General features: G+C 63.5%; 51 protein-coding genes, 4 tRNA genes and 3 rRNA genes (2 of these 58 only partly in view). 37 read left to right on the top strand and 21 right to left on the bottom strand.

The features are described from left to right. From creD to XM53_RS11225, 7 genes are all read left to right on the top strand, one after another. Positions 1-1,009 carry the 3' portion of a cell envelope integrity protein CreD gene (gene creD, locus XM53_RS11255; RefSeq protein WP_057793301.1) on the top strand. Its footprint begins 416 nt before the window's first position, so only the last 1,009 of its 1,425 coding nucleotides appear in the window; its start codon lies off the left edge, out of view; its stop codon occupies positions 1,007-1,009. A gap of 66 nt (positions 1,010-1,075) precedes the next feature. Then, entirely contained in the window at positions 1,076-2,719 is a 1,644-nt protein-coding gene (locus tag XM53_RS11250) for an FAD-binding dehydrogenase (RefSeq protein ID WP_201455408.1), read from the top strand. Positions 2,720-2,941: 222 nt separating this feature from the next. Next, positions 2,942-4,114 (top strand): type III PLP-dependent enzyme, encoded by a 1,173-nt coding sequence (locus XM53_RS11245; protein WP_057793375.1) that lies wholly within the window; start codon positions 2,942-2,944, stop codon positions 4,112-4,114. Between the two features lie 63 nt (positions 4,115-4,177). Beyond that, the gene (locus XM53_RS11240; protein ID WP_057793296.1) at positions 4,178-4,384 is read left to right on the top strand and encodes a hypothetical protein; all 207 of its coding nucleotides are present in this window, start codon (positions 4,178-4,180) and stop codon (positions 4,382-4,384) included. 78 nt (positions 4,385-4,462) lie between these two features. Next, entirely contained in the window at positions 4,463-5,182 is a 720-nt protein-coding gene (locus XM53_RS11235) for a hypothetical protein (protein ID WP_057793295.1), read from the top strand. Next, positions 5,179-6,021 (top strand): urea carboxylase-associated family protein, encoded by an 843-nt coding sequence (locus tag XM53_RS11230; RefSeq protein WP_057793293.1) that lies wholly within the window; start codon positions 5,179-5,181, stop codon positions 6,019-6,021. Before XM53_RS11235 ends, XM53_RS11230 begins: the two co-directional genes overlap by 4 nt. 4 nt (positions 6,022-6,025) lie before the next feature. Next, a complete protein-coding gene (locus tag XM53_RS11225) occupies positions 6,026-6,397 on the top strand; it encodes a GFA family protein (protein WP_057793291.1) in 372 nt (123 codons plus the stop codon). A 326-nt stretch (positions 6,398-6,723) separates the two neighbouring features. Here XM53_RS11225 and ykgO read toward each other — a convergent pair whose 3' ends face one another. Next, on the bottom strand, positions 6,724-6,849 hold the full coding sequence (gene ykgO / locus XM53_RS11220) for a type B 50S ribosomal protein L36 (RefSeq protein WP_025058716.1): 126 nt from the start codon (positions 6,847-6,849) through the stop codon (positions 6,724-6,726). A 69-nt stretch (positions 6,850-6,918) separates the two neighbouring features. Beyond that, positions 6,919-6,993, bottom strand: a tRNA-Val gene (locus tag XM53_RS11215). Positions 6,994-7,135: 142 nt separating this feature from the next. Here XM53_RS11215 and XM53_RS11210 point away from each other — a divergent pair. Further along, on the top strand, positions 7,136-7,999 hold the full coding sequence (locus XM53_RS11210) for an N-formylglutamate amidohydrolase (protein ID WP_057793289.1): 864 nt from the start codon (positions 7,136-7,138) through the stop codon (positions 7,997-7,999). A gap of 137 nt (positions 8,000-8,136) precedes the next feature. Here XM53_RS11210 and XM53_RS11205 read toward each other — a convergent pair whose 3' ends face one another. Beyond that, entirely contained in the window at positions 8,137-9,042 is a 906-nt protein-coding gene (locus tag XM53_RS11205; protein ID WP_144435516.1) for a hypothetical protein, read from the bottom strand. A gap of 193 nt (positions 9,043-9,235) precedes the next feature. Continuing rightward, positions 9,236-10,489: a DNA polymerase IV gene (locus tag XM53_RS11200; RefSeq protein ID WP_057793284.1), complete on the bottom strand. Its 1,254-nt coding sequence runs from the start codon at positions 10,487-10,489 to the stop codon at positions 9,236-9,238. 68 nt (positions 10,490-10,557) lie between these two features. Here XM53_RS11200 and XM53_RS11195 point away from each other — a divergent pair, with 68 nt between their 5' ends. Next, positions 10,558-10,962 (top strand): NUDIX hydrolase, encoded by a 405-nt coding sequence (locus tag XM53_RS11195; RefSeq protein ID WP_057793282.1) that lies wholly within the window; start codon positions 10,558-10,560, stop codon positions 10,960-10,962. A gap of 49 nt (positions 10,963-11,011) precedes the next feature. Here the strand turns inward: XM53_RS11195 and pyrF are convergent, their stop codons facing one another. The 3 genes from pyrF to XM53_RS11180 form a co-directional block, all read right to left on the bottom strand. After that, a complete protein-coding gene (gene pyrF / locus XM53_RS11190) occupies positions 11,012-11,734 on the bottom strand; it encodes an orotidine-5'-phosphate decarboxylase (RefSeq protein WP_057793280.1) in 723 nt (240 codons plus the stop codon). Between the two features lie 54 nt (positions 11,735-11,788). After that, on the bottom strand, positions 11,789-12,070 hold the full coding sequence (locus XM53_RS11185; protein ID WP_057793278.1) for a hypothetical protein: 282 nt from the start codon (positions 12,068-12,070) through the stop codon (positions 11,789-11,791). Positions 12,071-12,173: 103 nt separating this feature from the next. Beyond that, the gene (locus XM53_RS11180) at positions 12,174-12,428 is read right to left on the bottom strand and encodes a hypothetical protein (protein ID WP_057793276.1); all 255 of its coding nucleotides are present in this window, start codon (positions 12,426-12,428) and stop codon (positions 12,174-12,176) included. A gap of 304 nt (positions 12,429-12,732) precedes the next feature. Between XM53_RS11180 and clpB the strand changes: the two genes are divergently transcribed. The 5 genes from clpB (at position 12,733) to XM53_RS11150 (ending at position 21,900) form a co-directional block, all read left to right on the top strand. Continuing rightward, positions 12,733-15,351, top strand: coding sequence for an ATP-dependent chaperone ClpB (gene clpB, locus XM53_RS11175; RefSeq protein WP_057793274.1), 2,619 nt, complete (start codon positions 12,733-12,735; stop codon positions 15,349-15,351). A 344-nt stretch (positions 15,352-15,695) separates the two neighbouring features. Further along, positions 15,696-17,744, top strand: a complete 2,049-nt coding sequence (locus tag XM53_RS11170; RefSeq protein ID WP_057793272.1) for a glycosyltransferase family 2 protein — start codon at positions 15,696-15,698, stop codon at positions 17,742-17,744. Continuing rightward, positions 17,741-18,691, top strand: coding sequence for a hypothetical protein (locus XM53_RS11165; protein WP_057793270.1), 951 nt, complete (start codon positions 17,741-17,743; stop codon positions 18,689-18,691). Before XM53_RS11170 ends, XM53_RS11165 begins: the two co-directional genes overlap by 4 nt. Before the next feature lie 39 nt (positions 18,692-18,730). Continuing rightward, on the top strand, positions 18,731-20,311 hold the full coding sequence (locus tag XM53_RS23720) for a hypothetical protein (protein ID WP_236544472.1): 1,581 nt from the start codon (positions 18,731-18,733) through the stop codon (positions 20,309-20,311). A gap of 89 nt (positions 20,312-20,400) precedes the next feature. After that, the gene (locus XM53_RS11150) at positions 20,401-21,900 is read left to right on the top strand and encodes a hypothetical protein (RefSeq protein ID WP_057793269.1); all 1,500 of its coding nucleotides are present in this window, start codon (positions 20,401-20,403) and stop codon (positions 21,898-21,900) included. Positions 21,901-21,949: 49 nt separating this feature from the next. Here XM53_RS11150 and XM53_RS11145 read toward each other — a convergent pair whose 3' ends face one another. After that, the gene (locus XM53_RS11145) at positions 21,950-22,432 is read right to left on the bottom strand and encodes a fasciclin domain-containing protein (RefSeq protein WP_057793267.1); all 483 of its coding nucleotides are present in this window, start codon (positions 22,430-22,432) and stop codon (positions 21,950-21,952) included. A gap of 281 nt (positions 22,433-22,713) precedes the next feature. Here XM53_RS11145 and XM53_RS11140 point away from each other — a divergent pair, with 281 nt between their 5' ends. From XM53_RS11140 to XM53_RS11080, 13 genes are all read left to right on the top strand, one after another. Beyond that, on the top strand, positions 22,714-24,207 hold the full coding sequence (locus XM53_RS11140) for an FMN-binding glutamate synthase family protein (RefSeq protein ID WP_057793266.1): 1,494 nt from the start codon (positions 22,714-22,716) through the stop codon (positions 24,205-24,207). 361 nt (positions 24,208-24,568) lie between these two features. Further along, positions 24,569-25,474, top strand: coding sequence for a protein-methionine-sulfoxide reductase catalytic subunit MsrP (gene msrP, locus XM53_RS11135; protein WP_057793264.1), 906 nt, complete (start codon positions 24,569-24,571; stop codon positions 25,472-25,474). Beyond that, positions 25,474-26,100 carry a protein-methionine-sulfoxide reductase heme-binding subunit MsrQ gene (gene msrQ / locus XM53_RS11130; RefSeq protein ID WP_057793262.1) on the top strand — a complete coding sequence of 209 codons (627 nt, stop codon included), beginning with the start codon at positions 25,474-25,476 and terminating at the stop codon, positions 26,098-26,100. Before msrP ends, msrQ begins: the two co-directional genes overlap by 1 nt. Before the next feature lie 747 nt (positions 26,101-26,847). Then, a 16S ribosomal RNA gene (locus XM53_RS11125) occupies positions 26,848-28,316 on the top strand. Positions 28,317-28,572: 256 nt separating this feature from the next. Next, a tRNA-Ile gene (locus XM53_RS11120) sits at positions 28,573-28,649 on the top strand. Positions 28,650-28,753: 104 nt separating this feature from the next. Further along, positions 28,754-28,829 (top strand) — tRNA-Ala (locus XM53_RS11115). 368 nt (positions 28,830-29,197) lie between these two features. Then, positions 29,198-32,641 (top strand): 23S ribosomal RNA (locus tag XM53_RS11110). 89 nt (positions 32,642-32,730) lie between these two features. Then, positions 32,731-32,845 (top strand): 5S ribosomal RNA (rrf, locus tag XM53_RS11105). The 16S, 23S and 5S rRNA genes sit together here with 2 tRNA genes alongside, the layout of an rRNA operon. A 104-nt stretch (positions 32,846-32,949) precedes the next feature. After that, positions 32,950-33,507 (top strand): polysaccharide biosynthesis C-terminal domain-containing protein, encoded by a 558-nt coding sequence (locus tag XM53_RS11100; RefSeq protein ID WP_057793261.1) that lies wholly within the window; start codon positions 32,950-32,952, stop codon positions 33,505-33,507. A gap of 18 nt (positions 33,508-33,525) precedes the next feature. Next, positions 33,526-34,791 carry a glycosyltransferase family 2 protein gene (locus XM53_RS11095; protein ID WP_057793260.1) on the top strand — a complete coding sequence of 422 codons (1,266 nt, stop codon included), beginning with the start codon at positions 33,526-33,528 and terminating at the stop codon, positions 34,789-34,791. Between the two features lie 68 nt (positions 34,792-34,859). Beyond that, entirely contained in the window at positions 34,860-36,287 is a 1,428-nt protein-coding gene (locus tag XM53_RS11090) for a DUF2252 domain-containing protein (protein ID WP_082630943.1), read from the top strand. Between the two features lie 92 nt (positions 36,288-36,379). Then, positions 36,380-36,456: transfer RNA gene (locus XM53_RS11085), tRNA-Met, on the top strand. 170 nt (positions 36,457-36,626) lie between these two features. After that, positions 36,627-36,824 carry a hypothetical protein gene (locus tag XM53_RS11080; RefSeq protein ID WP_057793258.1) on the top strand — a complete coding sequence of 66 codons (198 nt, stop codon included), beginning with the start codon at positions 36,627-36,629 and terminating at the stop codon, positions 36,822-36,824. A gap of 484 nt (positions 36,825-37,308) precedes the next feature. Here XM53_RS11080 and XM53_RS11075 read toward each other — a convergent pair whose 3' ends face one another. The 3 genes from XM53_RS11075 to XM53_RS11065 all read right to left on the bottom strand — a co-directional run bounded on the left by XM53_RS11075 (position 37,309) and on the right by XM53_RS11065 (position 39,216). Continuing rightward, the gene (locus XM53_RS11075; protein WP_057793256.1) at positions 37,309-38,445 is read right to left on the bottom strand and encodes an ABC transporter substrate-binding protein; all 1,137 of its coding nucleotides are present in this window, start codon (positions 38,443-38,445) and stop codon (positions 37,309-37,311) included. A 22-nt stretch (positions 38,446-38,467) separates the two neighbouring features. Further along, on the bottom strand, positions 38,468-38,704 hold the full coding sequence (locus tag XM53_RS11070) for an Lrp/AsnC ligand binding domain-containing protein (protein WP_057793255.1): 237 nt from the start codon (positions 38,702-38,704) through the stop codon (positions 38,468-38,470). Positions 38,705-38,790: 86 nt separating this feature from the next. Beyond that, entirely contained in the window at positions 38,791-39,216 is a 426-nt protein-coding gene (locus XM53_RS11065; RefSeq protein ID WP_057793254.1) for a tellurite resistance TerB family protein, read from the bottom strand. 114 nt (positions 39,217-39,330) lie between these two features. Between XM53_RS11065 and XM53_RS11060 the strand changes: the two genes are divergently transcribed. Both XM53_RS11060 and XM53_RS11055 read left to right on the top strand, forming a co-directional pair. Further along, positions 39,331-40,905 (top strand): lysine--tRNA ligase, encoded by a 1,575-nt coding sequence (locus tag XM53_RS11060; RefSeq protein ID WP_057793253.1) that lies wholly within the window; start codon positions 39,331-39,333, stop codon positions 40,903-40,905. 63 nt (positions 40,906-40,968) lie between these two features. Next, positions 40,969-41,367 carry a c-type cytochrome gene (locus tag XM53_RS11055; RefSeq protein ID WP_057793249.1) on the top strand — a complete coding sequence of 133 codons (399 nt, stop codon included), beginning with the start codon at positions 40,969-40,971 and terminating at the stop codon, positions 41,365-41,367. A 110-nt stretch (positions 41,368-41,477) separates the two neighbouring features. Here XM53_RS11055 and XM53_RS11050 read toward each other — a convergent pair whose 3' ends face one another. Further along, positions 41,478-42,161, bottom strand: coding sequence for a hypothetical protein (locus XM53_RS11050; protein WP_057793247.1), 684 nt, complete (start codon positions 42,159-42,161; stop codon positions 41,478-41,480). A 405-nt stretch (positions 42,162-42,566) separates the two neighbouring features. Here XM53_RS11050 and XM53_RS11045 point away from each other — a divergent pair, with 405 nt between their 5' ends. Next, positions 42,567-43,445: a BRCT domain-containing protein gene (locus XM53_RS11045; protein ID WP_057793245.1), complete on the top strand. Its 879-nt coding sequence runs from the start codon at positions 42,567-42,569 to the stop codon at positions 43,443-43,445. A 3-nt stretch (positions 43,446-43,448) separates the two neighbouring features. On the opposite strand, the gene parE is transcribed toward XM53_RS11045, so the two are convergent. The 5 genes from parE to XM53_RS11020 form a co-directional block, all read right to left on the bottom strand. Further along, complete coding sequence (gene parE / locus XM53_RS11040; protein WP_057793243.1) at positions 43,449-45,407, bottom strand: DNA topoisomerase IV subunit B; 1,959 nt, start codon at positions 45,405-45,407, stop codon at positions 43,449-43,451. Positions 45,408-45,504: 97 nt separating this feature from the next. Then, positions 45,505-45,873 carry a type II toxin-antitoxin system death-on-curing family toxin gene (locus tag XM53_RS11035; RefSeq protein WP_057793241.1) on the bottom strand — a complete coding sequence of 123 codons (369 nt, stop codon included), beginning with the start codon at positions 45,871-45,873 and terminating at the stop codon, positions 45,505-45,507. Continuing rightward, complete coding sequence (locus XM53_RS11030; protein WP_057793239.1) at positions 45,870-46,118, bottom strand: hypothetical protein; 249 nt, start codon at positions 46,116-46,118, stop codon at positions 45,870-45,872. The genes XM53_RS11035 and XM53_RS11030 overlap by 4 nt, the downstream gene beginning before the upstream one ends. A gap of 46 nt (positions 46,119-46,164) precedes the next feature. Next, positions 46,165-47,076 (bottom strand): glucokinase, encoded by a 912-nt coding sequence (locus XM53_RS11025; protein ID WP_236544471.1) that lies wholly within the window; start codon positions 47,074-47,076, stop codon positions 46,165-46,167. Beyond that, positions 47,073-47,840 carry an HpcH/HpaI aldolase family protein gene (locus XM53_RS11020; RefSeq protein WP_057793237.1) on the bottom strand — a complete coding sequence of 256 codons (768 nt, stop codon included), beginning with the start codon at positions 47,838-47,840 and terminating at the stop codon, positions 47,073-47,075. Before XM53_RS11020 ends, XM53_RS11025 begins: the two co-directional genes overlap by 4 nt. Positions 47,841-47,978: 138 nt before the next feature. Here XM53_RS11020 and XM53_RS11015 point away from each other — a divergent pair, with 138 nt between their 5' ends. Both XM53_RS11015 and XM53_RS11010 read left to right on the top strand, forming a co-directional pair. Next, the gene (locus tag XM53_RS11015) at positions 47,979-48,578 is read left to right on the top strand and encodes an HdeD family acid-resistance protein (RefSeq protein WP_057793235.1); all 600 of its coding nucleotides are present in this window, start codon (positions 47,979-47,981) and stop codon (positions 48,576-48,578) included. A 140-nt stretch (positions 48,579-48,718) separates the two neighbouring features. Next, positions 48,719-49,276, top strand: coding sequence for a DUF2585 family protein (locus XM53_RS11010; RefSeq protein WP_057793233.1), 558 nt, complete (start codon positions 48,719-48,721; stop codon positions 49,274-49,276). A 358-nt stretch (positions 49,277-49,634) separates the two neighbouring features. Here the strand turns inward: XM53_RS11010 and XM53_RS11005 are convergent, their stop codons facing one another. Further along, the gene (locus XM53_RS11005; RefSeq protein ID WP_057793230.1) at positions 49,635-50,555 is read right to left on the bottom strand and encodes a manganese-dependent inorganic pyrophosphatase; all 921 of its coding nucleotides are present in this window, start codon (positions 50,553-50,555) and stop codon (positions 49,635-49,637) included. Positions 50,556-50,580: 25 nt separating this feature from the next. Between XM53_RS11005 and XM53_RS11000 the strand changes: the two genes are divergently transcribed. The 3 genes from XM53_RS11000 to XM53_RS10990 are packed head-to-tail and all read left to right on the top strand — an operon-like array spanning position 50,581 to position 52,869. Continuing rightward, positions 50,581-51,321 (top strand): DUF2161 domain-containing phosphodiesterase, encoded by a 741-nt coding sequence (locus XM53_RS11000; RefSeq protein ID WP_328586668.1) that lies wholly within the window; start codon positions 50,581-50,583, stop codon positions 51,319-51,321. Beyond that, entirely contained in the window at positions 51,314-52,012 is a 699-nt protein-coding gene (locus XM53_RS10995; RefSeq protein WP_057793228.1) for an SGNH/GDSL hydrolase family protein, read from the top strand. The genes XM53_RS11000 and XM53_RS10995 overlap by 8 nt, the downstream gene beginning before the upstream one ends. A 5-nt stretch (positions 52,013-52,017) precedes the next feature. Beyond that, a complete protein-coding gene (locus tag XM53_RS10990; RefSeq protein WP_057793226.1) occupies positions 52,018-52,869 on the top strand; it encodes an MBL fold metallo-hydrolase in 852 nt (283 codons plus the stop codon). A gap of 288 nt (positions 52,870-53,157) precedes the next feature. On the opposite strand, the gene deoD is transcribed toward XM53_RS10990, so the two are convergent. Further along, positions 53,158-53,862, bottom strand: coding sequence for a purine-nucleoside phosphorylase (gene deoD, locus XM53_RS10985; protein WP_057793224.1), 705 nt, complete (start codon positions 53,860-53,862; stop codon positions 53,158-53,160). Between the two features lie 72 nt (positions 53,863-53,934). Here deoD and XM53_RS10980 point away from each other — a divergent pair, with 72 nt between their 5' ends. Further along, positions 53,935-54,462, top strand: a complete 528-nt coding sequence (locus XM53_RS10980; RefSeq protein ID WP_057793222.1) for a DUF4329 domain-containing protein — start codon at positions 53,935-53,937, stop codon at positions 54,460-54,462. 13 nt (positions 54,463-54,475) lie between these two features. On the opposite strand, the gene XM53_RS10975 is transcribed toward XM53_RS10980, so the two are convergent. Further along, positions 54,476-54,916, bottom strand: a complete 441-nt coding sequence (locus XM53_RS10975) for a GNAT family N-acetyltransferase (protein WP_057793220.1) — start codon at positions 54,914-54,916, stop codon at positions 54,476-54,478. A 145-nt stretch (positions 54,917-55,061) separates the two neighbouring features. On the opposite strand from XM53_RS10975, the gene XM53_RS10970 reads away from it, so the two are divergent. Continuing rightward, positions 55,062-55,613 carry a DUF4168 domain-containing protein gene (locus XM53_RS10970; RefSeq protein WP_057793218.1) on the top strand — a complete coding sequence of 184 codons (552 nt, stop codon included), beginning with the start codon at positions 55,062-55,064 and terminating at the stop codon, positions 55,611-55,613. 75 nt (positions 55,614-55,688) lie between these two features. On the opposite strand, the gene XM53_RS10965 is transcribed toward XM53_RS10970, so the two are convergent. Further along, positions 55,689-55,717 carry the 3' end of a nuclear transport factor 2 family protein gene (locus tag XM53_RS10965; RefSeq protein ID WP_057793362.1) on the bottom strand. It continues 322 nt past the right edge of the window, so only the last 29 of its 351 coding nucleotides appear in the window; the start codon falls outside the window, past its right edge; it ends in the stop codon at positions 55,689-55,691.

Genomic DNA, 55,717 nt, shown 5'->3' with positions numbered 1-55,717 from the left:
GGACGGCGCGTTCGACTTTAACGCCGAAGAGGCCGAGGCGGTGTTGCGGGGCGAGGAGGTCCTGCTGTGGGACGAGGCGGAGGTGCGGGTTTACGTGAGTTCCAACCGCGCGCTGCGGGGCGAGACCCGGCTGATGGCCGATGGCCGCGCGCTGGAGATGGAGCCGGTGGCGAGCGAGAACCGCTATATCGGCGGGCTGCGTGCGCCGACGGGGGACCCGCGAGAAATCGGGGCGTTCGACCTGAAGATGGGGCTTAATGGCGCCGAGGCGTTGTCGTTCACGCCGGTGGGGCGCGAGACGCGCGTGACCCTGACCTCGGACTGGCCGCACCCGGAATTTCAGGGCGCGTTCCTGCCCGACAGCCACGAGGTGCGGGAGGACGGGTTTCAGGCCAATTGGGTGATCCCGCATCTGGCGCGCCCCTTGCCGCAGGTCAGCCGCGAAGATCAGAACGAGGTGGCGCGGAGCCAGTCAAGCTTTGGCGTGGGTCTGTATCAGCCGAATGACTTCTACCAGAAAGCTTATCGCGCGGCGCGGTACGGGATCCTGTTCATCGGACTCACCTTCCTGACGATTTTCCTGGTCGAGGGTCAGACCAAGCGGCCGACGCACCCGGTGCAATATATCCTGATCGGGCTGGCGCAATCGGCGTTCTTCCTTCTGATGCTGGCGCTGTCCGAGCAGGTCGGCTTCGGCATGGCCTATCTCGTGTCGGGCACGGCGACGGTGGGGCTGGTGACGGCATTCGCCGCGACGGCGCTGAAGCTGGGCCGCCGGACGCTGGTGGTGGGCGCGATGCTGGCGGTGCTTTACGGTGTGCTCTACCTGATCCTGCGCAGCGCGGATTACGCCCTGCTGGCGGGGTCGATCCTGCTGTTTGCCGCCATTGCGGGCACCATGTTCGCCACGCGGAACGAGAACTGGTACGGCGAGCCGCGCACCGGGCCGCGCCGGGGGTGGTTCCGCAAGGCAGAGCCAGAGCCGGAAGCGCCACAGCCCACAAGCTGACGCGACGTTTCCTTCCCTGAGTCGGGGCGGCCGGGTTAGGCTGCCCCGCAAGCGTGGGAGGAGATGATGTTGAAGACCGATGTCGCGATCGTGGGCGGCGGGCTGGCCGGCCTCGTGGCTGCACATGAGGCTGTGAAGCGCGGGCGCAAGGTGGTGCTGCTGGACCAGGAAGGGCCGCAATCCCTGGGCGGGCAGGCGTTCTGGTCGCTGGGCGGTCTGATGATGATCGACACGCCTGAGCAGCGCCGCATGGGCATCCGCGATAGCCGGGATTTGGCGGCGCAGGACTGGATGGGCAGCGCGGGGTTCGACCGGCCCGAGGATGCCAACCCCCGCCGCGTGGCCGAAGCCTATCTGGACTTCGCCGCCGGGCCGATGCGGGGGTATCTGCACGACATTGGGATGCGCTGGTTTCCGGTGGTGGGCTGGGCCGAGCGGGGCGGGGCGAAGGCTGATGGGCACGGCAATTCGGTGCCACGCTTTCACGTCACATGGGGCACCGGGACGGGCGTTGTCGCGCCTTTCGTGCGGCTGGTGAAGGAGGCTGAGACGGCGGGCAATTTGCAGTTCGCGTTCCGGCACCGCGTGACGGGGCTCAATGTGACCGATGGGCGCGTGACGGGCCTGCGCGGCGATGTGCTGGCCGAGGATGACGCGGTGCGTGGCGCGTCCACCAACCGCGAGGTGACGGGGCCGTTCGAGATGCAGGCAGAGAGCGTGATCGTCGCCTCGGGCGGGATCGGCGGGGACCATGATAAGGTGCGCAAGCTGTGGCCCGTCGACCGGCTTGGGCCCGCGCCCAAGGTCATGGTCGCGGGGGTTCCGGATTACGTCGATGGCCAGATGCAGGCCGTGGCCAAGGCCGCAGGCGCGGGCGCGATCAACGAGGACCGGATGTGGCATTACTGCGAAGGGCTGAAGAACTGGGACCCGATCTGGCCCAACCACGGGATTCGCATCCTGCCCGGGCCGTCCTCGATGTGGTTCGACGCGCTGGGGGTGCGGATGGAAGCGCCGTGCCTGCCCGGATTCGATACGCTGAGCACGCTGAAGCGTATCCTCAGCACAGGGCATGAGCATTCGTGGTTCATCCTGACGCAGAAGATCATCGAGAAGGAGTTCGCGCTGTCCGGCAGCGAGCAGAACCCCGACCTGACCTCGGGCAAGTGGCGTGAGGTTTTGAAAGAGCGGCTGGGCAAGGGCGCGACGGGCGCGGTGGAGGCGTTCAAGGACCACGGCGAGGATTTCGTCGTGGCACAGGATTTTGAAACGCTCGTCGAAGGCATGAACCGGATCACGCCCAACGCACCTCTGGACACCGCGCACTTGCGCGCGCAGGTGGCGGCGCGGGATGCGCAGCTGACCAATCCGTTTGCCAAGGACGCGCAGGTGATCGCCATCAGGCAGGCGCGGGCCTATCGGGGCGACAGGCTGATCCGTACCGCGAAGCCGCACGCCATTCTGGACCCCGCCAACGGCCCCCTTATTGCCGTGCGGCTGAACATCCTGACGCGCAAATCGCTGGGCGGGCTGCATACCGACCTGGAGGCAAAAGTGTTGCGCCCGGATGGCCGCGTGCTGGACGGGCTTTACGCCGCCGGAGAGGTCGCTGGGTTCGGCGGCGGAGGCTACCACGGGTACAACGCTCTGGAGGGAACATTCCTTGGCGGGTGCATTTTCTCGGGGCGCGCGGCGGGGCAAAGCGCCTGAAAGTGATGTAGCGAAAACACAGTTCAAACTGTCCGGAAAATTTCATCGGCCGGCGCACGAAAACTCTTGCGCGACTCGTCGTTTGGCCCCATTTGCACGATCAGACGCCAACGCACGCGCCTCTGTCCCGAAGGCCTTATACCCCAGCGGTTACGTAGCGACGGTAACGTCTCTGAACTGAACCTCGCGGCCCTTGCCGCAATGTGCCTTTTGGAGATGTCCATGACCGCTTTCGTCACCGACCTGTCGGGTGATTTCCGCCATGCTTGCGCCGCCCGTATCGAGGGCTTTCTGCGTACCGCCACCTTTGACCGTCCGACGCTGGTGATCGACACCGACGTCGTGCTGCAGAACTTCCGCGCGCTGTCGCAGGGTCTGGGCGACGCGCATATCCACTATGCCGTGAAAGCCAACCCCGAGCCGCAGGTGATTGAGGCGCTGGTCAACGCAGGCAGCCATTTCGACGCCGCCAGCCGTGGCGAGATCGAGCTGTGCCTGTCGCAGGGCGCGCGGCCCGAGGACATCTCGTTCGGCAACACCGTGAAGAAACCGGGCGACATCGCGTTCGCGTACAACGTGGGCGTGACGCTGTTTGCCGCCGACGCCGAGGAAGAGCTGGACAAGATCGCCGAGCACGCGCCGGGCGCCGAAGTGTATATCCGCCTGATCGTCGAGGCGTCGGGTGCCGACTGGCCGCTGACGCGCAAGTTCGGCTGTGCGCCGGATCACGCCGTGGCGCTGATGGACTATGCCCTGTCGCTGGGCCTGCGCCCGGTGGGCGTGTCGTTCCACGTGGGCAGCCAGACCCGCAAGGCCGAGATGTGGGCGCCGGTTCTGGACCGGATCGCCGACGTGTGGCGTGCCGCGCGGGCCGAAGGCCATGCGCTGGACCTGTTGAACATCGGTGGCGGGTTCCCGGCCTTCTACGGCGAGGACATCGCGGCCCCCGCGATCTATGCGGCCCAGGTGCGCGAGATGGTGGCCGAGCGGTTCGGCGACTTGGCGCGCCTGATGGCAGAGCCGGGCCGTGGCCTAGTGGCCGAGGCCGGCATGATCGCCGCCGAAGTGGTGCTGGTGTCGCGCAAGTCGCCCGACGACCTGCACCGCTGGGTGTACCTGGATATCGGCATGTTCTCGGGCCTGGCCGAGACCATGGACGAGGCCATCCGCTATCAGTTCGTGACCGCCCGCGACGGCGAGCGCACGGGCCCCTGCATCCTGGCCGGACCGTCCTGTGATTCGGCCGATGTGCTTTATGAAAAACGCATGATCGACCTGCCCCTGGGCCTGAAATCGGGCGACCGGGTGTTCATCCGCAGCTGCGGTGCCTACACCTCGTCCTATTCCAGCGTGGGCTTCAACGGCTTCCCGCCGCTGGACGTGGTCGTGATGTAGCTGCCCCCCGATCCGGGGCGGGCCGGTTGGCCTTGCCCCGCGGGACAGTGTAAGACCCACGACATGTTCATTGTCGTGGGTCTTGTCATTGCGTTCATACTGGTGGCGATCTACGCGCGTCCCGCGATGCGCAACTGTCGTTGGCGCGAAGATCGTGCCGCGTCGCGCCCCGGGCAGACGGCCTATCGCTGTGCGTTCTGCGGCGCGCGGGCCACGACGGCCACGGGCAAGCCGCCGGTGGCGTGTCTCAAGCCGCAAGCGCCGGATTGACACCCGCCGGGATCGGAATTTCATGGCTCGCACACCTCGTGGGTTGCGCGGGATCGGGGCAGCGGGCAAGTCTTGGGCATGGACCACGTCACATTTCTTTGCCCGCCCGAGCTGGAGGGCAGGATCCCGGCCCCGGCCCCGGCGTCGAAATTCCTGCCGGACTGGTTTCGCGCCCTGCCGCGAGAGATGGGGATGCCGGATGCCCATGGCCTGCCGGCGCTGACCGTGCGGGCCTGCATGCCGGTGGCGGATGTCATGGCGCAGGGCTGGATCATCCCGACGCCGTTTGACGTCTGGACCTCGCGGCATCCGGATTTCGGGACCGTGCAGTTTCACTGGGACGCGGACGCGCCCTTTGCCGCGGTCGAGGCGCATCATCCCGCGCAGATCGGCGCGACAGAGCCGCCGTTTCTGGGCGCGCAGCCTTACAAGCTGATCAACCCGTGGCGGGTGGTGGTGCCGCCGGGCTGGTCGGTGACGTTCCTGCATCCGGTCAACCATTTCGAACTGCCTTTCACAGCGTTTGGCGGAACCGTGGATTGCGACGCGCTGGACGTGCCGGTCAACGTGCCGATGTTTTGGACAGCGCCGCATGTGGATGTGCGGATGCCCGCGGGCACGCCGATGGTGCAGGTCGTCCCGTTTGAACGGGCGGCCCAGGCGAAGACGGCCCGCATCCGGGCCGAAACCCCGGACGAGGCCGAGGCGCGTCGGCACGCTTTGACCCGCAAGTACACCGAGGAGTCGCTATACGCGCGGCAGTGGCGCCGCCGTCATGAGAAGGAACAGCCGACATGACAGAACCCACCGATGCCGCCGTGCGGCGGGCCGTGAAGCCGGTCATCTGCTATCCCAACGACACTCTGCCGGTGCCGGATCTGGACCTGTACCGTGCCGCGCGCGAGGCGGCCCGAAAGGTGGACGAGGTGATGGTCCCGCCGCGCGAGGCCGCCTGCTTTCGCGTGGCGGCGGGGCAGTTCTTTCGCATCACCAGTGTCGAGGGCCCGCAGGTGGGGGATTTGAACCTGTGGAACGCGCAGGACCTGAGCGAGCGGTTCTATTCCGGCAAGGCGCGGGCGCTGCATGGCACGCACCTGACGACCGGTGAGCGGATGTGGTCGGGCTTTCCCTATCTGCGGCCCATCGCGACGATCTTGGAGGATACGCTGGACTGGTACGGAATCGACGAATATGGCGGGTCGGTGCATGACGTGATCGGCACGCGCTGCGATCCCTATACCGGCAATCTGCTGGCCGGATCGCAGTATCACCATTGCTGTCATTCCAACCTGATCCGGGCGGTGGCGGATGAACTGGACGTCTCGCTGGAGGAGGCCGAGCCGTTGGTGCATGACGTGCTGAACGTGTTCATGTGCACGGGGTTCACGCGGGACACGGGGCAGTATTTCATGAAGGCCAGCCCTGTGCGGCCCGGTGATTATCTGGAGTTTTTTGCCGAGATCGACCTGCTGGGGGCGCTGAGTGCGTGCCCGGGCGGGGATTGCTCGGCGGAGCATTCCAGCGACACGGCGGCGTGTTACCCGCTGAAGGTCGAGGTGTTCGCGCCCGAAGAGGGCGCCCTGGGCGATTGGGTCAGCCCGCCGGTGAACAGATATGACCGGACCCACGGGAGGTAGCGGCATGGAGCGAGTCGAGGGCGGGTGCCTGTGCGGGGCCGTGCGGATCACGGCGGAGGGCGCGCCCGACAGGGTGGGGCTGTGCCATTGCCTGGACTGTCGCAAGCATCATGGCGCGGTGTTCTTTGCCGCCGCGATCTTTCCAGAGGGCGCGGTCGCGATTCGTGGTGAAACGCGCGACTGGGAAGGCCGGCATTTCTGTCCGCGCTGCGGCGGGTCGGTGTTTTCCGTCAGCGACGGCGAGGTGGAGGTCCACCTTGGGGCGCTGGATGCGCCAAATATGTTCGAGCCGACCTACGAGCTGTGGTGCGTGCGGCGGGAAAAGTGGTTGCCGGAGGTGCCGGGGATGGCGCGGTTCGAGCGGGATGAGACGTAGTGTCCCTCGAAATTCCTAACGACGTGTGAAGAGTGCGGACCGCGCGGAATCGAGGCGCGCTTGCGCGCCGCCGCGCGATCGTCCGCTGACCGAAAGGCGATTGCCTGCAATCGCCGAAAGGGGGGCCGCCCGGACGGGCTGGCGATTTGGGGGACGTGGGCGCCTCTATCTGATGTTTTGCGGCTGTGGCAGGGATAAAGTGCCTTGAACGTATGTCAGTTCGCCACCCCGCGGTCTGGCAATTGCGCGGCTCCGTACCGTCGGCTTGAGCCAAACGAAAAAACCCCGCCGAGGCGGGGTTCGTTCATCAGACCCGGATCGGGATCTCAGCCCTGACGGGCCTTGAAGCGCTTCTGGGTCTTGTTGATCACGTAGACGCGGCCTTTGCGGCGCACGACGCGGCAATCGCGATGGCGGTTCTTGAGCGAACGCAGCGAGTTCCGGACTTTCATCACTCGTCTCCAATGTCGTGGCGCGGGGCGCCGGGTTGCGGGTGCACCGGCCAGGCCGGGCAATGAATATGGTGGGCGATACAAGGATCGAACTTGTGACCCCTTCGATGTCAACGAAGTGCTCTACCGCTGAGCTAATCGCCCTGATACCGGAGTGGCATGGCCCCTAACGAATAGGGGCGCGGGAAACCGCGCCGGTGAGGCGTGTCTATAAAAGGAGTCGGGCAGGGGATCAAGGGCTTTTAGAACCTGATTTTCAGACTATTATGACGTGTCAGGAGAGAGAATGCCCAAAGCCGCGTTTACCCTTACCCATCCGGAGCGTCGGACGACATCCGTGGTGTTCGCGTCGCCCCATAGCGGGCGGGATTATCCGTGGTCTTTCGTGCGGCGCACGAACCTGAACGAGTTGAGCGTGCGCAGCTCCGAAGACGCATTCGTCGACGATTTGTTCGAGGCCGCGCCGCGCAACGGGGCGCCGTTCATCAAGGCCGGCGCGCCCAGGGCGTTCGTGGACCTCAACCGCTCGACCGAGGAACTGGACCCGGCGCTGATCGAAGGGGCGCGGCGGACGGGGCACAACCCGCGCGTGGCCTCTGGCCTGGGGGTGATCCCGCGGGTGGTGGCCAACGGCAAGGCGATCTATTCCGGCAAGATCACCATGGACGAGGCGCAAAGGCGCATCGACGCTTATTGGCGGCCCTATCATGCGGCGCTGAAAACCCAGCTGGACCAGGCGGTTGGCATGTTCGGGCAGGCGATCCTGATCGATTGCCATTCCATGCCGCATGAGGCGATGGATGCCGTGGCGCGCAGCGGCGCGAGACGCCCCGAAGTGGTGCTGGGTGACAGGTTCGGGGCTGCGGCGAGCGACGAGGTGGTGGACCGGATCGAGGCGGCATTCAGTGCCGCCGGGCTGAAGGTGGCGCGCAATGCGCCGTTTGCAGGGGCCTATATCACCCAGCATTACGGCCGCCCGCAAGAGAACCGGCACGCGGTGCAGGTCGAGATCGACCGGGCGCTTTACATGAACGAACGGCTGATCCGGCCCAATGGCAATTTCGCGGCGTTCAAGGCGCTGCTGGAGGGCGTGATCGCGCAGATCGCCGAGGTCGGGCGGCCCAAGCCGCAGCAGCTGGCGGCCGAGTGAGGCGACTCGAAGCTTAACGGTGCAGAGCTGCCGAAATCCGCGTCGGTACCCGCGTCGGTATTTCCGTCGGTATCGCGTCGGTGCCATTTCCCGAAGGCGCGTGTTAAGGCACCGCGCGACGGACCTCCGGCGACAGGTCAGTAGCGGCGCGTGTAGGTAAAGTGGACTTCCTCGTCGGTCTTGGTGTCGGTGACGGCGAAGGTCACGTCCGACCGATCCTGGAAATCGTAGCGCGCGGCAAGCCCGTAGGCCGAGGTCGTGCTGCCGCGCGTGACCTCGCCGAAGCCCGAGAGCGTCAGCGCGCGCCAGGCATTGTAATTCACGTCGAAGGCCACCGCATCGGGGCGCTGGTTGGCGTCGGGGTGAAGGAAGGCCGCGCCGATGTCGAGCCGGCCCTCTTGCCAGCGGGCGCCGATCTTGGCGTTGATGCCGTCGAAATCGTCCTTGGGGTCCCAGACGCCTTCGATCGCGGCGGCGAGGGTGACGGCCTGCGCCTGCCATTCCGCCGCGGCGGAGGCGGACCGAAAATTGCCGTCGCTGGCATCGAGCAGCGAGACGGCCCAGCGCATGTCACCCGTCGTCTCACCATAGGACACGCCCACCGGCACGGAGTTGAAGCGCAGCGCCTCGGTCGTGGCGCGGGCGCGGGTGTATTCGGCGCGGGTCTCGGCGATGGAGGCGGCGGTGAAATCGAAAGGCGAGATCAGCACCTGGTCGTAGGCAGGCTTCACCACGCCCAGGCGGAACCGGTCGTCATAGACGAAGGCGGCGTAGGTTTCGTGCGGGCGGTCGCCCTTGTAGTAATACCCGAAGGTGCCGAATTCGAACGCGACGGGGCTGTCGGCGATATCGAACAGCGTGAAGGTCAGCATCGCGTCGATCCGCGACATGAAGGCGTTGTCCTGAATGCTGTTGGCGCCGACCGAGATGTCGCCGGAAAAATGCAGCCAGTCCGTGGCGTTGGCGGCATCCGGGCGCAGCCCGGCGGCGCAGAGAGCGAGCACGGCAAGGCGGGGCATGGGATGGGTCGATACGCGTTTCATGACCGAACCAACGTGGCACGGAAAGAAAAGTTGCACGAGCATTCATCTGCGGTGTCGATGTGATTTCGCGGCAACAGGGGATTGCCGGTAACACTCTGCTTTAGCGGGAAAAACCCGGCCTAACGCGGCACAACAGCCAATCGTTGCACGCGTTTCGCCTTTCGCTGATGGCTCAGGTTAAAGGCGAAACGCTTTAGCGCAGGGAGCGGCCCTTGAGGATGGCGTCGGCGCCGAAGCGGGCGCGGATCTCGTCGGTGGCGCGTTCGGCGCGGCCGCGCTGGCGGGCCTGGGGGTCGAGCAGGTCGCCCGATGCCTCGGCGGCGGTCTCAGCCACCAGATCGGACAGGCCCACGCCCAGCAGGCGATAGGGCTTGGTGTGATCGACCTGGTCGAACAGCGCGCGGGCGGTGCGGTAGAGCGTATCGGCCAGCTGCGCGGGGTCGCGCAGCGAGATGCGGCGGGTCAGAAGCGAATGGTCGGACCGTTTGAGTTTGAGCGTTACCACGCGGCCCGCAAGGTGCTTGGCCTTGGCGCGGTCGGCGACCTTTTCGGCCATGCGCCAGAGATGGCCGTCTAGGATGTCGGCGCTGGCGGTGTCTTCGCGAAAGGTGGTCTCGTTCGAGATGGATTTCATCGGGGTGTGGGCCGAGACGCGGCGGTGGTCCTGCCCGCGGGCGAGATTGTAGAGCCGTTCGCCCATGGAGCCGAAGCGGGCGATAAGGTCGGTCCTGTCCCAGCGCAGGAGGTCGGCGAAGGTGCGGATGCCGGCGGCATCCAGCGAGCTGCGCGCGGCCTGGCCCACGCCCCAGATCAGGCTGACCGGTTTGTCGCGCAGGAAATCGGCGGTCTCAGCGCGGCCGATGATGGAAAAGCCGCGCGGCTTGTCGAGGTCCGAGGCGATCTTGGCCAGGAACTTGTTGTGCGACAGGCCGATGGAGCCGGTGAGGCCCAGTTCATCGCGCATCCGTTTCGTCAGGCGCGCGAGCATCACGGCGGGGGGCGCGCCGTGCAGGCGGTGCGTGCCGGTGAGGTCCAGAAACGCCTCGTCCAGCGACAGGGGTTCGATATCAGGGGTCAGATCCTGCATCATGGCGCGGATCTGGCGCGAGATCTGGGCGTAAAGCTCCATCCGCGGCTTGATGATGACGGCATCGGGACAGAGTTTCAGGGCCTGGAACATCGGCATGGCCGAGCGCACGCCGCGGATGCGCGCGACATAGCAGGCGGTGGAGACAACGCCGCGCCGACCGCCGCCGATGATGACGGGCTTGTGCGCAAGCTCGGGGTTGTCGCGTTTCTCGACCGAGGCGTAAAACGCGTCGCAATCCATATGCGCGATGGAAAGGTCGAACAGTTCGGGATGCGATAGCACCCGCGGGCTGCGGCAGGCGGGGCAGCGCGCGCCGGTGTCGAATTGGGTCAGGCAGTCGCGGCAAAAGGCGGGCATGGGCGGGGCTGTGTTCGGGGTTGCGATGTGGCTATTGTAAGGGTGCTGCGCGCGGGGGAAAAGACGGCATGAGCGAAGAGAGGTTCGAGGGCACGAAGCTGGCGCTGTTTCTGGGCGCGCGGCTGGCGGTGATCGAGCGGGACCATGCGCCCGACATCCCGTGGCCGGGATACCTGGATCTGCCGGGCGGCGGGCGCGAGGGCAATGAGAGCGCCGCGGCCTGCGTGCTGCGCGAAACGCGCGAGGAGCTTGGTCTGGTGCTGGCGCCCGGCGCGCTGCGGTGGCGGCGGTTTTACGCGGGGCCCACACGGATGTGGTTCTTTGCGGCGCATTGCGAGGCGGCGCTGGCCGACGAGGTGGTGTTTGGCGACGAGGGCCAGGGGTGGTGCCTGATGCGGCCCGAGGACTATGTGGCCCACGACAAGGCCGTGCCGCATTTCGCCCAGCGGGTGGCGGCGTATCTGGCGGGGTAAGGAGGTGCCACGGTGGGTCGGGCGAAGGTGGGTTTTCACCCACCCTACGTCAGGCGATTTCGCTGAGAATGGCCTGGGTGGCGGCGCGGGGGTCGGCGGCGGCCCAGACGGGGCGGCCGACGACGATGTGGTCGGCGCCGTCCGACAGGGCTTGTGCCGGGGTGGCGACACGTTTCTGGTCGCCCAGTGCCGCGCCTGCGGGGCGCACGCCGGGGGTGACGATCAGCTTGCCCGCGGCCTCGGGCAGGGCGCGGATCATCGCGGCCTCTTGCGGCGAGGCGATGACGCCATCGGCCCCGGCCTCGAGCGCGCGGGCTGCGCGGGTGGCGACGATATCGGGGATGTCGCCGGGGGCGATCAGCGAGGCATCGAGATCGGCGCGGTCGAGCGAAGTCAGCACCGTGACGGCAAGGATCTTCATCGGTTTGCCCGCAGCACCTTCGCGCGCGGCGCGGACGACGTGGGGGTCGCCATGCACGGTGAGAAAGTCGAGGTCGAACTGCGCCAGCCCGCGTACGGCGTTTTCCACGGTGGCGCCGATATCGAAGAGCTTCATGTCGAGAAAGATGCGCTTGCCGTGATCCTGCTTGAGCTCGTTGGCGAGCGCGAGGCCGCCGCCGGTCAGCATCCCGAGGCCGATCTTGTAGAACGACACCGAGTCGCCCAGCCGCGTGGCCAGGTTCAGGCCGTCGAGCGCGTTGGGCAGGTCGATGGCGACGATCAGGCGGTCATCGGCGGTCCGGTTCGGTCGGAGTTGGACGGGATCTGGCATGGGCGCAACCTTTCGCGTCGGGTCGCGCCCTTGTTGCGGTCCGGGGCGGTGGCGTCAAGCCTGTTCGGCCGCCACCGGCCAGGCCGAATCTTCGACCACGATCGCCTGGGGCGCGTTGCGAAATTCGGGCATCCGGCGCAGTTGGCGCAATGCGTCCTGCACGAGCGCACGGGTGACGATCGCACTTTCGGTCAAACCGCTTAACATCGTGGCCGGCATCGCCGAGGCGCGCAGACTGAGCGAGGCCGTGTCGCCGTGCAGAAATACGGTGGCGACATGCGCCCCGGAATGCGGTGATACAGCCACGTTTTCTAAAGAAATTCGCTCGATCTTCATACCAAATCCCACTTTGCACCTGCAGAAAGGGTGCCTCAACCGAGCGCAATTTGCGAGGGGAAAATGGTTAATTGGCGTCCCCTCGCAAATTTTTGCCTGTTATTCAGGCAGCGGCGGCTGCGCCTTGTGCCGGTTCGGGCAGCGCGGAGCGCAGGTCATGCGCCTTTTGCGTATGGCGCAGGCTGGCTTTCTGCGTCAGGCCTCGGGCGATCAGCGCGTATTCCGCGTTGAGCGGGGCCTTGAGGTGAACCGGGTAGCGAAAGATGTGACCGGAGTCGTGGATACGAACGGCCGCCTCGAACGCTTCAAGCTCGGGGTTGTAGCGGATGGCGTCGAATTCAAGCTTCTCGATCTGCATGGGTCTGCTCCTGTTTTACCAGTTAACCGGGCAACTTGGCCTGTGGATAACTATGTGGATAACGTTGGGTCGGCTGAAAAGGTTGCAAGGTTCACGAAAAAATGTGAGCGGATTTCCGCACATGTGGTGTTTTTCGGGTTGTAGGGCGCAACATATTGGTGTGGCGCGCCGGGTGTATACAATTTGCAGGTCCGTCTTGAAGCTCACAGGGGCGTTACCCATTTAAAGGGCTGAGGTTCCCGAAGCCGCACGCCTAATACTGGGTGCGCCACCGGGATAACGCTTGAAAAAAAGGAGAGACGGGATGGACTTGTCGAAGTTCACCGAGCGGTCGCGTGGTTTCATTCAAGCCGCGCAGACGATCGCGATCCGGGAAAGCCACCAGAAACTGGCGCCCGAACACATATTGAAAGCACTGATGGACGACCCCGAGGGGATGGCCAGCAACCTGATCAAGCGGGCGGGCGGTGAGCCGGCGCGCGTGGTGCAGGCGCTGGATCTGAGCCTTGGGAAGATCCCGAAGGTCAGTGGCGATTCTGGCCAGATCTACATGGACGGCCAGACCGTGAAGCTGCTGGACGAGGCCGGCAAGCTGGCCAAGAAGGCCGGCGACAGCTTTGTGCCGGTTGAGCGTCTGCTGACCGCGCTGGCGATGGTGAAAAGCCCTGCCAAGGACGCGTTGGAGCAAGGTGGGCTGAGTGCGCAAAGCCTGAACGAGGCGATCAACGACATTCGCAAGGGGCGGACGGCGGATTCGGCCAGCGCCGAGGACAGCTATGAGGCGCTGGAGAAATACGCCACGGACCTGACCAAGCGGGCCGCGGACGGCAAGATCGACCCCATCATCGGGCGGGACGACGAGATTCGCCGCGCCATGCAGGTTCTGAGTCGCCGGACCAAGAACAACCCGGTCCTGATCGGGGAGCCGGGCGTGGGTAAAACGGCGATTGCCGAGGGTCTCGCCCTGCGGATCGTGAATGGCGACGTGCCGGAAAGCTTGCAGAACAAGAAGCTGCTGGCGCTGGATATGGGCGCGCTGATCGCCGGTGCGAAGTATCGCGGTGAGTTCGAGGAGCGGTTGAAGGCCGTGCTGAACGAGGTCACCGATGCGGCGGGCGAGATCATCCTGTTTATCGACGAGATGCACACGCTGGTGGGCGCGGGCAAGGCGGATGGCGCGATGGACGCGGCCAATCTGATCAAGCCGGCGCTGGCGCGGGGCGAGTTGCACTGTGTGGGTGCAACGACGCTCGACGAGTATCGCAAGCACGTCGAAAAGGACGCGGCCCTTGCACGCCGGTTCCAGCCGCTGATGGTCGAGGAACCCACCGTCGAGGACACGATCAGCATCCTGCGCGGGATCAAGGAAAAGTACGAGCTGCACCATGGTGTGCGGATCTCGGATAGTGCGCTGGTGTCGGCGGCGACGCTGAGCCATCGGTATATCACCGACCGGTTCCTGCCGGACAAGGCGATCGACCTTGTGGACGAGGCCGCGAGCCGGCTGCGCATGGAAGTGGACAGCAAACCCGAGGAACTGGACGCGCTTGACCGCGAGATCCTGCAAAAGCAGATCGAGGCCGAGGCCCTGAAGAAAGAGGACGACGCCGCCAGCAAGGACCGGCTGGAGAAGCTGGAAAAAGAGCTGGCCGACATGCAGGAGAAATCCAGCCAGATGACGGCGCAATGGCAGGCCGAGCGTGACAAGCTGGCGTCTGCGCGTGATCTGAAGGAACAGCTGGACCGGGCGCGGATCGAGCTGGACCATGCCAAGCGCGAAGGCAACCTGGCCAAGGCCGGGGAGCTGAGCTATGGCGTCATTCCGCAGCTGGAGAAGCAGCTGGCCGAGGCCGAGAAGGCCGAGGAAGACGGCGTGATGGTCGAGGAGGCCGTGCGACCCGAGCAGATCGCCCAGGTGGTCGAACGCTGGACGGGCATTCCGACCGCGAAGATGCTGGAAGGCGAGCGCGAGAAGCTTCTGGGCATGGAAGACAACCTGCACCGCCGGGTGATCGGCCAGGATGCCGCCGTCAAGGCGGTGGCCAATGCCGTGCGCCGGGCGCGCGCCGGGCTGAACGACGAGAACCGTCCGTTGGGCAGCTTCCTGTTCCTGGGGCCGACCGGCGTGGGCAAGACCGAGCTGACCAAGGCCGTCGCCGAGTTCCTGTTCGACGACGACAGCGCGATGGTGCGGATCGACATGAGCGAGTTCATGGAGAAGCATTCGGTCGCCCGTCTGATCGGCGCGCCTCCGGGCTATGTCGGGTATGACGAGGGCGGCGTGCTGACCGAGGCGGTGCGGCGGCGGCCCTATCAGGTGGTGCTGTTCGACGAGGTCGAGAAGGCGCATCCGGAGGTCTTCAACGTGCTGTTGCAGGTGCTGGACGACGGTGTGTTGACCGACGGGCAGGGCCGGACGGTCGATTTCAAGCAGACGCTGATCATCCTGACGTCGAACCTCGGGTCGCAGGCGCTGAGCCAGTTGCCGGAAGGATCCGATGCGGCGGCGGCCAAGCGCGACGTGATGGACGCGGTGCGGTCGCATTTCCGGCCCGAGTTCCTGAATCGGCTGGACGAGATCGTGGTCTTCGACCGGCTGAACCGTGACCAGATGGACGGGATCGTGGATATTCAGATGGCCCGCCTGCTCAAGCGGCTGGCCGCGCGGAAGATCACGCTGGAGCTGGACGATGCGGCGCGCAAGTGGCTGGCGGATGAAGGCTATGATCCGGTGTACGGCGCACGGCCGCTCAAGCGGGTGATCCAGAAGGCGTTGCAGGACCCGCTGGCCGAAGGATTGCTGGCCGGGGATATCCTGGACGGATCGACCGTGCCGGTAAGCGCCGGGGCCGAAGGGCTGATCATCGGCGAGCGCGTCGGGTCGACCAGCCGCGGCCGCCCGGACGATGCCGTGGTGCATTGAGCCCTGTCGGATGACGGGTTTTGCCCCCGCCGAAGAGGTTCGGCGGGGGTTTTCGTTTTGAGCGGGCGGGTGAAGGGACGGTCTGCGAAGGTGGGTTGGAAACCCACCCTACGAGGTCCCGGATCGGGTCCGGGACGGGGCTAGCCCCCAAACGCAGGTTTGATTGGGGGGCCAGAGGAAGACGGGGCGTGCGCGGAAAGGCCGGGGTGTTGCGGAAATGGCTTTAGCGCCGACAATTTGACACGAGTGTTGCGCGGATTCGCAGGCCGCGCGTATAGTGGCGCCAGAGGCGAAACGGCGCGGAGTAACCCGTGCGGCAACCATATCAGTCATAAGATCGGGCCATGGCCGAGCAGGACAGTTCAGCAGACGACACGCCAGCGGTGCCCCGCTGGTTCGACGAGCTTCGCCCCGGGGGCGAGGGCGAGGGATTCATGGAGCGGCACCTGCGGCATTCGCTGATGTTCGTGCGGCGGCCGGTGAACCGCCTGTTGGTGACCTTCGACAACCTGAGCAACGTCAACGACACCTCGCCGGACCGCGAGCCCTGGGCGTTCAAGTTCGCGCGCGATACCAATGTGTCGCACCTGGGCGTGATGGCGCATGTGGCCGATTGGTACCGCGACGCCGAACTGATCGCGCGGTTCGAGAAGCTGCGCGACGACGGGTTCTTTGACGGCTACGATCGGGTGGTGTTCGCGGGCGTGTCGATGGGCGGGTATGCCGCCATCGCCTTTGGCTCGCTCGTGCCCGGGGCGCATGTGATGTCGGTCAACCCGCAGAGCACGCTGGATACGCGGCTGGTGCCGTGGGAGACGCGGTATGAGGGCGGGCGGCGGCAGGACTGGACGCTGCCCTTGTCGGACGCGGCGGAGCTGACCGGGGGGCTGGGGCGGGTGAATATCTTCTACGACCCCTATCACGCGCTGGACAAGCAGCATGTGAAGCGGTTCGAGGGCGACAATATCCGGGTCTTCAACTGTCGTTATTCGGTGCACAAGACCGCCGTTTTCCTGCGCAAGATCGACGCGCTGAAGCCGGTGATGCATTCGGTGCTGTTCGACGAGCTGACGGAGGCGGAGTTCTATCGGCTGTATCGCGGGCGGCGGAACCTGCCGTGGTTCAAGGGGTCGGTGGCCGCGTATTTCAAGGAAAAGGGCCGCGACGAGCTGGCCGATCGGTTCGCCATGGCCTTTCGCAAGCGGCTGAGGGCCAAGGCCCGGCGCGAGGCGCGGGCGGACGAGACGCAGAAGCCCGACGCGCCGACGCCGGATGCGGCATCGGCGGAGGCCGAGAAACGGGACCAGCCTGAGACCCAGACCGTCGCGGTGAAGGTCATTCCGTCGCCGCCCAACCTGGGCCCGCGCAAGAACGACCGCTGCGGCATCGTGACGACGATGAAGAACGAAGGCCCCTTCATGCTGGAATGGCTGGCCTATCACCGTGCCATCGGGTTTACCGATTTCCTGATCTACACCAACGATTGCGACGACGGCACCAACCGGATCGGGATGCGGCTGGAAGAACTGGGGCTGGCCAAGCATATCGACAACAAGATCAAGAAGGGCGGCAGCCCGCAGCGCAGCGCCCTGCGCAGGACCCTGAAGGAGGATTTCTACAAGGAGTGCGACTGGGTCATTTGCGCCGATTGCGACGAGTTTCTGAACGTGCGCGTGGGCGACCGGCGCCTGCCCGACCTGTTCGAGGCGACGGGCGAGGCGGATGCGATCTCTCTGTGCTGGAAGATCTTCGGCCGGGGTGACAAGGTGGCCTATGAGGACAGGCTGGTGACCGAGCAGTTCACCTGGTCGGCGCCCGAGGACTACCGCGACAAGTACCGGGCGCTGGGTCTGAAGACCATGTTCCGACCCGGACGGGGGGCCACCCGCTTCGGCGTGCACCGGCCCAAGTTCGATGACGGGCGGCCGGTGGAGTTCATCTGGAAGGATGGCGGCGGTCAACTGATGCCAGAGGCGTATTACACCACCGGATGGTCGGCCTATGGCGGTTTCCGTCACGATTACGCGCGGCTGCATCACTACTCGGTCCGTTCGATCGACAGTTTCCTGGTCAAGCGGGACCGGGGGCGGACCAACCACGTGGACCGCGACCAGGGCGTGGCCTATTGGGCCGACATGAACCTGAGCATCGTCGAGGACCGGTCGCTGTTGCCGACGGTGGACCGCACGCGCGCGGAGTTCGACCGGCTGTTGCAGGACGACAAGCTGGCGCTGTTACATGCCGAGGCCTGCGCCTGGCACAAGGCGAAAATCGCGACGCTGAAATCGAACGGCGAATGGGCGGCGTTCCACGCGCTGCTGACGCAGATCAACCAGCCGGGGCAGGATCCCAAGGAGTGTGTCGCCCTGTTGAAGGAGCACGCCGCGGAATGAGCGAGCCTTATGTCGTTCTGCATGGCGGGTTTCACAAGACCGCCACCAGCCATATCCAGTCGATGCTGGGCCGCAACGCGGGCTATCTGAAGAAGCAGGGTGTTCTTTACGTGCATCACCGCGACATGCGCAAGGAACTGACGGTGCCGTGCCAGCTGTATGTGTACGAGCAGAAAGGCATGAATTTCCGCACCAAGTACACCGCGGCGGAGCTGGCCGAGAAGACCGGCGCGTTCTTTGACGGGCTGATCGGAAAGAAGGACAAGATCGACCGGGTGATCCTGTCGGATGAGAACCTGGCCGGGCATTGCGGGCATTGTGTGAAGCGCGGGCTGTTGTACCTGTGGCGCGACGAGCTGGTCGGGGCGATTGCCGGGCAGATCCCGTGGACGGTGCGCGAGGTGCATCTGGGCCTGAGGAACTATGCGGATTTCTTCGCCTCGGCTTATGTGGAGTATCTGCGCTCGGTGACCTCGAAGAATTTCATCGACGAGACGGTGATGCGCAAACGCGTGCTGGAGCACATGCCGAACTGGATGAAGGTTCTGAAGGTCATGCGCAACAGTTTTCCCGAGGCGAAGATCTGTGTCTGGCGTTATGAGGACTTCCGCCAGTTGGACGAGCGGGTGCTGTCGAACCTGTGCGGGCCTTCGGTGGACGTGTCCAAGCTGAAGCAGCCCAAGGACAAGAACAAGCGCCCGACCGCGAGCGGGCGGGCGGTATCGGAGCTGTTGCAGATGATTCACCGCGACGGCGCGGAGGCGGCGCTGGAGCAGCGGGTCGCCTTGCAGGACAAGTATCCGCGCGGCCCGGACCATGGCGGGTACGATCCGTGGACGGCGCATGAGCGCGCGCATCTCAAGCGCATGTATGATCAGGACATCGCCGACATCCGGGCGAATCCCGACATCACCTTGCTGGAGCTCGAGCATGTCGCGAGCCACTAGAACAACAGGCCCGCAAGAGGCCGGACGAAGAGGACGCAGATGACGCAGGACTACGAGATCGGGATGCTTTGGGTGGAAGGCCCGCTGAGCTATGTGGAGGTGCTGTGCGCGCAGTCCTTCCTGGACGCGGGCCATCACGTGAAGCTGTATCACTACAAGGACGTGCAGAACGTGCCCGAGGGGGTCGAGCTGATCCACGGCGACAGCGTCTTGCAGATCGACCGGTTCATTCAGCACGGCCGCACCGGCAGCTTTGCCCTGTTCTCGGACGTGTTCCGCTATCACCTGCTGAAGCAGAACGACCGGATGATCTGGGCCGATCTGGATGCCTATTGCGTTAAACCATTCCAGAGCGAGACCGGGCATTTCTTTGGCTGGGAATCGAAGCACCATATCAACGGCGGTGTGCTGGGCCTGCCGCCTGACAGCGACGCGCTGGGCCAGCTGCTGGAGATGAGCGAGGACGAGTACGGCATCCCGGAATGGTATTCGGACGCCGAGAAGGACAAGCTTCAGCAGCAGAAGGACGAAGGCGAACCGGTGCACGTCAGCGAGATGAAATGGGGGGTCTGGGGCCCGCAGGCGGTGACCCATTACCTGCACAAGACGGGCGAGGCGAAATACGCCCAACCCATCGAGGGGCTGTACCCGGTGGGCTTTCGCGAGCGGCGGCTGCTGATGCGCGGCTGGGCCAAGGAAAAGGTCGAGGACATGATCACCGACCAGACCTATTCGGTGCATTTTTACGGGCGGCGGGTGCGCGAGTTCCTGTCGAAACAGGGCGGGATGCCCGAAGCGGGCAGTTGGATGGAGCACATCTTGAACAAGCACAACATCGATTGCGAGGCCGCACCTGTGCTGTCGCGCGAGGAAAAGGCGGAGAAGAAGCAGGCCGAACTGGCCGAAAGCGTGACGACCGCGCCGCGCCTGCCCACGGGCAAGGGCGGCGAGAACCTGACCGATCTTGCGGATCGCTACGGGTCTGACAAGGGATCGACGAAGCATCGGTATACCGAGCTGTATCACATGCTGTTTCACCCCTACCGGCAGCGCAAGATCACATTCCTGGAGATGGGTCTGCTGATCGGCGGGCCGGAGCATGGCAACGACCCGGACCGCGAGACCAATGACTGTCCGTCGATCCGGATGTGGCTGGAATACTTTCCGAAGGCCGAGATCCACGGGCTGGACGTGTCGGACTTTTCCTGGTTCGAGCATGAGCGGTTCACCTTTCACCGCTGCGACATGGACAAGCGCGAGAACATCGCGGACGCGATGGAGGACATGGGCGTTGCCCCGACCATCGCGATCGACGACGCGAGCCATGCCAGCCATCACCAGCAGAACGCGTTTCTTGAAGTTTTTCCGCGGCTGGAATCGGGCGGGCTTTACGTGATCGAGGATCTGCGCTGGCAGCCCGACACCTATGAGCAGCCCGGCATCACCAAGACCGCGGCGCTGTTCCGCAGCTGGCTGGACGACCGCACGTTCCAGCATTCCGACCCGGTGGTCGCGGCGGAGTTCAACAAGCTGAGCGAAGACATTTCCGGCTGCATCGTGGAGCCGGTGCGGTTCCAGAAGAAGCGAAAGGACCAGGTGGTCGTGATCCACAAGAAATAGACCAGACCCGGAGGGCGATAATAACAAAACTGCCCCCGGTATAAAAAGCAGAGCAGGCCGCGCAACGACGCGGCGGAAAGTGAGGCAGTATGAAGCGCAGGATCTGCACCGCGGAAGTGGTGTGCAACAAGAATGGCTGGAATTTTTCCGAGGCGTTCCCTTTTCAGTTCAGGGTGTCCAAGACCCGCACCGCTCCGTGCGAGCAATGGATGCAGGTCAAGCTGGGGGACTGGCATCTGCATCATTGTCCGCGCCTGCCGCGTCACGAGCTGGGGTTCGGAAACGGCAAGGTTCTGGGTGTCGTGCTGGGGGTCGCGGTCGATCGCGAAGGGCGGTCGCTGGACGGGCGCATGTCGCTGGAGGGCAAAGGCTCGCTTGCCGCGCTGGAGGATTACATCGAGGGTCTGGCCGGGCGGTTCATCGTGCTGGTCGCGGCCTATGGTGCGACGCGGATCTATTTCGACGCCACGGCCGGATTGAGCGCGGTCTATTCCAGAAAGGACCGCGTGGTGGCGTCGAGCGTTCACGTGGCGATCAACCGCGAGGCCGAGCCCGAGCCGGGGATCACCAGCCGCGAGGTTCTGGCGCGCGAGGGGCAGTACCTGTTGGGCGAGACCTATGACCGGCATTGCCGGCGGGTCTTTGCCAATCACTACCTTGATCTGAAGACGTTTGAAATGCACCGGCACTGGCTGGGCCCCGAGGACGATTTCGTGGCTGCGGGCGAGGACCGCAACGGCGTGGCCACCGAGATCGCCGCGCGGCTGGAACAGGTGATGGCGGCGCTGACGGCTGGCTATTCCACCGCGTTGCCGCTGTCGGCGGGGACGGATTCACGTCTGCTGCTCGCTGCGGCGGCGCCGGTCCTTGACCGGATCGAGCGGTTCTACATGCACGACATCTACAAGGTCACGCGGTTCGACCGCGAAGGCGCGCAATTGCTGGCGCGCGAGATGGGTGTCACGCTGGAGGTGATCGACCGTGAGGCCCCGGAGTTCGAGAGCTTCATGACGCCGGACGAGGTTGCGGAGTTGCGGGTGAAGATGGCTTTTCGCACCGGGCTTTCGTTTGACGGCATCGACGAGGTGACGGTGCGGGCCGTGTCGCGCGCACCGGAAACGACGCTGGTTCTGCGCGGGAACGGGGCAGAGATGACGCGGGCGAACAAATGGACGCGGGCCATTGCGGCACATGGCTGCACGCTGGACGATGCGCTGGCGGCGCTTTTGAACATGCGGGCCGAGCATTTGCCGGACCGGGTTGCAGCAGACCGCCTGGAAAGCCTGCGGGCACGATATGCCGCGTGGCACGACGGGTTGCCCGAGCCTGCGCGGGCGCGGATGCCGGACGTCGCCCATGCCGAATTGTTCATGCCCGCGGCGCCCAACAACGTTTACTATGCGTTCGGGCGGAACTTCTACATCAATCCGTTCAACGACAGGCGGCTTTTGTTTTTGACGGCTGCGTTCGATCCCTTGGCCCGCAAGCGCAACAAACTGGTGGGCAAGCTGATCCACAATACGACGCCACGATTGAATGGCTTGCCTTACGCGGCGGAGCTGAAGCAGGCACACCGGCGCGCGGCTTGACGTCGAACGGTACAGGCCGGGACATGCGCCCCGGCCTGCGACACAGAAATTACTCGGGCATGATCACGCCGTCGATCACGTGGATGACGCCGTTCGAGGCCTCGATGTCAGCGGTGACGACATTGGCCTCGTTGACGGTCACGCCGCCTTCGGTGCCGATGGTCACCTCGGAGCCCTGCACGGTTTCGGCGGTCATGCCGTCGCTGAGGTCACCGGACATCACCTTGCCGGGCACCACGTGGTAGGTCAGGATGCTGGTCAGCTGATCCTTGTTTTCCGGCAGCAAGAGCGTGTCGACCGTGCCTTCGGGCAGGGCGGCGAAGGCCTCGTCCGTGGGGGCGAAGACGGTGAAGGGTCCGTCGCCTTTCAGCGTTTCGACCAGTCCGGCGGCTTCGGCCGCGGCCAGGAGGGTGGTGAAGTCGCCGGCCTCGGTGGCGGTGTCGACGATGTCCTTGCCGGATTCGGCAAAGGCGGTGGTGGCACCGCCAAGGATGGTGGCGGCGGTCAGGGCAAGATAAGTTCTGCGAAGCATGTTTTGTCTCCCTTGTAAGGTGTCTTCGGTACGAGTGTTTGCGATGCCGCAATCGTGCATCGTGCCCCCTGTACGCGGAGCGGAGCGGTTCGGTTCAGCGGGGATTCCCGCCGGTGCCGCTTGACGAAACGGGACGGTCGCCTAAGCCGGGGGATTTTCCGAGTTCCACTGAAATATTCGTGAAGCGGCGTGAGATTTCGGGTGCCGTGGCGCGGGTTAAACGCTTGAGACGCGTCAGGTCTGTGGCATAAGGGGGCCAGGTACTTTCCGAAGGGGCGGCGATGGACCTGGTTTTCGAGATCCTCGGCTTTCTGGCGCTGGTTTTCGTCTTGGCGATCGGGATCGTCATCGCGCTGGCGCTGATCTTTTTCGTCATCGACAAGACCCAGACCGGCGACGCGATCCGGCGCAACTATCCGGTGATCGGGCGGTTCCGGGGGCTGTTCACCACGCTGGGCGAGTTTTTCCGCCAGTATTTCTTTGCCATGGACCGCGAGGAGATGCCGTTCAACCGCGCACAGCGCGACTGGGTGGGGCACGCGTCAAAGGGCAAGGGCAACACCATCGCCTTCGGGTCGACCCGGAACCTGAACGTGGCGGGCACGCCGATTTTCGTGCCAGCGGCCTTTCCGCCGCTCGATGATCAGTTCGCGGCGACCGAGCCGATGCAGATCGGCCCCTATTGCCGGACGCCCTATATGGCGCGGTCGATCTTCAACATCTCGGGCATGAGCTATGGCGCCATATCGCGCCCCGCCGTCGAGGCGTTGAGCCGGGGCGCGGCGGAGGCGGGGATCTGGCTGAACACCGGGGAGGGGGGGCTGAGCCCCTATCACCTGTCGGGCGGGTGCGACGTGGTCTACCAGATCGGCACGGCGAAATACGGGGTGCGCACGCCGGATGGCGCGCTGGACGACGACAAGCTGCGCAAGATGGCCGAAACCGAGCAGGTCAGGATGTTCGAGTTGAAGCTGGCGCAGGGGGCGAAGCCCGGCAAGGGCGGCATCCTGCCCGGGGCGAAGGTGGGGCCGGAGATTGCCGAGATCCGTGGTATCACGGTGGGGCAGGACAGCATCTCGCCCAACCGGCACCGGGAAGTGAACAATTACGGCGAACTCTTGGATTTCATCGGCCATATCCGCGAGGTCACGGGCAAGCCCGTGGGGTTCAAGACGGTGGTTGGGTCGAGCGAGGCCTGGGACGAGATGTTCGAGCTGATCGTCGAGCGCGGTGCGGAAAGCGCGCCGGATTTCATCACCATCGATGGCGGCGAGGGGGGCACGGGGGCCGCCCCCATGCCGCTGATGGACCTGGTGGGGATGCCGATCCGCGAGGCGCTGACCCGGATGGTGGACCTGCGCGACCGGCACGGGCTGAAGCAACGGATCCGGATCATCGCGGCGGGCAAGCTGGTCAATCCCGGCGACGTGGCCTGGGCGATTTGCGCGGGCGCGGATTTCGTGACCTCGGCGCGGGGGTTCATGTTTTCGCTTGGCTGCATCCAGGCGCTGAAATGTAACCGCAACACCTGTCCCACGGGGATCACCACCCATGACAAGCACCTGCAGAAGGGGCTGGTGGTCGAGGACAAGTACATGAAGGTGGCCAATTACGCGCGGCAGGTGATCAAGGAAGTCGAGACCATCGCCCATTCGGTGGGCGTGGCCGAGCCGCGCCTGATGCGGCGGCGGCATGTGCGGATCGTGCAGGCGGACGGCACGTCGATCCCGCTGACCAAGATCCGGCCGAGCGTGGACGCGGCGCAGTATCCGTAAGGTCAGAGGTCCCGGATCAGGTCCGGGACGGCGGCGGGGGTAATGGCGCGGAATCAAGGCCGCAGGCCGCCGCGCGATCGCCAGACCGCCCGGACGGGCTGGCGATTGGGTGACGTTCGCACTTCAATTGGGGCTTATTCGGACACGGCAACCATAAAGTGCCATGAACCACCGTCAGGTCGCCAGCCCGCGGTCTGGCAATCGCGCGGCTTGGTTCATCGCGTGTGCGCGCGTGCGCGTGCGGAGAGACAGCCATTGTTACCGCGCTCCAACGTCTTCGTGAGACGGCTTGTTTTGCGAAGAAAACGCGCTTTCCTTACACCCAAGTGAAAGACATGCCCGCGAGAAGAGGAGAGCCCGCATGGCCTATCGTTGGAAGAACACGCTGCGCGACAAGGATGTGACCGACGAGGCCGCGTTCCTGAACCGGCGGCAGTTGATGGCGGGGGCCGCCGCCGGGATGGGCCTGGCCGGGGTTGGCGGGATGCCGGCGCGGGCGCAGGACCTGGAGCCCACGTCCTATGAGGACATAACCACCTACAACAACTACTACGAGTTCGGCACCGGCAAGGGCGACCCGGTCAAGAATGCCCATACGCTGACCACCCAGCCCTGGATGGTAAAGATCGACGGGCTGGTGGACCGCCCTGGCGATTACGCGTTCGAGGATATCATGGCCAGGATGACGGTGGAGGAACGGATCTATCGCTTCCGCTGTGTCGAGGCGTGGTCGATGGTGGTGCCGTGGAACGGGTTCGAGCTGGCCGACCTGCTGGAGATGGCAGGGGTGCAGTCGGGGGCCAAGTACGTGGCGTTCGAGACCGCACTGCGCCCGGACGAGATGCCGGGGGTGAAATACCCGGTGCTGGACTGGCCCTATGTCGAGGGGCTGCGGCTGGATGAGGCGACCCATCCGCTGACGCTGATGGCGACGGGGATTTACGGGAAAGAGATCCCCAACCAGAACGGCGCGCCGCTGCGGCTGGTGGTGCCGTGGAAATATGGCTTCAAGTCGATCAAGTCGATCGTGCGGATCACCCTGACCGAGACCGAGCCGCCGACGAGCTGGAACAAGGCCAACGCGCGGGAATACGGGTTTTACAGCAACGTGAACCCCGACGTGGACCACCCTCGCTGGAGCCAGGCGAGTGAGCGGGTGATCGGATCGGGGCTGTTCGCGCGGCGGCAGGACACGCTGATGTTCAACGGCTACGACGAAGAGGTGGCGAGCCTGTATGACGGGATGGACCTGAAAGCCAACTTCTGATGGCGGCCGTCGATCATATCAACAAGGGGCTGCGCCGGGTGCCGGCGTGGCCCATTTACGTGGCGAGCCTGGGCTATGCCGCGTGGATGCTGTGGCTGGGCATTCAGAACCGGCTGGGCGCGGACCCCGTGAAGGTGCTGGAGCACGAGATGGGGGAGATGGCGCTGTACCTGCTGGTGGCGGGGCTGGCCGTGACGCCCTTGCGCAAACTGGCGGGGGTGAACCTGTTGAAGTTCCGCCGGGCGCTGGGCCTGGCCTGTTTCTTCTTCGTGGTCTGTCACCTGCTGGTCTGGGCGGTGCTGGATGTGCAAAGCGTCGGGCGGGTCTGGGCCGATATCGTGAAGCGGCCTTACATAACTGTCGGCATGGCGGCGTTCGGTCTGTTGATCCCGCTGGCGGTGACCTCGAACAACCTGTCGACCCGCAAGATGGGGGCGGCGGCCTGGGGCCGGCTGCACCAGCTGGTCTATCCGGCGGCGATTCTGGGCGGGGTGCATTACGTGATGCTGGTGAAGGGCTGGCAGGTCCGTCCGCTGGTGTTCCTGGGCGTCATCGCGGGGCTGATCGCGTGGCGGGTCCTGTCGAAGCGGAAAAAAGCGGCGAGTCGGGTGCAGACTGCTTCGTGAGTCGGCGGTTTGCGGACGCTGATTCCGGGAAATTTCCGGAATCAGGCGATTCATTTTCGGAAATCACACGAGTCGGCGGATGATTCCGGGAAGACTCGGGGGTGACTCGGGCCAGATTCCCGCCTGTGACTCGCCGGATTCCGTCGAAAACGCTGTGGATAACCCGAATTTGGGCCAATTGCCCTTGGGTAAAGCCTGGTCCGGCACAGGATGAAAACCGGAAAGGCCAGAAAATCGCATTTTTAAACCACTGATTTTAAACGACAAATGAGTTTTTTGAAAAAAACATGACGTTTCCCGAAAAAAGGGGTTGCGAGGTTCGGCCCCAATCCGTAAATACCCCCTCACCGGCGGCGCTGAGGCGCACAACGGAACGCCAGACGGAACGAAGGAGCGATGCTCCAGAGGGACAGACGGCAACAAACACTGAGGTATCTGACGCAGGTTGCGCCAAAAAGAAATGGCGCTTCGTGTTGATTTTGTCTCTGCGCTCTTTGAAATCGATAGTTTCTGAAGAGATATGTGGGCGGTTTGGTCTATTCGATGGATCAACACTCTACATATCAAACTACCTAGGAGAGGAACTCGTTCCGATCCGATGATGGATAGTCAGCTTCACTGTTTGGACGGCTTCCGGTTTTCTGATGAAAACCAGAAGCACAACAAACAGAGACAAGTTCCGACCTTAGCCGGTCGGAATTGATGTGCAGAGGTTCGAACGTCAAGGATAAGCTGGTAACAGCTTTTCAACTTGAGAGTTTGATCCTGGCTCAGAACGAACGCTGGCGGCAGGCCTAACACATGCAAGTCGAGCGAGAACTTCGGTTCTAGCGGCGGACGGGTTAGTAACGCGTGGGAACGTGCCCTTCACTACGGAATAGTCCCGGGAAACTGGGTTTAATACCGTATACGCCCTTCGGGGGAAAGAATTTCGGTGAAGGATCGGCCCGCGTTAGATTAGATAGTTGGTGGGGTAATGGCCTACCAAGTCTACGATCTATAGCTGGTTTTAGAGGATGATCAGCAACACTGGGACTGAGACACGGCCCAGACTCCTACGGGAGGCAGCAGTGGGGAATCTTAGACAATGGGCGCAAGCCTGATCTAGCCATGCCGCGTGAGTGATGAAGGCCTTAGGGTCGTAAAGCTCTTTCGCCAGGGATGATAATGACAGTACCTGGTAAAGAAACCCCGGCTAACTCCGTGCCAGCAGCCGCGGTAATACGGAGGGGGTTAGCGTTGTTCGGAATTACTGGGCGTAAAGCGCGCGTAGGCGGATTAGAAAGTTGGGGGTGAAATCCCAGGGCTCAACCCTGGAACTGCCTCCAAAACTACTAGTCTAGAGTTCGAGAGAGGTGAGTGGAACTCCGAGTGTAGAGGTGAAATTCGTAGATATTCGGAAGAACACCAGTGGCGAAGGCGGCTCACTGGCTCGATACTGACGCTGAGGTGCGAAAGTGTGGGGAGCAAACAGGATTAGATACCCTGGTAGTCCACACCGTAAACGATGAATGCCAGTCGTCGGCGCGCATGCGTGTCGGTGACACACCTAACGGATTAAGCATTCCGCCTGGGGAGTACGGTCGCAAGATTAAAACTCAAAGGAATTGACGGGGGCCCGCACAAGCGGTGGAGCATGTGGTTTAATTCGAAGCAACGCGCAGAACCTTACCAACCCTTGACATCCTGATCGCGGTTTCTCGAGAGAGATTCCTTCAGTTCGGCTGGATCAGTGACAGGTGCTGCATGGCTGTCGTCAGCTCGTGTCGTGAGATGTTCGGTTAAGTCCGGCAACGAGCGCAACCCACATCCCTAGTTGCCAGCAGTTCGGCTGGGCACTCTATGGAAACTGCCCGTGATAAGCGGGAGGAAGGTGTGGATGACGTCAAGTCCTCATGGCCCTTACGGGTTGGGCTACACACGTGCTACAATGGTGGTAACAGAGGGTTAATCCCTAAAAACCATCTCAGTTCGGATTGTTCTCTGCAACTCGAGAGCATGAAGTCGGAATCGCTAGTAATCGCGTAACAGCATGACGCGGTGAATACGTTCCCGGGCCTTGTACACACCGCCCGTCACACCATGGGAGTTGGGTTTACCCGAAGACGGTGCGCCAACCTGTTCGCAGGGGGCAGCTGGCCACGGTAAGCTCAGCGACTGGGGTGAAGTCGTAACAAGGTAGCCGTAGGGGAACCTGCGGCTGGATCACCTCCTTTCTAAGGATGTTTCTAGTATCGTCGAATTCGTTCGGTGATCATGAAACACTTAGCAGATCGGTAATCAAAACCGATCAAACATCATACGGTCCAGGCCGTCCTCATATCTCTTCAGTCAAGGCTTTCGCACCGCGAAAGCCGTAACCGTGAAAGTGGGTTGATCGTCAGCCCGCCGCAGCGGTCGGCGGCCCTCTCGGCATTTCCTGCGGAAACGCCTGCCGGGCGACGTCGATTTTACCTTTGGTAAAATCAACTTGGGTCGGTAGCTCAGGTGGTTAGAGCGCACGCCTGATAAGCGTGAGGTCGGAGGTTCAAGTCCTCCTCGACCCACCAACGTCTTTTCCGCGCCGCGGAAAAGACAGAATTGGCCTATCGGCATTTCCTGCGGAAACGCCTTTCGGCTGACGCGCGTTTCACCTTTGGTGAAGCCACGCTTAGGGGCCTTAGCTCAGCTGGGAGAGCGCCTGATTTGCATTCAGGAGGTCAGCGGTTCGATCCCGCTAGGCTCCACCATATCCCGATTTGACCGTTAAGCAGCATCGCTGTTTTGCCGTCCAATCGGACGCTTTGAAATCGTAAAGAGAGATACAAGTTGCTTCGAGAGAAATCTTGAAGTGACAATCAACACTGTTTGATCCTTGCAAGTACGCAAGCGATCTCGGTCTGGTTCCACTTCGGTGGACGGCATGCTGAAAGGTGCATCCACGCCTTCCTTCATGTATCCCGGGCTGAAACGAACAGAGTTGTCCAAGTCAAGTACTATAACCAAGTTCCGGAGTAATCCGGAGCGGGAAATGTACGACTTTTGGTCCAGGATAAGGGGTCTGGAAGTTACCAGCTACGGACCCGCGCAAGACGCAAATCTTGCTTTTTCTGGATCAAATCAAGCGCGAGAAGGGCGTTTGGTGGATGCCTTGGCAGTAAGAGGCGATGAAGGACGTGATACTCTGCGATAAGTCATGGGGAGCTGAGAATAGGCTTTGATCCATGAATTTCCGAATGGGGCAACCCACCTGACAGTTCACTATAATAGCTTCGGCTATTTATAGGGTTCTGAAACAGGTACTTAAGGACTGAATACATAGGTCTTTAAGAGCAAACCCGGAGAACTGAAACATCTAAGTACCCGGAGGAAAGGACATCAATTGATACTCCCCTAGTAGCGGCGAGCGAACGGGGACCAGCCAAGCCTTGAGAGTGACTAGAACATGTTGGGAAGCATGGCCATAGCGGGTGACAGCCCCGTATAGGAAGCTCGATAGGATGTATTAAGTAGGGCGGGACACGTGAAATCCTGTCTGAAGATCGGAGGACCACCTTCGAAGGCTAAGTACTCCTTACTGACCGATAGCGAACCAGTACCGTGAGGGAAAGGTGAAAAGCACCCCGACTAGGGGAGTGAAACAGTACCTGAAACCGAACGCCTACAATCAGTCGGAGCTTGACTGGACTCTAATGACAATCTGCGTCACACATGGAAAAAACTCCATGGAGATCGGGACATGTCAGACATTGCTTTCATTACGGATGGTACCGCTGCGGTGGTCGGTTTGGCCCTTGGCCTGCTGAACATGGCAGTCAATCACTGTCCCAACGAAGGTTGCCTGGCAAAGAACGATGTGGTGCCGTTTACCAGCATTTCCGCTGGCGAGGTTTACTTCCAGGAAAACGCCGTTGGCGAGGAAGTGTTCGTTCGCCGGCAGACATCCACGGCACGCGGCCCGTTCCAATTCACCTACGGTGGGTCCATCACGGATGATGGCGGCCTGTGGGTGGGTCTCGGAAACACCACGACATACACGACGCCGAACGAACGGTGGTACGCTCAGTTCCACTCGATGCCCGGGCTTTACGCCGAGGGTAGCGATGTCGATCTGGGTGGCCCGATCATCTTTCGATCGGGTGTCGAATTCGGGTATCAGGCACGCAACGGCGTGCGCATGAGCCTGAGTTTCGATCATCGGTCGAACGCTGGGATCTACAGCGATAACCCGGGCCTTGAAACGGTTCAGTTCCGGGTCTCGATCCCGACAAAATAACCGGAAACGGTTGTCATTAGTGTCCAGTCTTGTGACGGCGTACCTTTTGTATAATGGGTCATCGACTTGGTCTATCTAGCAAGCTTAAGCCGTTAGGTGTAGGCGCAGCGAAAGCGAGTCTTAATAGGGCGTCGAGTTAGATGGATCAGACCCGAAACCGAGTGATCTAGGCATGACCAGGCTGAAGGTAAGGTAACACTTACTGGAGGGCCGAACCCACATCTGTTGAAAAAGATCGGGATGAGTTGTGCCTAGGGGTGAAAGGCCAATCAAACTCGGAGATAGCTGGTTCTCTGCGAAATCTATTTAGGTAGAGCGTCATCCGAATACCCTCGGGGGTAGAGCACTGGATGGGTAATGGGGCCCCACAGGCTTACTGATCCTAACCAAACTCCGAATACCGAGGAGTACTAGATGGCAGACACACTGCGGGTGCTAACGCCCGTAGTGGAGAGGGAAACAACCCTGACCTCCGGCTAAGGCCCCCAATTCATGGCTAAGTGGGAAAGCAGGTGAGACGACCAAAACAACCAGGAGGTTGGCTTAGAAGCAGCCATCCTTTAAAGATAGCGTAACAGCTCACTGGTCTAAATAAGTTGTCTTGCGGCGAAGATGTAACGGGGCTCAAGCCATGAGCCGAAGCCGAGGAGTGCGTATGCACTGGTAGCAGAGCGTAGTGTGACATAGTCTCATTCCTCCTTAGCGGGTTCGCCCGCATTGGAGGAGAGAGGCTTTCGATGAAGCGGGCGCGTGAGCGATCCCGTGGAGAGATCACTAGTGAGAATGATGACATGAGTAGCGACAAAGAGTGTGAGAGACACTCTCGCCGAAAGTCCAAGGGTTCCTGCTTAAAGCTAATCTGAGCAGGGTAAGCCGACCCCTAAGGCGAGGCCGAAAGGCGTAGTCGATGGGAATCAGGTTAATATTCCTGAGCCAGATGGAAGTGACGGATTGCGAGGGTTGTTCATCCTTATCGGATTGGATGGGCAGCTTAGCAGTCCCTGGAAATAGCTCCATCATAAGATCGTACCCTAAACCAACACAGGTGGACTGGTAGAGAATACCAAGGCGCTTGAGAGAACGATGTTGAAGGAACTCGGCAAAATACCTCCGTAAGTTCGCGAGAAGGAGGCCCGGGTTTCAGGCAACTGAAGTCCGGGGGCACAAACCAGGGGGTGGCGACTGTTTACTAAAAACACAGGGCTCTGCGAAGTCGCAAGACGACGTATAGGGTCTGACGCCTGCCCGGTGCCTGAAGGTTAAAAGGAGATGTGAGAGCGTCGAATTGAAGCCCAGGTAAACGGCGGCCGTAACTATAACGGTCCTAAGGTAGCGAAATTCCTTGTCGGGTAAGTTCCGACCTGCACGAATGGCGTAACGACTTCCCCGCTGTCTCCAACATCGACTCAGCGAAATTGAATTGCCTGTCAAGATGCAGGCTTCCCGCGGTTAGACGGAAAGACCCCGTGCACCTTTACTACAGCTTCGCACTGGCATCAGGACTGCATTGTGCAGGATAGGTGGTAGGCTTTGAAACCGTGACGCCAGTCGCGGTGGAGCCATCCTTGAGATACCACCCTATGCATTCTTGATGTCTAACCGCGGCCCGTTATCCGGGTCCGGGACCCTGCGTGGCGGGTAGTTTGACTGGGGCGGTCGCCTCCTAAAGCGTAACGGAGGCGCGCGAAGGTTGGCTCAGAGCGGTCGGAAATCGCTCGTTGAGTGCAATGGCATAAGCCAGCCTGACTGCGAGACTGACAAGTCGAGCAGAGTCGAAAGACGGCCATAGTGATCCGGTGGTCCCAAGTGGGAGGGCCATCGCTCAACGGATAAAAGGTACGCCGGGGATAACAGGCTGATACTGCCCAAGAGTCCATATCGACGGCAGTGTTTGGCACCTCGATGTCGGCTCATCTCATCCTGGGGCTGGAGCAGGTCCCAAGGGTACGGCTGTTCGCCGTTTAAAGAGGTACGTGAGCTGGGTTTAGAACGTCGTGAGACAGTTCGGTCCCTATCTGCCGTGGGTGTAGGATACTTGAGAGGAGTTGCCCCTAGTACGAGAGGACCGGGGTGAACGTTCCACTGGTGGACCAGTTGTCGTGCCAACGGCAGTGCTGGGTAGCTATGAACGGACAGGATAACCGCTGAAGGCATCTAAGCGGGAAGCCCCCCTCAAAACAAGGTATCCCTGAGGACCGTGGTAGACCACCACGTCGATAGGCCGGAGATGTAAGCGCAGCAATGCGTTCAGTTGACCGGTACTAATTGTCCGATAGGCTTGATTTGATCCAGTAAAAGCCAGATTGGCTTATGCGGATCCAGAAGCCGTACACTTAAACAAGTGTGCTGACTTGGAGTTCAAGGATCTTTCTCGGTTTGGTGGTCATAGCACGAGCAAAACACCCGGTCCCATCCCGAACCCGGCCGTTAAGTGCCGTAGCGCCAATGGTACTGCGTCTCAAGACGTGGGAGAGTAGGTCACCGCCAAACCTAGTAAGGTCCTTGAAATTGTATCTCTCTTTCGATTTTCCCCATATCAGACAACATTCTTGACTGTCCTCACGGCACCGTTACCGTTGCCGCGGGAGACGGACATGACCAAATCGAAGAACCTGCTGGAAGAAACGTTGGCGGCCGCCATCGTCGATCCGTCGACGGTGGAAACCGACGGCACGCCCAAGCTGAAATACGCGGACGGGACGCGCGAGCACAAAAGCCGGACCCATGTCGATAATCGCGGCACGGTGACAGAGCTTTTCGATACGCGCTGGAACTGGCATCCCGAGCCGATCAATTTCGTCTACACCTACACGATCCGGCCGGGCCTGGCCAAAGGCTGGGGCCTGCACAAGGAACACGAGGACCGGTATTTCCTGCTGGACGGTCGGATGGAGATCGTCTGTTACGACGTGCGGCCCGACAGCAAGACCTATGGCGAGATCTCGAAGATCATCCTGTGCCCCGAAAACCCCAGGATCATCAGCATCCCGGCCTTTGTCTGGCACGCGAACGTCAATATCGGCAATACCGATGTGCGGGTCGTCAATTTTCCGACGCAGCCCTATGACCATGCCAAGCCGGACAAGGTGCGCCTGCCGATCGGCACCGACCTGATTCCCTATACGTTCCCGCCGGGTATCAACGGCTGGTAGGCGGGCGGAGCCGGCCGCGTGCCAAGAACCCTGATCCTTTGCCCGACGCATGATCATGCCGATACGCTGTTCGCGTCGGTGGCCAGCGTGCGCGCGCAGCAGGACACCGACTGGGAACTGGTGGTGATCTGCGACGGCGCGCCCGACCGCAGCATCGAGATCCTGGAGGCGACCCGCGCCGCCGATCCGCGTGTGCGGTTCGTGGTGCATCCCAAGGGCGAGCGATTGGGCGAAGCCTATCGCGACCCCATCGTGCGCGGCACGGATGCCGAATTCATCTGCCATATCGGCGACGACGATCTGTGGTGCGACACGCATCTTGGCGTCATGCGGCGGATGCTGGACAACGCGGATTACGCGATGCAGGGCACGCTGGAAAGCGAGGCGGGCGGCACCTGGGTGTGGAATTTCGCGCAGTCCGGCACGCATGGGGCCCGCGCGCTGGCGCATGGCGATCCTCCGGCTATTCCGACGGCGGGGCTGAACCCCTTTGCGGTGCGGCGCGCGGCCTATGAACGGCTGGAGAGCGGCTGGAGCCCGGCGCCGCCGGGGCTTGGGTCTGACGTCCACATGTGCGTGAAATACGTGCGGCGCGACGATATGCGCATCGCCAGCAGCGCCATGACGAGCTTCGTCAAGCTGCCGTCCCGGCTGAGGCGACAGGCTTTCAACCCGACGGAACGGCTGGTGGACCTGACGCCGGTGCTGGCGCGGATCAATCGCGCGGATTATCTGGCCGGATGCCGGCGCGATGCGGTGATCGGCACGCCGGTGATGCGCGCGCTTTATCACGCCGATGCGGGCGCCTGCGCGTCCCTGGAAGGGGCGCTGGCGCGGATCGGTATTCGCGCCGTGGCGCCCCATGCGACCCCGTCGATCGTCACCGGGAATGACACCATGGACGTGCCCCTGACCCCGTCGCAAAGCCTGCAATGCCGGATGGCCTGGCTGTTGCTGCGCGTGGGCCGCAGCCGGTCGGCACCCGAGGAGCTGGCGGTGGCGGCGGCGCACGGTATCAGCTGGCTTTTGACGCCCTATCTTGAAACCTGGGGCCAGTACGCGCCGGACCCGGCGCTGGAGGCCGCGCAAGAGCTGCGCCGCGCGCGTGTCGAAATCGAGGTGATGACGGCCTTCATCATCCGGATCCTGATCCTGCAAAGAGACCTGAGTGCCGCGGAGGCGGAACTGTCCGCTGCGTCGGACATCTGGGCCGACACGGGATGGTTGGCGCAGATGCGCGCCTGGTACAGCGATACCGAACGGCGTATGACCCGCGACGCCTGACGCCGCACGTAGGGGCCGGAACTTTTGCCCGGTCTGCGTCGTTGACACGCGATGAGGAAAGGGACGCGATGGCCAAGGCCAAATCCGGAAATTCCAAGACAGTCGAACCGCCCGAGCCGCCGGAGAAGTCGATCGAGGACCGGTATGAGCGGCGCTCGAAAGCCTTTGCACGGCTGAGCGCGGCGATCGGCGAGGGCAAGTATCTTGTCCCGCCGAAGTTCCTGGACGGTCAGGCGCGCCGCCTGCATGTGCGCACGACCATCCGAGAGGATCACGCCGCGCGCATCTCTGAGGGGTCCAAGGGCGCGCGGGACAAGTTCGACAAGCTGACCGACAGCCTGTTCAAGTTCTTTCGCGGCACGGCGCTGCTGTTTTACCGCGACATGGTGGGCGAGGACGGCCATATGCCCACGGTGATGGCGCTGGGGGATGTGCACCCGGAAAACTTTGGCGTCATGCCCGACCGCAATGGCGCGCCGATCTTCGGCGTGAACGATTTCGACGAGACGACCTATGCGCCGTTCAGCTGGGACATCAAGCGCGGCGCCGTCGGCTTCTGGATCGCGGCGCTGGAGGAGGGCGGGTTGAAGCCCAAGAAGGCCCGCAAGATCGTATGCCGGTTCGTGCGCGGTTATGCCGAGGCGATGCAGGATTACGCCAACAAATCGACCGAGCGCAACGATGCCTACCGGATCGACAATTCGCCCAAGGTGATCCGGCGGCTGTTCGAGGAGGCATGGGAAGAGCGCCGCGACTGGCTGTGGTCGGATTACCTGACCGAGAATGGCCGGGGCTTTCGGTCTGACGACGAATTGCAGCCGCTGTCGTCGGAGATCGGGAAATTCCAGAAGGCGATCAACGACCTGGCCAAGTCGAACAAGATCGACACGCCCGACCGCGCGGGGGCGCTGAAGGTCAAGGATGTCTGCGTGCGGCACGGGCAAGGGACGGCCTCGCTGGGTCTGCCGCGGTATTACGTGCTGATCGAGGGGCCGTCGCAGGATGCGACCGACGACCTGATCATCGAGTTCAAGGCGGCGCGGCGATCCGCACTGGACGGGCTGACCCCGCCCAACGCGTTTCATGCCGGAGAGCAGGCCGAACGCATCCGCCACGGCCAGAGCGTGCAACTGGCGCATGGCGATATCTTCTATGGCGCGGTCGAGATCGACGGCAAAAGCTTCATGAGCCGGGAACGGGCGCCGTTCCGCGATGACATCGACCTGGATGAGCTGAGCCTGAAGTCGTGGAAGCGCTATGCGCATGTGTGCGGCGCGGCGCTGGCGCAGGCCCATGCGCTGTCGGATGACCTGGGGCGGATCGATTACGACGTGGAGCCGTCGATCATGGAGGCGATGTCGCCGCTGGCGCTGTTCGAGGATGATATCGTGCGCTTCACCCGCGAGGCGGTGGCGCGGCTGGAGCGGGACCACGCGTTTTTCCGCGAAGATCACGCGCACGGGGCGTTCGACAGCCTGGATGTCGTGTTTCGCTGAGGTTGTGCGGATCGGCGTGTAAAAAAAATGTAATAAATGCCGGCGCGGCCCCTTGCGGAGGTCCATGTGCAGGAGTAGATAGCCCGCATTGGCGCGGGGTGGAGCAGCCCGGTAGCTCGTCAGGCTCATAACCTGAAGGTCGTAGGTTCAAATCCTACCCCCGCAACCAACATCCCCCACGGCACCCTGGTGAACATGCGCGACGATGCGCGTATGCTCTTTCGGGACCACTTGTGAGGTCGACGGCGCGGGCGTATATTTGACGTGGCGCCGGGGCCGTGGAAACCCCTTGGCGCCACTCATCGAAGTCATCGCCCTGACGCCTCCTGCCAGGCAACCTTGATCTTCCTGAGGATCGACCCGTTCGGCATGTCGCCGGGCGGTTACTCAAACCGTGAGGTCATGATGTCAAAAGGCAATAACAGACGCGGCAACCGCGAAGTGAAGAAGCCGAAACAGGAAAAACCGAAGGTCCTGGCAACGGCGCAGTCCGGCGCGGCGGGTCCGGTCACGCTTGGGGAAAAGAAGAAGAAGTAGCGGCGCATCCCGTGCTACGCGCCCCGGGCCCGCCCCGGGGCCTCCGGCGGCCGGGATATCCCGGATCAGGTCCGGGAGGGTGCTGCGCCAAGGCGAAAAGAACAGAGCCGCCCCTTGGGGCGGCTTTTGCATGTCGGAGGCGGCTTTGCGGACATGAAAAACGTTTGATCTACAGCCCCCAGCGCGGATTCAGGCCGCAGGCCCCGCGCCATCGCCGGGCCGCCCCCACGGCCCGGCGATTGGGTGACGTTCGGTGCATCGCTCAATTCTGTTTCGGATTTGGCAGGGATAAAGTGCTGCCGAACCCCCGTTGGATCGCCGCGCCGCGGCCCGTCAATGGCGCTCGACGCTATTGATCAAGCTTGTCCGCAAAGGGCTTTTGAAGTCATTACGCATCGGGTTCCGAAACGCCTGTCTCAACCAACACGCGCAAAGTGCCGCCCCCCGGGGACGGCGCCCGCCTGCCCCCGAAGTGCAGCCCGTCTTACATCTCGCACTCTTCGACATAGACGTTGGAGTGATCCTCCAGCGCGGTGCCGATGATTTTGTTGGTGTAGACGTCGCCTTCCTTGATCACCTCGCGGACATAGATGTCCTGGATCGGGTGGTTGTTCGACGCAAACTCGAAATCGCCCCTGGTGGACTCGAAGTCGGCTTCCTTCAGCGCGGCGCGGAAGGCGTCGGCATCCGCGACGTCGGCCTTGGCCATGGCGGACAGGAGCAGGTTGGCGGTGTCATAGCCTTGGGACGCGTAAAGCGAGGGCAGGCGGCCGTATTCCTCCTGGAAGGCGGCGACGAATTCCACATTCGCCTCATTGTCCAGATCCTTGTTCCACTGGCTGGTGTTCTTGATGCCCAGCGCGGCGTCGCCCACGGCCTGCAGGATGCCTTGGTCGAAACTGAAGGCGGGGCCGACGACCGGCAGGTCCACGCCGCTGTCGGCATATTGCTTGAGGAAGGAAATGCCCATCCCGCCGGGCAGGAAGAAGAACACGCTGTCGGCGCCCGAGGCGCGGATCTGGGCGATCTCGGCGGCGTAATCCGTCTGGCCCAGCTGGGTGAAGACCTCACCGGCCAGCTCGCCCTCGTAGATGCGCTTGTAGCCGGTCAGCGCGTCTTGCCCAGCGGGGTAGTTGGGCGCGAGGATGAAGGTGTTCTTGAACCCGGCCGAGTTGGCATAGCCGCCCGCGGCCTCGTGCAGGTTGTCGTTCTGCCAGGCCACGTTGAAATAGTTGGGGTTGCAGCCCTTGCCGGCCAGCGCCGAGGGGCCCGCGTTGGGCGACAGGTAGAACTTGCCCTGCGCGGTGGCGGCGGGCACCACGGCCATGGCGAGGTTGGACCAGATGATACCGGTCAGAACGTCGACCTTTTCGGACTGAATCATCTTGTCGGCCAGTTGCACGGCAATGTCGGGCTTGCGCTGGTCATCCTCGACCACGACCTCGATATCGGAATTGCCGGACATCTTGACCGCCAGCAAAAAGCCGTCGCGCACGTCGATGCCAAGGCCGGCGCCGCCGCCCGACAGGGTGGTGATCATGCCGACCTTCACGCCTTCGGCATGGGCCATCGCGCCAAGGGCCGTTATCGCCGTGGCGGCCAGAATTGATTTCAGGTTCATTGTCATCCTCTCCCTTGAAGTGTCAGAACGCCTTGAATGTCAGCGTCGTTTCCGTGCGTTCGATGTTGTCGATCGTCGCCACGTTCTCGTTGATATACTTGCCCACGTCCTCGCCCTCGGGGACATAGAGCTTCAGCAGCAGGTCGAAGGGCCCGGAGGTGGAATAAAGCTCGGAATGGATTTCGCGCAGGGCGATTTCCTCGGCCACCTTGTAGGAGGTGCCGGGGCGGCAGCGGATACTCACGAAAAGTGGGCGCATGTGATGGGTCTCCCGATCGGCTGGGCCTTATTTAGAGCGGTTTTCGGCGCGGAAGGAAATGGGGAATCTCCGCTGGTCCCCCGGCATCACTCGCGCACGTGCCGCGCGCGCGCCCCGCGTTCGATCGCCGCCGCGTGCAGACGGTCGATGTTCAGTTGGTAGCGGATCTCGCCCAGAAAGCGCAGTTCGGTTTCGTCCAGCAGGCCATCGGAGGCGGCCACGTCGCAGGCCAGCGCATAGGCGGTCTCGTACAGACGCTCGGGCAGGTTGTCGGTGACAAGGCCGAAAAGCGCGTCCAGCCCGTCTTCTTCGGCGAAAAGGTCGAACACCATCTGCGACACGGTCTTCATCCGGTCCACGTCGTAGGTGGCAAAGATCGGCAGGTTGTCGATCGCGCTTTCGATCTTGACCAGCTCGGCGGTGCGGATCTGCTCGTCCGAGGCGGAGACGGCGATCATCATCGCCACGAGGCAGTCCTGCGGGGTGAGCGGGTGGGAATCCTGGTCGGTCATGCGCTGTCCTTGAAGGGGCTTCATGCGGCGCAGAATATTGACTGTCCGGGGGCGGAGCAATAGGAACCGAGGCGGCCCGCCATTTGCGCGGGCCTCAACCGTTGGAGACCGATCATGTCCGAACTGCGCGACGCCGCGATGAGTGCGAAAGCCTGGCCCTTCGAAGAAGCGCGCCGGCTGCTCAAACGCTATGAAAAAGCGCCGCCGGAGAAGGGATATGTGCTGTTCGAGACGGGCTATGGCCCCAGCGGCCTGCCGCATATCGGCACGTTCGGCGAGGTTCTGCGCACGACGATGATCCGCCATGCGTTCCAGCAGATCAGCGATATCCCGACGCGGCTGTTCTGCTTCTCCGACGACCTGGACGGGATGCGCAAGGTGCCGGGCAACGTGCCCAACCAGGAGATGCTGCAGGAACACCTGCAAAAACCGCTGACCAGCGTGCCGGACCCGTTTGGCGAGTTCGAGAGCTTTGGCCATCACAACAACGCGATGCTGCGCCGGTTCCTGGATACGTTCGGGTTCGAGTACGAGTTCTATTCGGCCACCGATTTCTACAAGTCGGGGCAGTTCGACGAGACGCTCTTGCGCGCGGCCGAGCGGTATGACGACATCATGAAGGTGATGCTGAAATCCCTGCGCGAGGAGCGCCAGCAGACCTATTCGATCTTCCTGCCATTACACCCCGAGACGGGCCGTGTCCTCTACGTGCCGATGAAGAATGTCGATGCCGCCAAGGGCGAGATCACGTTCGACGACGAGGATGGCCGCGAATGGACCCTGCCGGTGACGGGGGGCAACGTGAAGCTGCAATGGAAGCCCGATTTCGGCGCGCGCTGGGCCGCGCTGGGCGTGGATTTCGAGATGTACGGCAAGGACCATTCCACAAACACGCCGATCTATGACAAGATTTGCGAGATCCTGGGCACGCCCGCGCCCGAGCATTTCACCTATGAGCTGTTCCTCGACGACAAGGGTCAGAAGATCTCCAAGTCCTCTGGCAACGGGATCAGCATCGACGAGTGGCTGAGCTATGCCAGCACCGAGAGCCTGTCCTATTTCATGTACCAGAAGCCCAAGACGGCAAAGCGGCTGTTCTTTGACGTGATCCCGCGCGCGGTGGACGAGTATCACCAGCAGTTGCGCGCCTATCCGGGGCAGGATGCGGCGGGCAAGCTCAACAACCCGGTGCATCACATCCACAACGGCGACGTGCCGGAAAGCCGGATGGTGGTGTCTTTCGCGATGCTTCTGAACCTCGCCTCGGTCGCGGGGGCCGAGGACAAGGACACGCTCTGGGGGTTCATCAACCGCTATGCGCCCGACGCCAGCCCCGAGACGCATCCCGACCTGGATGCCGCCGCCGGATCGGCTGTGAAATACTACGAGGATTTCGTGGCGCCGACGAAGACCTATCGCGCCCCCACGGACCTGGAGCGTGAGGCGCTGACCGAGTTGCGCGACCAGTTGGCCAGCTATGACGGCCCGGTCGAGGACGAGGCGCTGCAATCGGTGGTCTATGCCGTGGGGCGCGACCGGTTCGATCCGCTGCGCGACTGGTTCAAGGCGCTCTACGAGACGCTGCTGGGCGCAAGCCAGGGGCCGCGCTTTGGCGGGTTCATCGCGCTTTACGGTGTTGACGAGACGGTGGCGCTGATCGACCGTGCGCTTGCGGGCGAGCTGGCTTGATCCACGTCAAGGCGGGGGCCGGGTGCGCCCGTCTAGGCTGGTGAAAAGACAGGGAGCAGGACCATGATCAGATCTCTTACCCTCGCGCTGGGCCTTTTGGCCGGCGCGGCCACCGCGCAGGACTCGATGCCCGAACCGGACGAGGGCCGCGCGATTTTCGAGGACAACTGCGCCGTCTGTCATGGTCAGAATGGCATGGGCAACGGCCCCTGGGCCGGATCGTACAACCCGCCCCCCGCCGATCTGACGGCGCTCAAGGAAGACGGCGTGTTTTCCCGAACGCGTGTCCTGTCGGTGATTGATGGCTATGACCGCACCGGCCTGCCGGGGCATGAGATGCCGGAATTCGGCCTTTTGCTACAGGGCGACACCGTGCCGGTGGATGTGGGCGACGGGGTGATGACGCCGACGCCGCGCCCGCTGGCGGCGCTCCTGATCTATATCGAGAGCATCCAGGACTAAAGCGTTTCGCCTTTTACCTGAGCCATCAGCAGAAGGCGAAACGCGTGCAACGATTGGCTGTTGTGCTGCGTTTCGCGATACGCTGTGATTCAGCTTTATCGCGAAACGCTTTAAACCCGGCAGATCCCGTTCAGCTCGACCCCGTCCCAGGGCAGCACGACCTTGTCCGGAATGGTCAGCGTGCCCAGCGGGAACGCGCCTTCCAGCAGTTCCTTCAGCCGGGCGGTGCGGGGGGCCTTGGGGTCCAGCGTGGCGCAGCAGACATATTCCTCGACGATCGAGGCCTGCTGTTCATAGCCATAGTCCAGAAACCGCGTGTCGGTCCCGACCTCGAACAGGTACGGGTCGTCGCTGACCTGGTGCTCGCGCACGGCCTTGAGCGGGGAATACCCCGTCTGCCGGCGGTTCTGCCATTGCCAGACATGGGTCATCTCGTGGGCAAACAGCATCGCCTCGACCAGGTAGAGCCGCTCGTCATAGTCGGGCAGGTAATCCTTCAGGTACCAGTCCTTGGAAAAGAACACCTTGTTGAGAAAGACAAAGGCGGCGGGGCTGACGGTGACTTCCTGCGTTTCCTCGGCCTGGGGCGGAAAGATCCGCTCGCGGCAGGCGACGCGGGGGCGTTTCTTGCGGGTATAGGTGGTCTTGCCGATGAGCGCGCCCTCGACCAGCCGGATGCGGTTCGTGTCGATGGAGGCGCCGTGGATCTGGGTGGTGAACGCCTTTTCGGTGTCCGTCAGGGGGCGGCCACAAGAGATCAGGACGGCAAGAGACAGAAGAAAAAGCCAGCGCATGGCCGCGACGTTAGCGGGATTCGCGGGAAAAGGAACCGGCTGTTTTCGGCGCGCCCCCCGGCGCGAGGAGGTCCCGGGTCAGGCCCGGGACGGGTGGTTTGGAGTGGAGAGGCCGCGCGAGGGCCAGACCGCGGGATGGCGATCCGAGGGAGTTTCAGGGCACTTTATGGCTGCCGTGTCCGCATGAGCTCTGATCGGAGTGCCTGCGTCAGCCAATCGCCAGCCCGGGGGGCGGTCTGGCGATCGCGCGGCGGCGCAGCTTGCTGCGCCTTTGTTCCGCGCGAGGCGTGTCACTCAGAAAGATTCACGTGGCTTGCCACGTCTAATCACCGACATTATCCTTTGAATTGAGTTGCGTGGGGGATTGCACCTGAGCAGAAAAGAACAAGTAACAGGGGTAGTAATTTGTCTAAACTGGAACACGGCGGTCATGAACTTGAGCAAATCCACTCGAAGAACAATGATATTAAATTGTTCTGCCACTTCACGGGGTTTTTAGAAGGTATTGCCGCGAGTGGTTATATTGAACGCGGTGAGGTTGAACCACTAATTGCTGAATGCGTGGAGTTTGTTGAGAAGTACTCAGATTGCGATGCATCAGACTTAGTCCAAGATTTTGAAGCTGATCTTATGGAGCACGGTGCGATCGTCGATGCCGCCAGATTTCGTATAGAACAAATAGATAGAAGCTGTAACAAAAGTGCTTTGAACCGTTTCTTGGGCTTTTGCAGAGGCATTGTGTGCGACGGAGTAATAACTGTCGAAGAGGCGAAAATGCTTCGCGACGCCATCGCTAGTAAACCCGAGCTTCGGGAGGTCGTGGGTGTCAATCAAATCGAGACAAGCGTGCAAGATGCTCTAGCGGACGGAATTGTAACAGCAGAGGAATCTCTGGAACTTTGCACTGTCATTGGAAGCGTTGTTGGCGATTCTTATGGCGATACGGGCCTTGCGCAAACCAGTGGGGTCGCCAATTTTGACGAATTCCGGCTAGACGACATTTCGGTTGATTTAAACGAAAAGATGGTTGTTTTAACTGGCAACTTTAAGGCCACGCCTCGAAAGGACTTCGAGGATGAATTAGAAGCTCTTGGTGCTTTTGTTGCGCGTTCAGTATCTGGTAAAACCGATTTCATTATTGTCGGTGGCGAAGCTTCACGCGATTGGATTGAAATGAATCGTGGTACGAAAATCCGAAAGGCACAGGAGCTTTATGCCAAGTCAAGCCGCCCGAACTTTGTTTCAGAAGGCCAGATTCTAAGGTTGATGGGTAAGACCCAATAAACTTCAAACATCCAACTCCTCCACGAACCGCGCGTTCTCCTGGATGTACTGGAACCGCAGTTCGGGCTTCTTGCCCATCAGGCGCTCCACCAGGTCGCCGGTCTCGCCGGGTTCGTCCTCGTCGATGGTCACGCGGATGAGCTTGCGCGTCGCCGGGTCCATCGTGGTTTCCTTGAGGTCCTTGGCGTCCATCTCGCCCAGGCCCTTGAAGCGGGAGACGTCGATCTTGCCCTTGCCGCCCAGGCCCTTTTCCAGCCACGCGTCGCGCTCGGCCTCGTCGATGCAGTAGACGCGTTTCGCGCCCTGGGTCAGGCGATACAAAGGCGGGCAGGCGAGGTAGAGATGGCCCGCGTCGATCATGGGCCGCATCTGGGTGAAGAAGAACGTCATCAGAAGCGAGGCGATATGGGCGCCGTCCACGTCCGCGTCGGTCATGATGATGATCTTGTCATAGCGCAGATCGTCGATGTTGAACCGGCTGCCGAGGCCGACGCCAAGCGCCTGCGTCAGGTCGTTGATCTCGGCGTTCGAGCCCAGTTTCGAGCTGGCCGCGCCCAGCACGTTCAGGATCTTGCCGCGCAGGGGCAGCAGGGCCTGGGTCTTGCGGTCGCGGCCCATTTTCGCCGATCCACCGGCGGAATCCCCCTCGACAATGAACAATTCGGTGCCGTCGCGGGTTGAAGACGAGCAATCCACCAATTTGCCGGGGAGGCGCAGTTTTTTGGTGGCGGATTTGCGTTGTGTCTCCTTCTCGGCCCTGCGGCGCAGGCGTTCCTCGGACCGCAGCACGAGGAAGTCGAGGATTGCCCCCGCCGATTTCGTATCCGCCGCCAGCCAGTTGTCGAAATGGTCGCGCACGGCGTTTTCAACCAGGCGCTGCGCCTCGGTCGTGGCCAGCCGGTCCTTGGTCTGGCCGACGAATTCGGGTTCCCGGATAAAGCACGAGACCAGCGCGCAGCCGCCGGTCATCAGGTCGTCGCGGGTGATGTTGGCGGCTTTCTTGTTGTTGACCAGCTCGCCATAGGCCTTGATGCCCTTGACGATCGCGGCCCAGAAGCCCGCGACATGCGTGCCGCCCTCGGGCGTGGGCACGGTGTTACAGTAGCTTTGCAGAAAGCCGTCGCGGCTGGGCGTCCAGTTGATCGCCCATTCCACCTTGCCCGGGGTGCCGAAGCGTTCCTGGAAATCGACGGTGCCGGCAAAGGGGTTCTCGGCATAGGTCGAGGCGGTGCCCATCGTCTCGCGCAGGTAATCGGCAAGGCCGCCGGGGAAGTGGAACGTGGCCTCGGTGGGCGTGTCGCCGTCGGCAATGGCGGATTTCCAGCGGATCTCGACCCCCGAAAAGAGATAGGCCTTGGAGCGGATCGAGCTGAAGAGCCGCGCGGGCTTGAACCGGTGATGACCGAAGATCTGCTCGTCGGCGTGGAAGGTCACGGTGGTGCCGCGGCGATTGGGGGCGGCGCCGACCTCTTCCAGTTTGCCCTGCGGGATGCCGCGGGAAAAGCGCTGTTCGTACAGCTTCTTGTCGCGGGCCACCTGCACGATCAGGAGGTCCGACAGCGCGTTCACCACCGACGCGCCGACCCCGTGCAGGCCGCCCGAGGTCTGATAGGCCTTGCCCGAGAACTTGCCGCCCGCGTGCAGGGTGCAGAGAATGACTTCGAGCGCGGATTTGCCGGGAAACTTGGGGTGCTCGTCCACCGGCATCCCGCGGCCGTTGTCGCGGATGGTGATGGAATGATCCTCGTGCAGCTCGACCTCGATCCGGTTGGCGTGGCCCGCCACGGCCTCGTCCATCGAGTTGTCGAGAATCTCGGCCACCAGGTGATGCAGCGCCCGTTCGTCGGTGCCGCCGATATACATGCCGGGGCGTTTGCGGACAGGCTCCAGCCCCTCCAAGACCTCAATCGAGGAGGCGTCGTAAGTGCCGGAATCGGTGGGGGTCAGAAGGTCGTCGGCCATGTGCGCTGCTCTTTGTTTTATGGGTTGGGGCGCAGTATGGCAGAGGGAAAGCGGTGGGGGAAGTGGTCAGGTGCGTTGAAAACGCACCCTACGTCGCCTATGTGCGCAGCCAGTCGGCCACGTCCTCGTCGGCCAGCTTGCCCTGGGCGAGGGCGATGATGATCTGGCCGATTTCTTCGGTGTCATGGGTGATCGACACGCCGTGCAGGGTCAGGCAGATCAGCATCGTGCGATAGGCGGTGCGCTTGTTGCCATCGTTGAAGCAATGACCCTGTGCGACCGCGGCCGCATAGGCGGCGGCGAGGTCGAACACATCCTCGATCATGCCGTAGAGCAGCCGGTTGTCCACGCGCGAGAGCGCACCTTCCAGCGACTTGTCCCGCGCGCGCCCCGGCAATTCGCCCGGGTTCAGGGCCATGTCGTGAAGTGCCTCCACCTGGTCGGCGGAGAGAAGCAGAAAGCTCATTTGTCCTTGAGATACTCAAGCACGGGCTGCGCCTGTTCGCGGGTGGCCTCGACGGCGGCCATGACCTCGTCCATCGTGGCATAGCGCGGCTCGCCTTGCAGCGACGCCTCTTCGGGAACGAGGTAGCCGACGCAGCGCGAGTTCTTCATGATCGCCACCGGCTTGCCGCCCGCACGGTCAAGCACCTTTTGCGGCTCGCGCAGTTCGGTCATGGTGCAGATCTGGTTCGTGTGCAGGCGTTTCATGGTGTGACTCCGAAAATATGCTGAAGAATATACACTTCAGTATGTACTATTTCAAGCATTGTGACAGGTATCGGGCACAGCCCCGTAGCGCCGCGTTGTCGTCGCTGATCAGCGTCACCGGGATCGCGGCGAGGATGTCGGTATAGGGTCCGCGCGGGTGGAACGTGTCGGCAAAGCCCAGCGGTTTGATGTATGGCGCGATGGCCCGGGCGGTGCCGCCGATCAGGTAAAGCCCGCCGGTGGCCATGTGCGACAGGCACAAGTTGGACGCGGCAAGGCCCAGTAGAGAGACGAAGGCCTGAAGCGTCTTGCGCGGCTCACGGGCGATGATCTCGGTCGGTGTGCGGGTCTCGCCCGTATAAAAGGCGTGCAGGCGGGTCAGGCCCGGGCCGGAGAGGGCAGCCTCGATAGGCAGATGCGCCGCGTCACCGCGCAACGCGTCGTAGAGCGCGCGAAAGCCCGGTGCGTCGGGCAGGGTGGTGTGGCCGGATTCGGAGGGCGGCACGAAAAGCCCGTCGTCCACCCGGTGCGCGACCGCGATGTTACAGCCCGTGCCCAACCCCAGCACCAGGCGCGGGCCTTTGGGGTCGGGTGTGCCGGGGATCAGCGGGGTCACACTGTCCGCGTCCAGATCGTCAAGCGCGTAGGCCTGCGCCTGAAGGTCGTTCATCAGGTGGACGTGCCCGGCGCCCGTGGCGCGGGCCAGCGCGTCGGCCTCGATATGCCAGGCGTGGTTGGTCAGCTGTGCCGCGCCGCCCCGCACCGGGCCGGCGACCCCGGCGCAAATCGCGCTGACGGGGCCGGGGCGCTGCGCATCCAGATAGGCGGCCAGCAGTTGCGCAAGGCTGGCATGATCGGCATTGGCAAAGCTGCGGGCGGTGTCGCGCAGCAGGCCGGTCCCATCCGACAACCCGACGCGGCAGGTGGTGCCGCCGAGATCGACCAGCAGGCGCGTCATGCCTGCCAGCTGCGCGCCAGCGCGCGGGCGGCGTTGGCAAAGAGCAGGACGTCGATCCCCACACCCAGCATCTGCGCGCCCCAGTCTCGGTAGGTGCGCGTGGTCTGCGCGTCGACGCCCAGGATGCCCGGCGCCTTGCCGGCCGCGCGGATGCGGGCCAGCGCGTCTTGCATGGCGGCGCGCACCTCGGGGTGGTTCGCGTCGCCGCGATGGCCCATGTCGTTGGCCAGATCGGATGGCCCGATAAAGGCCGCATCGACACCGTCGACCGCGCAGATCGCATCGAGGTTGTCCAGCGCAGCCACGCTTTCGATCTGGACCACGAGGCACATCTGGTCGTTGGCCGTGGCGATATAATCGGGCACCGCGCCAAAGCCCGAAGCTCGCCCCAGCGCCGCGCCCGAACCGCGCACGCCCTCGGGCGGATAGCGCATGGCGCGCACGATCCGCTCGGCCTGGGCCGCCGTGTCGACCATCGGCGCCAGAAGCGTCTGCGCGCCCGCGTCCAGCACCTGCTTGATGATCCAGTCCTCGGCCACCGGCACGCGCACGATCGCCTCACTGGGCGAGGCGCGCAGGGTGCCGATCTGGGACGACAGGGTATGGATCGTGTTGGGCGCATGTTCGCCGTCGAGGATCAGCCAGTCGAACCCGGCAGTGCCGAGGATCTCGGTGGCGTAGGCGTCGGCGAACCCGGCCCAGCAGCCGATCAGGGGCTGGCCGGCGGCGAGGGCTGTTTTGAACCGGTTGACGGGGGCGGACATGGGCGGACCTCGTGCTTTTTGCGCGTCGGTGGCCAGTTAAACGCGGCCATGGCCAGAGGTCCAGCGGAGCGCGTTGGGGAACCGGCGGCAGGGCTTGCGCGTTTCACGGGCGAACCTTCGCGAAAGGCAAGACACGCAATGACATCGACCGACGCACTAGGCCGCCATGCGCGGCACGGCGTGACAGGACGCTCCGGACGAGAACCGGCCCGCACCGGGCTGACCGTTCTGGGGCTTGTCATGCTGGCAGGCGGTCTTATGGCCTTTTTCAACCCGTTTGCCGCATCAATGACAGTCGCCGTCGTTGCCGGGGCCGCGTTTCTGCTGGCCGGTCTGACGCAGCTCTGGCTGTCCTTCAGCGATCGGTCGGAGGCGCTGGGCGGACGGATGATCGGCAGCCTGATCGGCGTGGCCTTCGTTCTTTTCGCCGCATCGTTGCTGGTCAACCCGGTCGCCGGGATGATCACCCTGACGCGGGCCATAGCAATCCTGTTTGCGGTCCTGGGCGTGTTGCGCCTGATGTATGCGCTGCGCATACGCCCGCGGCACGGCTGGGGCTGGATCGCGGGGGCCGGGGTACTGTCACTGGCGCTGGCCGGGATGATCGTGCTGGGCCTGCCGGGTGCGGCCGCCGACGTGCTGGGTCTCTTTCTGGGCGTGGACCTGACCCTGTCGGGGATCGCGACACTGGCGCTGGCGTGGCACAAACCTTGGGTGCCGGGCGAACACGTTTCTTAAACGGTAGACTTTTTGCACGTGCAGGCGGGCGCGGTCCATATCGGGGCGCGCCCGTCTTGTGCGGGGGCTTGCGATGCGCCTGCCGCAAGCGGGGACGCTTTGCGATGGACAGCCGCATCGCGCTGTGATTCGGTGGCCCCATGACGGACAGGCGCGTGACCATTCGCATCGCGGCCATGCTGGGCCTTGCCACGCTGGTGGTGCTGCTTCTGATGGGGCGCAATCCGACATGCCCCTGCGGCTGGGTGGACCTGTGGGGCACCGTGGGCACCAGCGAGGGCAGCCAGCAGGTGTTCGACTGGTACTGGCCCAGCCACCTGTTGCACGGCTTTCTGTTCTACGCGCTGCTGTGGCTGGTGGCGCGCCGGGTCGATCTGGGCTGGCGGCTGGTGATCGCGACGGCGGTGGAATGCGCGTGGGAGATCATCGAGAACACCGACGCGGTGATCGAGCGCTACCGCGAGGTGACGATCTCGCTGGATTACTACGGCGACAGCGTGCTGAACTCGGCGTCGGATATCGCGGCGATGTGGCTGGGCTTCTGGCTGGCGCGGCGGTTGCCGGTCTGGGCCAGCGTGGCCGTGGTGGTGGGGTTCGAGCTGCTGACGTTGTGGATCATCCGCGATAACCTGACGCTGAACGTGGTGATGCTGCTTTACCCCGTCGAGGCGATTGCCGACTGGCAGGCGGGCGGCTGAGCGTGCCTAGTCGTCGTCGCGCCGGTCCTTGCCGCGCTGCCGGGTGCGGCGGCCGATGCCGATGAAGGACAGCACGACAATGGCGACAAGAATAAGGACGACAAGGCCCATGCGGTGCGTCTCCGGCGACTGTTTCCATGGTCAGACCTACAATTCGCGGCGCGGTGCCACAAGACGCACGCCGTCCCGGGCTTGACCCGGGACCTCTTGCCGCGAGAGATCCCGGATCAAGTCCGGGATGACGCAGGGGCGATGGACTGCGCAGGACGTCAACAACACCGGCCGTGGAACCACGAAAAACGCCCCCGCAAGGCTTTGCGGAGGAGTTTGGAATGCACGCACGCGAAAGCGAAGCGCCTCAGACCGCGAGGTTGGGAATGATCTGCTTCTTGCGGCTCATCACGCCGGGCAGGACCACGGTATCGCCCGCAACGGACGCGCCGAAGCTTTTCTCGACCACGCCTTTCACCAGGTCGTTCGGCACCAGCAGGGTCGCTTCCTCGTTCAGGATGTCCACCACGAACAGCAGCACCTGGTCGACGTCGTCTTCCTTGGCGACATCGGCCATGGAGGCCATCAGGCTGTCCTTGCGCTCCAGCACGGTGGCAGGCGCGGTGGTTTCCAGGACCGAGACGCGGAACTTGGTCCCGCCGACCTCGTATTCCTTGCTGTCCATGCGGATAAGCTCGGCATCGGAAAAGGCCGAGACGTCCGACTTGGCCGCGAACATCTCGTCGGCATAGGCGTGGGGGTCGAGGTCGAGATCCTTGGCCAGGCCCCAGGCGATCGCCTCGTCCTCTTGCGTGGTGGTGGGCGAGCGGAAGGCAAGCGTGTCGGACAGGATGCAGGTCAGCATCGCGCCCTTCACCCATGTCGGGGCCTGCGCCATGTCCTTGTCGATCATCTTGTACATGATCGTGGCGGTGCAGGCCAAAGGCTCGATGCGGATGTCGATGGGGCCCTTGGTTTCCAGCCCGCCGACCAGCTTGTGGTGGTCGATGATGCCGCGCACGTCGGCGCCGTTGATGTTGGTGGGCAGCTCGGCGGGGTTGTTGGTGTCCACCACGATGCAGGGCTGGTCGTCATCGACATTGGTGATGATGCGCGGCTTGGGCAGGTCCCAGCGCTCCAGCATGAAGGCGGCCTCGGTGTTGGGCTCGCCCAGCAGGACGGCCTCGGCCTCTTGGCCTTTCACCTCGTTGAGGTACCACGCCCAGATGATGGGCGAACCGGTGCTGTCGGTGTCGGGGGATTTGTGGCCAAATACGAGCGTGGTCATCGGATATGTCGTCCTCGGGGCTGAAATGAGTTTGTTCGCGCGCCTTATAGGGCTGTGCGAAGGGCTTGTCACCCATGCAACCTGCGGCCAAATTGCCGGGATGCATGATGCGCGCGAAACCCTGCTATACGCCCCGGTCAAGGCCTGGCTGGAGGCGCTGGGCTATGCCGTGAAATCCGAGGTCGGCCCGGCGGACGTGGTGGGCCTGCGTAACGGGGCCGAGCCGGTGGTGGTGGAGCTGAAAACCGGGTTTTCGCTGACCCTGCTGCAACAGGCGGTGGCCCGGCAGGCGGTGACTGAGCAGGTCTATGTCGCCGTGCCGCGCTGGAAGGGCAAGGCGGGCTGGCGGGCGTTCAAGGGCAATATCGGGTTGTGCAAGCGGCTGGGGCTTGGGGTTCTCAGCGTGAAACCGGACACGGGCGAGGTGCAGGCGCATTGCCATCCCGCGCCGTTCCAGCCGCGCCGGTCCAAGGTCAAGCGCGCGCGGCTGCTGAAGGAATTCAACGCCCGGCGGGGCGATCCCAACAAGGGCGGCACGCGCGGGCAGATCGAGACGTCCTACAAGCAGGATGTGCGCGCCTGCGTCGACTATCTGTCGCAGCATGGCCCGTCTTCGGGCGCGGTGATCGCCAGGGCCACCGGCGTGACGCGGGCGACGCGGATCATGGCGGACAACCACTCGGGCTGGTTCTTCCGGGTCGAGCGCGGGGTCTATGCGCTGAGCGACGCTGGCATGGCGCTCTGTGAAAGCGAAACCGATGCGTGACACGCTCCGCGCCGCGCTGATGGCGCCCGTGCTGGTGCCACAGGCGGCCTGGGTGATGATGCGGGCCGCACGCCTGCCCGAGGCGGCGGGCCCGCGCGAGGGCGCGGCGGGGCAGGGCGCGGCGTTGCGGCTGCTGATCGTCGGCGACAGTTCCGCCGCCGGCGTGGGCGTCGAGACGCAGGACGACGCGCTGGCCGGGCGGCTGGTGGCGCATCTTGCGCCGCGTTTCCGCGTGCACTGGCGGCTGGAGGCGCGGGGCGGTGCGACCACGGCAAGCGCCCTGGCCGATCTGGGGCGGATGCCGCGCGCGGGCTTCGACGTCGCGGTGATCGCGCTGGGCGTGAACGACGCCAAGAACGGGATGCGCCGGGCGAGGTGGCGGCGGAATTACAGCGACCTCGTAAGCCTCCTGAAGGCCCGCTTCGGTGTGACGCGCGTCGTCGCCTCCGGCGTGCCGCCATTGGGGGCGTTCCCGCTGCTGCCGCCCCCGTTGCGCGGGGTGCTGGGCGCGCGGGCCGCCGCGCTGGATGCCGAACTGCGCGCGCTTGTGGCGCAGGACCCCGCGCTGCGCTACGCTCCGATGGAGTTTCCGCTGGACCGGCGCCTGATGGCCGCCGACGGGTTTCATCCGGCCGCCCCGCTCTATGACCTCTGGGCGGGCCGGGTGGCCGAGCGGATCGGGGAGGGGTGAGCGTCATGCTGTGTCGTATCGGAGAGGTGGAGGTCTGGCGCATCCTTGAGATCGACGCGCCCTTCCTTGCGCCCGAAGAGATGTTCCCGGGCGCCGGCCCGGACGTGGGGCGCATCATCGCCGAAAGGGTGCCGGGCGGGCTCTGCCCCCGCACGGGCCGCGTGATGCTGCCGATCCAGGGCTTTCTTTTGAAGACGCCGGATCACGTGATCCTGGTGGATACCTGCGTCGGCAACCACAAGACCGCGCCCAGCTTTCCCGACTGGCACAGGCGCGACACACCGCGTTTCCTGAATGCGCTGGGAGCGGCGGGCGTGGGGGTGGAGGACGTGGACTACGTCCTCTGCACCCATCTGCACGTGGATCACGTGGGCTGGAACACGCGGCTGCTGGACGGGCGCTGGGTGCCGACCTTCCCCAACGCGCGCTACCTGCTGCCGAAGGCGGACGAGGCGTTCTATGCCGAAAAGGCCAGGGGCATGTATGACGAGAGCCTCCTGCCGGTGATCGAGGCCGGGCAGGCCGAGCTGGTCGACGGCGCGCACGGGGTCGGCGATCACGTGACGCTGATGCCGACGCCGGGGCATACCGGCGGGCACGTGTCGGTCCGGGTGCATGGCGGCGGGGCCGAGGCGGTGATCACCGGAGATGCCATTCACACGGCGGCGCAATGCTGGCACCCCGAGTGGCATTTCACCTTCGATCGAGACGCCGCGCGGGCCGTGCAGTCGCGCCGGGCCTTGCTGGAGCACGCGGCGGAACGTGATGCGCGGGTGCTGGGCACGCATTTCCGTCTGCCGTCGCTGGGCCGGGTGCGTGTCGAGGGTGAGGCGTTCGCGTTTCTAGAAGACGACTGAGGGAGCGCCATCGGCGACCCCCGGGGTGGCGATCCAACAGTGGTTCTGAAGCACTTTATCTTTGCCAAGTCATCAAAACAGCCGAGCGATGTGCAGACCCCAACCAAATCGCCGCCCCCTGGGTGGGGGTCGTCGATGGCGCGGCGGCGCGATGCGCCTTGATTCCGCGCACGCGGGTGTCCAAGAGTGCGAGGTACGCTTTTTCGGACACGGCGTAGGGTGCGTTTTCAACGCACCGTGCCGGCACGGCCGATCTCCTACCCAAAACAGGTGCGTTGAAAACGCACCCTACGCGAACGCCGCCTCCAGCGCGATCTCCACCATGTCGCCGAAACCGGCCTCGCGGTCCTCGCTGGGCAGGGCCTCGCCGGTTTGCAGATGGTCCGACACCGTCAGCACCGACAGTGCCCGTGCGCCATGGCGGGCGGCCAGCGTGTACATCTCGGCGGTCTCCATCTCGACGGCGAGAATGCCGTGGCGGGTCATCTGCTCGTTCAGGTCGGGGCGTTCGTCATAGAACGTGTCCGAGGAATAGATCCCGCCCACGTGATGCGGCACGCCCCGCGCCTCGGCCGCCGCCACGGCGGACCGCAACAGGCCCCAATCGGCGCAGGGGGCATAGTTCAACTCTCGGAAGATGGTCGAGGACGGCGTGCCTACGCTGCTGGCCGTCATGGCGAGGATCACGTCGCGTAAGGCCACATGCGGCTGCATGGCGCCGGTGGAGCCGATGCGGATCAGCGTCTTTGCGCCGTAATCGCGCAAAAGCTCGTTGGCATAGATCGACAGGCTCGCCATGCCCATTCCGCTGCCGTGGATCGTCACCGGATCCCCGCGCCAGTTGCCAGTAAAACCCAGCATCCCGCGCACCGCGTTCACCTGGCGCGGCGCGTCCAGGAACCGCTCGGCGGCCCACTTGGCGCGCATCGGGTCGCCGGGCATCAGGACGGTTTCGGCGATGTCGCCGGGTGCGGCGCCGATATGGATGGTCATGGGGCTCCCCTCTGCCGATGGATCGCGCTAGGGTAACGTCTGAACCGGCGGCGGCAAGAGAGGGAAAGCACGATGCGGATCATTGCGTTTCTGGCCCTGCTGGCGGCGACACCCTCCGCAGCCCCCGCGCAAACCGCCGACGAGATCGGCGTCGCCCGCCACGTGCTGTCGCAGGCGCAGGCCCGGTCGGTGGCCGAGAACCGCGAATATTGCGGCTATATTGGCTACACCGCCGCGGGCCAGTTGGCCACCACGCGGCCCCGGCGCGGGCACCTGAACTATTGCCAGCCCAGCTGGCCCGAGGGGCTGCGCGTGGTGGCGTCCTGGCACACCCACGGGGCCTATGACGACAACGCCTGGTCCGAGGTGCCCACCGTCAACGACATCCGCGCCGACAAGGGCGAGGGCATCAACGGCTATGTCGGCACGCCCGCCGGGCGTCTGTGGTTCCTCGACACGCGCCGCATGGAGGTGCGCCAGCTATGCAGTCCGGGCTGTATTCCCGCCGATCCGCGTCACGTGATGGGGGCCGAGGGGCCGATCGCGCGCGCCTATACCCTGCGCGAGCTGATGCGGCGCGAGGCGGCGCAGTTTCCCTGAATCGGCGCGCGCCCTAGCGGGTGTACTTGATAAAGGGCGTCAGTTGCCCGATCCGATCATACAGCTGTCGCGCCTGCGCGTTGAAATCCTGTGTCATCCAGTAAACGGCCGGTGTGCCGTTGGCGTCGGCGGCGGCATAGACCGCCTCGATCAGCGCGCGGCCCACGCCGGTGCCGCGCGCTGACGGGTCGGCGTAAAGATCCTGAAGGTAACAGATCTTCTCGACCCGCCAGTTGTGCGGATGAAAGATGTAATGCACCAGCCCCACCGGCCTCTCGCCGTCCAGAGCCAGCAGCCCGTTCTGATCGGTCACCTCGGGGGCGCAGATTCGGGCAAAGGTGGTCTGATAGACCTCTTCGCTGACGCTGCTTTCGTAGAAATCCAGATAGGCGGTCCAAAGCCGGCGCCAGTGGGTTTCGTCCTGCGGTGCGATGGGGCGGATGGTCAGCGACATGGGGCGGCTCCGTTGTGGTCGGAGGCACATTGTGCTGCCCGCCCCGCGGATTCCAGCGTTTTTTCGCCGAGCGCATTGCATCGGACGACGGGACTGGCCATGTGTTTGGCAATTGACACCGAGGCAAACCGTCGAGGAGACCGGAATGATAGGACGCATCGCAATCGCCACAACCGCGGCACTGGCGCTGACCACCGCAGGTTTTGCGCAGGAAGCCGCAGAAGGCACCACCGACCAGGGCGCGGCCCAGGGCGAGACCCAGCAGAACGCCGAGAAAGAGGTCCCGACCCGCACGCTCGAGGCCATCGAGCCCGCCGAGGGGATCACCAACGAGACCCTGACCGACGAAAAGCTGCGCGCCTTCGTGCAGTCGCTGGTGGCGGTCAACACCGTGGCCCAGCATTTCATGCCCCGGATCGAGGCCGAGGCCGATGGCGAGAAGCGCGCCGAGCTGATGGCCTATGCCAACGATTCCATCGTCAACGCGATCGAGGTGATTGCCGACATCACCCCGGCGGAATTCAAGGCGATCGACATCGCGGCGCAGCAGGATCAGGAACTGAACCAGCGCATCCTTGACGAGATCAAGGTCGCCGCCGCCGAAGGCAAGGCCGCCGAGGAGGCCGCGGAAAACGAGGCCGAGGCTGCCGAAGGCACCGACGGCGGTGCCGAGGGCGACGTGCCCCAGACAGAGTAAGCGCGCCGGACCTACGGCACGCCCAATACGCTTCGGGGTCGCGCACCATCCCTCCGCGGAAGACCCCGGAGCGTATCAGAAAAGACCGTTGTCGTTGGCCGACT

Origin of the sequence: Roseovarius atlanticus (genome assembly GCF_001441615.1) — a bacterium.
GTDB lineage: Bacteria > Pseudomonadota > Alphaproteobacteria > Rhodobacterales > Rhodobacteraceae > Roseovarius > Roseovarius atlanticus.
Note: the sequence above shows the minus strand (reverse complement) of the source record. Positions and strands in the feature narration are given on the sequence as shown.

Bases quoted from the DNA above. Each gene is read 5' to 3' on its own strand.
- XM53_RS11210 (WP_057793289.1), top strand. From the start codon at position 7,136: ATGCCCAAAGCCGCGTTTACCCTTACCCATCCGGAGCGTCGGACGACA.
- XM53_RS11230 (WP_057793293.1), top strand. From the start codon at position 5,179: ATGACAGAACCCACCGATGCCGCCGTGCGGCGGGCCGTGAAGCCGGTC.
- XM53_RS11025 (WP_236544471.1), bottom strand. From the start codon at position 47,076: ATGACGCGCCTGCTGGTCGATCTCGGCGGCACCACCTGCCGCGTCGGG.
- deoD (WP_057793224.1), bottom strand. From the start codon at position 53,862: ATGACCATCCATATCGGCGCCGCACCCGGCGACATCGCCGAAACCGTC.
- XM53_RS11240 (WP_057793296.1), top strand. From the start codon at position 4,178: ATGTTCATTGTCGTGGGTCTTGTCATTGCGTTCATACTGGTGGCGATC.
- pyrF (WP_057793280.1), bottom strand. From the start codon at position 11,734: ATGCCAGATCCCGTCCAACTCCGACCGAACCGGACCGCCGATGACCGC.
- XM53_RS11145 (WP_057793267.1), bottom strand. From the start codon at position 22,432: ATGCTTCGCAGAACTTATCTTGCCCTGACCGCCGCCACCATCCTTGGC.
- XM53_RS11060 (WP_057793253.1), top strand. From the start codon at position 39,331: ATGTCCGAACTGCGCGACGCCGCGATGAGTGCGAAAGCCTGGCCCTTC.
- XM53_RS11015 (WP_057793235.1), top strand. From the start codon at position 47,979: ATGACATCGACCGACGCACTAGGCCGCCATGCGCGGCACGGCGTGACA.
- ykgO (WP_025058716.1), bottom strand. From the start codon at position 6,849: ATGAAAGTCCGGAACTCGCTGCGTTCGCTCAAGAACCGCCATCGCGAT.
- XM53_RS11165 (WP_057793270.1), top strand. From the start codon at position 17,741: ATGAGCGAGCCTTATGTCGTTCTGCATGGCGGGTTTCACAAGACCGCC.
- XM53_RS11185 (WP_057793278.1), bottom strand. From the start codon at position 12,070: ATGAAGATCGAGCGAATTTCTTTAGAAAACGTGGCTGTATCACCGCAT.
- XM53_RS11055 (WP_057793249.1), top strand. From the start codon at position 40,969: ATGATCAGATCTCTTACCCTCGCGCTGGGCCTTTTGGCCGGCGCGGCC.
- XM53_RS10990 (WP_057793226.1), top strand. From the start codon at position 52,018: ATGCTGTGTCGTATCGGAGAGGTGGAGGTCTGGCGCATCCTTGAGATC.
- XM53_RS11030 (WP_057793239.1), bottom strand. From the start codon at position 46,118: ATGAAACGCCTGCACACGAACCAGATCTGCACCATGACCGAACTGCGC.
- XM53_RS23720 (WP_236544472.1), top strand. From the start codon at position 18,731: ATGACGCAGGACTACGAGATCGGGATGCTTTGGGTGGAAGGCCCGCTG.
- XM53_RS10970 (WP_057793218.1), top strand. From the start codon at position 55,062: ATGATAGGACGCATCGCAATCGCCACAACCGCGGCACTGGCGCTGACC.
- XM53_RS11090 (WP_082630943.1), top strand. From the start codon at position 34,860: ATGGCCAAGGCCAAATCCGGAAATTCCAAGACAGTCGAACCGCCCGAG.
- XM53_RS11235 (WP_057793295.1), top strand. From the start codon at position 4,463: ATGGACCACGTCACATTTCTTTGCCCGCCCGAGCTGGAGGGCAGGATC.
- XM53_RS11075 (WP_057793256.1), bottom strand. From the start codon at position 38,445: ATGAACCTGAAATCAATTCTGGCCGCCACGGCGATAACGGCCCTTGGC.
- XM53_RS11005 (WP_057793230.1), bottom strand. From the start codon at position 50,555: ATGACCACGCTCGTATTTGGCCACAAATCCCCCGACACCGACAGCACC.
- XM53_RS11035 (WP_057793241.1), bottom strand. From the start codon at position 45,873: ATGAGCTTTCTGCTTCTCTCCGCCGACCAGGTGGAGGCACTTCACGAC.
- XM53_RS11070 (WP_057793255.1), bottom strand. From the start codon at position 38,704: ATGCGCCCACTTTTCGTGAGTATCCGCTGCCGCCCCGGCACCTCCTAC.
- XM53_RS11065 (WP_057793254.1), bottom strand. From the start codon at position 39,216: ATGACCGACCAGGATTCCCACCCGCTCACCCCGCAGGACTGCCTCGTG.
- XM53_RS11225 (WP_057793291.1), top strand. From the start codon at position 6,026: ATGGAGCGAGTCGAGGGCGGGTGCCTGTGCGGGGCCGTGCGGATCACG.
- clpB (WP_057793274.1), top strand. From the start codon at position 12,733: ATGGACTTGTCGAAGTTCACCGAGCGGTCGCGTGGTTTCATTCAAGCC.
- XM53_RS11050 (WP_057793247.1), bottom strand. From the start codon at position 42,161: ATGCGCTGGCTTTTTCTTCTGTCTCTTGCCGTCCTGATCTCTTGTGGC.
- XM53_RS11205 (WP_144435516.1), bottom strand. From the start codon at position 9,042: ATGAAACGCGTATCGACCCATCCCATGCCCCGCCTTGCCGTGCTCGCT.
- parE (WP_057793243.1), bottom strand. From the start codon at position 45,407: ATGGCCGACGACCTTCTGACCCCCACCGATTCCGGCACTTACGACGCC.
- msrQ (WP_057793262.1), top strand. From the start codon at position 25,474: ATGGCGGCCGTCGATCATATCAACAAGGGGCTGCGCCGGGTGCCGGCG.
- XM53_RS11020 (WP_057793237.1), bottom strand. From the start codon at position 47,840: ATGTCCGCCCCCGTCAACCGGTTCAAAACAGCCCTCGCCGCCGGCCAG.
- XM53_RS11245 (WP_057793375.1), top strand. From the start codon at position 2,942: ATGACCGCTTTCGTCACCGACCTGTCGGGTGATTTCCGCCATGCTTGC.
- XM53_RS11195 (WP_057793282.1), top strand. From the start codon at position 10,558: ATGAGCGAAGAGAGGTTCGAGGGCACGAAGCTGGCGCTGTTTCTGGGC.
- msrP (WP_057793264.1), top strand. From the start codon at position 24,569: ATGGCCTATCGTTGGAAGAACACGCTGCGCGACAAGGATGTGACCGAC.
- XM53_RS10980 (WP_057793222.1), top strand. From the start codon at position 53,935: ATGCGGATCATTGCGTTTCTGGCCCTGCTGGCGGCGACACCCTCCGCA.
- XM53_RS11100 (WP_057793261.1), top strand. From the start codon at position 32,950: ATGACCAAATCGAAGAACCTGCTGGAAGAAACGTTGGCGGCCGCCATC.
- XM53_RS11010 (WP_057793233.1), top strand. From the start codon at position 48,719: ATGACGGACAGGCGCGTGACCATTCGCATCGCGGCCATGCTGGGCCTT.
- XM53_RS11180 (WP_057793276.1), bottom strand. From the start codon at position 12,428: ATGCAGATCGAGAAGCTTGAATTCGACGCCATCCGCTACAACCCCGAG.
- XM53_RS10975 (WP_057793220.1), bottom strand. From the start codon at position 54,916: ATGTCGCTGACCATCCGCCCCATCGCACCGCAGGACGAAACCCACTGG.
- XM53_RS11170 (WP_057793272.1), top strand. From the start codon at position 15,696: ATGGCCGAGCAGGACAGTTCAGCAGACGACACGCCAGCGGTGCCCCGC.
- XM53_RS11140 (WP_057793266.1), top strand. From the start codon at position 22,714: ATGGACCTGGTTTTCGAGATCCTCGGCTTTCTGGCGCTGGTTTTCGTC.
- XM53_RS11000 (WP_328586668.1), top strand. From the start codon at position 50,581: ATGAGTTTGTTCGCGCGCCTTATAGGGCTGTGCGAAGGGCTTGTCACC.
- XM53_RS11200 (WP_057793284.1), bottom strand. From the start codon at position 10,489: ATGCCCGCCTTTTGCCGCGACTGCCTGACCCAATTCGACACCGGCGCG.
- XM53_RS11250 (WP_201455408.1), top strand. From the start codon at position 1,076: ATGTTGAAGACCGATGTCGCGATCGTGGGCGGCGGGCTGGCCGGCCTC.
- XM53_RS10995 (WP_057793228.1), top strand. From the start codon at position 51,314: ATGCGTGACACGCTCCGCGCCGCGCTGATGGCGCCCGTGCTGGTGCCA.
- XM53_RS11150 (WP_057793269.1), top strand. From the start codon at position 20,401: ATGAAGCGCAGGATCTGCACCGCGGAAGTGGTGTGCAACAAGAATGGC.